Below are 56,811 nucleotides of genomic sequence, written 5' to 3'. Positions count from 1 at the left end.
TATTTCTGCCATATTGTTGATTTTTTGGTTATTCTAATGTACTACAGAGCAGTGCCAAAAAGATGTAAGTATTGTGTAAAGTATTGTTAATTAGAAACAACGCATAAAAAAAGCCAGGACTAATGCCCCGGCTCTTCACGTATAGTTCTTAGGTTATAATCTATCTAAAGGTGCCACTTGGGAAAACAACCAGACTTTCATGGCCATTCTTACCTACTGCAGCAACTCCAAACAGGTAATTATCTATAACAATTCCCTCTAAAGTAAAATCTGTGATATCCCCTACGAACCTGGAGTATTGCCATTGCGGTGAAGTTGTGTCTCTCCAATAGATCTTGTAACCAGCGATCTCAGCATCAACCGCTTCCCATCTCAACTTTGTATTGGGTTCAACAATTCCACCAATTTCAACTTTTTCAGGTGCAGGTGGTGCCCAAGCCAGAGAGGCAAGGTTGATAGCATTTACCGCTGTTAATTTCTTAGCATAGTCAAAATTAACCCCAGAGACCACGTCGCCGTATTCTATGCCATTCTCTGTTCGAATATCCTGGTGTTGCCTGTTATAGTTCTCATGAGCTTCCATTATACGAACCCCAGCAAATCCAAGATCATTAAAAGGCCTGTGGTGCCCACCACGGCCAAATCTATCCAGTCTGTAGATCATCATTGGGTTCATTTCTGGCATATATGTCTCTACATTTGAATGTATATATCTTGCCAACTGTCTTGAAATTCCATCAACTTCTCCACCATAGAATCTTCTCATTCTTCTTTCATTCTCCGTTTCGGTAGGTGGAACTGGTTCAGAAAAGATTCGGAAACTGCGGTTATCGATCACTCCATCTACACCTTCAATATTTCCGATCATATCATTATTCAGAATACCAATAATATCCCAGCCTTCTTTTTTTGCAAATTCTGCCAGACCTTTCCCGCCAAAAAGACCTTGTTCTTCTCCAGATAAACCTACATAGATGATACTACTTTCAAAATCATAATTTGATAAGACTCTCGCGGCTTCCAAGGTTCCAGCCATTCCGCTGGCATTATCGTTCGCTCCGGGAGCATCTGTAGTGAAATCCATAGTATCGCCATTTCTTGAATCAATATCACCGCTCATGATGACATAACGATTAGGGTACTTACTTCCTTTCTGGATCGCAACTACGTTAACTACCCATGCTTCCTTTGGAATTCTTTGTCCGTCTTTGGGAGTCACATAATCTTTTTGATAAAACACATCGAGACAATCATTACAATCTGTAGAGATTTTGTCAAATTCAGATTTTATCCAACGTCTGGCAGCCCCAATTCCACGAGTTTCAGATACTGTATCACTAAACGTATTTCGTGTACCGAAACCCGCAAGTTTACGGATATCGTTTTCGATACGATCTGCACTTACATTCTGAATGATCTCGTAGATTTTTTGATCTGTGTTCTGAGCTTTGGAATTAATGGATATGATGCATAATCCTAGTATTAGGATAGCAGTCTTAAAGGTAGTTTTCATCATAAATGGAAATTTCTTTTAAAAATAGGGAAGTTATTTAACTCTATAAAATAAGAAAGCCCCGGTGTTACCGGAGCTTTAATTTATTGATCTTTATGATACAATTAAATTAGGCTTGCATTTCGTGCATTTCTGCTTTAGCCTGGTTGATCTTTTCTTCAGACTTATTGCTGGCAAAACCTGCCTTAGTCTTAGATTTAAGAGCTTCCATCTTGTGGCTCAAAGAATCAGTAAAATCGTTGATTCCTTTGTTAGCGTCTTTGATATAACCGTTGCTGGTATCAGCAATAGTTTTTCTCGTTTCTGTTCCTTTTTTTGGTGCGTATAGTAATCCAAGTACTGCTCCTGCAGCTGCTCCTGATACTAGTCCCAATAATAATTTTCCTGATTTCATAGAATTTGGTTTTAAATTGGTTCGATTTAAATTCAGCTGCTAAATTAAAGAGAATTTGAACCTAGGCCATCTTCTGCTAGTTAATGTATATCTAAACTTTAAATCGAATTCACAAATTATTTAACACCTAAAATCGTTCAACTATTTGCTCTGAATTTTTCCAGTAAGGTTCGAACTTTCGGAGTACCTTCCACATAGTATCTGGCACTTGTTTTCTTAATACCTACTTTAACGGTAACGCTATCTTCCGGAAGATCTTCAAACATATACTCATCTGTCCAATCATCACCAATTGCGAAAATAAAATCGTAATCCTTACCTACCAGTTTTTTAGTAGAGGCCTTTCCTTTATTCACACCGCTACTCTTAATCTCCAACACTTTATTTCCTTCCAGAACGCTTAGTCCACGATTGGAAATAAGCTCCTTTAAAGTGTTGCTCAATTCATTGGCACGAATCTCTCCTAGTTCTGGATCTGCCTTTCTGTAGTGCCATGCCAGAGAGTAATTCTTTTCTTCTATGAATGTACCTGGTGTTCTATCCACAAAATTTTCGATCACAGGACGAACTGCATCCATCCATTCACTTTTTACATTCTCTGAAAGTTCCCATTCTCCATCAATCTGTCTCATCCAAACTCCATGTTCAGAAATTAGTTCTACCGGTACATCTTTCCACCATGTTCCTAAAGTATCTTTATCTCTACCGCTTATTAATATTACATCGGTTTTATCATCTGCATTAAGTTCACGTATAAGTTCTTTAAGATCGGCATCAGGGCGGGCGTTCTCTGGTTTGTCTGTAAAGTTCACTAATGTTCCATCATAATCAATAAATAAGATCCTTCTTTTGGCTTGCTGAAATTTAATCATGATCTCCTGTGAAATTTCAGAATTGATCTTAATGGATTGAAAGGACTCTCTATTCTCTTTGGTGGATCTAAGAGATTTCATAAAATCACCTGCCCATTTTTCTACACTATATCGTCTTAATCGCTTCTGAAGCATCTTATTTCTTTCGATCTGCTCTTCCTTAGGCATTTCAAACGCGGTTTTTAAGGCTTCGGCCACCTGCTCAAAATTATTAGGATTGATAATGAGTGCTTCGTTCATCTCATGAGCGGCTCCTGCCATTTCACTTAAAATTAGAACTCCTGTATGATCTGTTCGCGTTGCGATATACTCCTTAGCTACCAGATTCATTCCATCACGAATTGGTGTTAGTAGGGCGATCTCACAGGTAGTATAAAGGTCGATCAGGTTTTCAAAAGGCATGGAACGATAGAAATACCAGATAGGTGTCCAGCTCACGGTAGAAAATTTCCCATTGATGCGTCCAACTAATTCATCAATTTCACGTTTAAGCCTTCTATACTGTGGCACATTGGATCTTGAAGGCACAGCCAGCATCACCAGCCTTACTTTTTCTATATACTCTGGGTTCTTGTCCAGGAAGTATTCATAAGCTCTAATACGGTGTGCAATACCTTTAGTATAATCCAGTCTGTCTATACTAAGGATCAATTTGGCATCTGGTGTAGATTCTAAATGGTGATCCAGTCTTTTCTGTAATTCAGACTGGTCTGCGGAAGTGCTCTCGTAATGATCAAGTGCAGCCTGCTCAAACTTTTTATAATCGATACCCATAGGAAAAGAATCTACTTTAACGATCCTGTCTGGGAGGGTGATCTGGTTAAAATCTACCTGGTGTCGCAGAATACGACTTACCGAACTTAAAAAATGTCTTTCATAATCATAGGTGTGAAAACCAATAAGATCTGCCCCGAGCATTCCCTGTAAAACCTCATCTCTCCATGGAAGCGTTCTAAAAACTTCATAAGAAGGGAATGGGATATGATTGAAGAATCCAATGATTGCATCTGGTGCCTGTTCTCTTACCATATTAGGAACCAGTAAAAGTTGATAATCATGAACCCAGATGACATCACCTTCTTTATAATGTTTCAATATTTCATCTGCATACTTTTGATTTACTTCCTTGTAGGTATGCCAGTAATCATCGTCAGATTCAGTATACTCCATAAAATAATGGAATAGAGGCCAGATGGTACGATTACTAAAGCCATAATAAAAGCCGTCGATCTCATTGGCATTTAGATGGACGGCTACACAATTCTCTTCCCGGGCCTTCTGCTGAACTTCATCCTTCAGATTTTCGGGAATTTCCTCTTCAGTCATTCCTGGCCATCCTATCCAGATACTGTCTCCATCTTTATGAAATGATTTTAAGCCTGTTGCGAGTCCTCCCACACTAGGTGTTACTTCGAGATGATCTTCAGAAATAGAAATTTGCAATGGTAAGCGGTTGGAAATAATGATTGTTTTGCTCATAATTAATTATAAATGCCGTGGTCGCGAAATTGATTTTTATTAAATTTCCGAAAATCATTTAAGACAGCCATTGATTTATAAGATTTTTAAGATATATGGATAATCTCGACTACGGAATAATTAGTAATTGTAAAAGTGCAGCTTTAATCTCTAAAACAGGCTCCCTGGATTGGTGTTGTATGCCAAATTTTAACTCTTCGGCAGTATTCGCGAAAATACTTGATGATGAGATTGGAGGAAGTTTTGAAATACTTATCGGCGACGATTATAAGATCACCCAGGAATATCTTTGGGAAACTAATATCTTAAGTACGGTGTTCGATAATGGAACTGATGCCTTTCAGTTAATAGATTTTATGCCCAGGTATCCTCGTGAAGATGGATCTTATTATGCGCCACCAGATGTTATTAGATTCTTCAGATTAATGAAAGGCGAACCAAAATTCAGGATCAAATATGATCCGAAACTGGATTTTGCAAGAGAGAAAACCTATAACGAGAATAAGGGTGATTATATAAAGAGCTTTACCAAAGAAGGTAAATATGATTCTGCTTATCTATATTCAAGTTTGAACCTGAATGAGATTCTGGAACAAAAGGAGATCACTCTTACTGGAAATGCATACTGCCTGGTAGGCTATCATGAAAAACTGGTAGAACAAACCCTGGACAGGTCTTATTTGAAATTCCAGAGAACAAAGGTTTACTGGATGAATTGGGCAGATAATACAACCAGATATACGCATTACGGGCAGGAGATCATGAGAAGTGCGCTTGTACTTAAAGCATTGAGCTATAAAAAGTCTGGTGCTGTACTTGCCGCCGCGACTACAAGTCTTCCGGAAACTATAGGAGAGGAGCGAAACTGGGATTACCGTTTTTGCTGGATTCGTGATGCTTCCATGGTGATCAAGGTGATGGCAGGTCTGGGGCATATTAAATCTGCCAAGGATTTCCTTCAGTTCATTATAGATATTATTCCGCATAAGGATGAGAAGATCCAGATCATGTACGGGATCAACGGTGAAAAGGAACTAACCGAACATATTTTAAGTCATTTAAAAGGCTATGAAGGATCCAGTCCGGTTCGTACTGGTAATGCCGCTTATATCCAAAAGCAGAACGATATTTACGGAATTTTGATGGAAGTGATCTACCAGCAATTTCTCATGTTTGAAACTTCACTTGAAAACTCTGAAGCGCTGTGGACCGTGGTTCGCGGTATTGTCATGATCGTGGAAGAAAACTGGGAGAAACCAGATAAAGGTATCTGGGAGCTTCGTACAGAGGACAGACACTTTGTATTTTCAAAACTGCTTTGCTGGGTAGCTGTGGATAGAGCTATAAAAATTGGTGAGGTCCTAAGAATGGGAATTAACGATACCAAATGGATCGCGTTAAGAGAAGAAATTTACCAGGATATTTATGAGAATGGATGGAACGAGGAAAAACAGGCTTATACACAATCCTATGGTTCGGCAGATCTGGATGCATCTACGCTTTTGATGCAGCCTTATGGTTTTATAGAGGCAAATGATCCAAGATTTGTGAGCACTGTTCAGGCTACTGAAAGGGAGCTTTGTGAAGACGGACTGATGTACAGATATAAGAATAATGATGATTTTGGGAAACCAACCTCATCCTTTACGATCTGTACCTTCTGGCTAATTGATAGTCTATATAAAATTGGAGAGAAGAAGAAAGCAAAAGATATGTTTGACCAGTTGTTATCATACAGTAACCATTTAGGTTTATTTAGTGAGGATATCGATTTTAAAACCAAACGCCTGCTCGGAAATTTCCCACAGGCATATTCACATTTAGCACTTATTGAAACAGCTGCGAATTTCTCAAAAGGAATTTCTGCGGAAAATGCCTTATTTCAGGATTAATTTAATTCCTGATCCTTTTCTATACTTACCCGGGCCTTCGGAAGATGTCCCGGGTAATTTTTTTGTATGAAATCAAGCAATTTCTCTCTTAGATGTACACGAAGATCCCAGGCTGTAGGTGAATTTTTTGCACTTACCAGTATTCTTAGCTCCACAGTCTTTTCCGAAGCATTTGTAACCTGAAGTACATTAACATTACCATCCCAGAGAGGAGTATTATTTAATAGTCTTGTGAGTTCTTCTCGAAGCGGTTCTAAAGGCAAACCATAATCTGCATAAATAAAAACTGTTCCCAATATATCTGCGGAACTTCTTGTCCAGTTCTGGAAGGTTTTTTCAATAAAATATGTTGTGGGAACAACGAGTCGTCTTTTATCCCAAACCCGAACCACCACATAAGTAAGATTGATCTCTTCGATCCAACCCCATTCACCTTCAACAATCACTACATCATCCAGACGGATAGGCTGAGTGATAGCGATCTGTATGCCTGCAAGTAGAGTAGCAATTGCTTTTTGCGCAGCCAGACCTATAATAATTCCAGCAATACCTGCTGAGGTCAATACACTAATTCCAACAGAGCGTATACTTTCAAAGCTCATCAAAGCAATTCCAACGGCAAGTATTACAATAATGAAAATAACAATATTCTCAAGGATCATATACTGGGTGTAAACCTTCCGGGCTTTGAGATTATCATCACTAGCCATATCGTACTTCTTGAGCATTCTCTTTTTAACTACTCTGAACAGTAAGATCAGAAACCAGGCAACACTTAAAATGATACCTACTGTACTAAGGTGGCCAACAATTTCATAGGTTGCTTCAAACCTGAAAATTTTACTAATGATCGCAATTCTGGCAATTATGGAGGCCAGAAAAATTAATAATGGCAGCCGAATCTTATAAGCGAAATTAACCGGAAGTATATTCGTTGGATTTTTACCAAGCTTCCTGATGATATAAAATGCAAGACCGAAACTTAACATTAAAATGATAAGAGCAGAAACGAGGTAAACTAGTCCGTTTTTTTCAAATTCGAGCATGATTCAGATTTAGATATTCTAAAATTAAAATTTTGGACGCATAGTTGCTTTAGGTTTACAGAAGATTAACCTACAACGTTTTAGCCTTGTTCATCTAATTTATTATCTTCTTTCTCATCTTCTGAATATTTTCCATCCAGTACAACTCGCTCCCGTTTTAAATAAATTCCATCTTCCAGTTCACTGATGTAACGCACGATATTTTCTCTAAGCTCGCAATGTAGCGTCCATGCAGTTGGAAAATCCTTTGCACTTACCAGGCAGCGCAATTTAAGGTAATTGTGATCCATGCCTGAAGCTTCAACCAGTGGCGATCTATCCTCATCACCATCCCAATTATCTGAAGCTTTCAGTAATTCTGTAAACTTTTCACGTACTTTTTGAACGTCTACCCGGTGGTCTACAAATAATTCGATCTCCATAATATTCTGTGGGTTAGACATAGAAAGATTCTCAAAACTTTCAGTAATAACATCAGAAAGAGGTATGACCAATCTTCTTAATTTGAAGGTATTAACAACCATATAAGTAAATGTGATGTCTTCTACAAAGCCATATTCACCTTCAATAATGACTGCATCACCAATTTTAGCGGGGCGAGTAAGTGCAATTTGAACCCCGGCGATAATATTACCAAGCGTACTTTGCGCTGCAATACCAACTACCACCGTGGCGATTCCTGCGGAAGCCATTAGAGATATTCCTAGTTTCTCAAGAGATGGAAATTGAGAGAATATTACGGAGGCGCCAATAATTACGATTATGAAAATAAATATTCTTCTACCTACAGAGATATAGGTCATCAAGCTTTTCGCTTTGCTATCTTCCTCGGTTCTCACGTCGCCTACTTTTTCCACAGCAAAAAAGTCCATGACATAATCAATGATTCGCATGATCAACCAGGTGAAAATTGATATAAGCACAATTAGAATAAAAGTGTAAATACCTTTAGCGAGAGATCCGGTAAATGAAATCAGGTTATTAAGTAATAAATAGAAAGCTAAAATTCCTATAGCGGCTCCTGCTGGTGAGGCTAATCTATAGGCAATATTCCGAATCCAGTAGCGGTCCACACCTGAAAATGCTTTTCTAATGATGGCGCTAATGCCTTTGGCTATTAAATAACAGATTAAAATAAGTAACAGGGTTCCTACAACCTTCCATATTGGTATTCCCAAGACCTCAAAACTAATCCATTCAGGAATCATCCTATCCAGTTTTCTTGGACCGTAAGCCGCGTAAAGCGGTTCGGTATTTTCAACAGTTTGTGATGAAATTAGCCAGACAGGATGCTCATCTTTATACTTTACACGTTGTACTCTAAAAGTTATATCACGATCATCCAGTGTTGTAGTACCAAACAATAGACTTCTTCTGGGTTTTCCAGCTACAGCCTTGTTTGTTGAGGTACTCACATCAATTTGTCCATCGGGACGATCAGGAAGACCATCCCACCCAATTGAAATTCTTTGTTCAAGAACAAAATGTAGCTTTTCAGCAAGTATCGCTGCATCTGCCTTAGAAATATTATCTGGCAACAAATTAAAATTCATTGCATACAGTGCTTCTTCGTAATTATCGTTTCTGGCCTGTACTATAAAATGTTCTAAAGCGGCCTGGGGAGATTGAAGGTTTATTGTATTAGGAGGGAAGCCAATTCCGTCATTCCATTGATCTGTCTGGTAGTAGGCATCTGCATATTCACCAATATCATTAGTAGCAACAGCAGCTGAGTCGTTAAGGACCGTTGCTTTACTGGGCAATTCCTGGTCTTTAGATTTGTTGTTTTCTGATTCCTGTTGGAATGCAAAGGTCGTTTGATGTAAAAATATAATGGAAATACATAGCCACAAGTGGCGTAAGGAGCGGTTCATGAGTAATTCTTTTGGTCGGTCAACTAAGATACTCAATTTTAGATTTTAAAAAAGAAAGGCTGGCTGGTAAACGAAAAAAGCCACCTAAAAGGTGGCTTTTTGTGGTTATAATTTTAGTTGATTAGTTTACGAAACCAGTTCTTGGTCCTCCACTAGCGAAAACTGTTCTCATACGAGCTTTCTGACCTTCAGAGAACATATACATACATGCATCGTTTGTATAATCCATATAGTTCATAGTCATATCTGTAGATCTACAGTTAACAGTAGGGTAAGAAGGACAGCTGTAGTTAGGTCCATCAGAAGAAGGAGTATCAGCTACGAAGTCATCCTGTCTACATCTTCCATCACCCCAGATGTGACGTAGGTTTAGGTAATGTCCTACTTCGTGAGTAGCTGTTCTACCTTTGTTAAATGGTGCTGAAACATATCCAGTTGTTCCAAAGTACTGAGGAGAAATTACTACACCATCAGTTGCAGATGGTCCACCAGGGAATTGTGCATACCCAAGGATACCACCACCAATGTTACAAATCCAGATGTTTAAAGTATTAGAAGGGGAGGTTGGAGGGTATGCATATTTCATAGCATCGCTTGTTCCCCATTCAGATCTTGAATCACTGTATCTGTTTACTCCTGCAAGAGTAAAACTGATTTCTGAATCTGCAACTAATCCAGCAAATTCGCTAGGTACATTGCCTGCATCGTTGTTTGTAGCTCTAAAGTCATCATTCAGCACAGCAATCTGAGAATTGATCTGAGCATCAGAAATATTCTGCTGAGAGTTACTGTAAATAACATGAACCACAACAGGAATATTTACAATTCCTAGATTATCACCTACTGGTGGCTCAGTAGTTCCTCCACCATCACCAGATCCTGGTTTACCTTTCCCGTTACCATTCTTAGCCAGGATAGAACGAGTATTTTGCTCTACGTCGTACATTTTTTTGTGTAAACCTGGATTCTCGTTTAGTAAACGATTCAAGTTTCTCATAGAGTAACACTTCGTTTTGTCATCTTCAGTCTTTTTGCCATCTGCCTCAGCATCTGTATAAAGATAAAAATCACTCATGTCTACCTGTGCTACTTCCTGGTCGACACTGTTTTCTGTAGGATCTTGCTCACAAGAAGCAAATAGGAAGGCCATAGCTGCCATTCCAAGAAAAACTTTTTTCATAATGTTAAGTTATTGTTTGATTTAGAGCCAATATATTTAAATATTTAGAAACAATTAACGATAACTGAAGTAAATTGTAACATTATTGAAACAATTAGTATAAAAATAAAAAAACCACCCGATTGGGTGGTTTTTCTCAGTTTAAAAGAATGTGACTAAAAACAGTATTTGTTTTCAGATGTTAATTTCTCTGAGATCGTATTTCGAAGTGCCACAATATTTGGCAGGTTCGTATACTTTGTGTATCTCTTCAGTCCCATAAGCATCATGCGTTGCTCGTCTCCTTCAGCAAAAGAAGCAATTCCCTCTTTTGCCTTAGTATTCACAGTGTCCACTGCATGGTACAGATAAAGTTTTGCCATAGCGATCTGTTCCTTTTGAGAATCTGCTCCAAACCTTTTGGCATTTTTCTCTGCTCTAAGAATACCAGATTCAGCCATATAAACTTCAATTAAAATATCTGATGCAGCCAATAATAATTGTTGATGCTCTTCCAATTGTGGACCAAATTTCTGAACGGCGCTACCTGCAACCATCAGAAATACCTTTTTCAGTTTACCGATCATTTCCTTCTCTTCAGCGAACAGTTCAGAATAATCTGGTTTGTCCATGGAAGGAATTCCTGTAAGCTCATCTGCTACTTTTGTTGCTGGGCCTAGTAGGTCTACATGTCCTTTCATCGCTTTCTTAACCAGCATTCCTACAGATAACATTCTGTTGATCTCGTTGGTTCCTTCATAGATTCGAGCAATTCTCGCATCTCTCCATGCAGACTCCATTGGAGTATCTGCAGAGAATCCCATTCCACCAAACACCTGAATACCTTCATCGGCACAATTCTGTACATCTTCTGAACATGCAACCTTCAGAATAGAACATTCGATCGCGTATTCTTCAACACCTTTAAGTTCAGCATCTGCATGTGAGCTTCCTTCTTCCAGTCTGATATTTATTCGGTCTTCGATATTTTTAGCCGCACGGTAAGAAGCTGCTTCTCCAACATAGGCTGAAGTAGCCATCTCTGCAAGCTTGGATTTTATAGCTCCGAATTTCGCAATAGGCGTATTGAACTGAACTCTATCATTTGCATACTTAACAGAAAGATCTGTTACACGACGTTGTGCATCTAAAGAAGCTGCAGCAAGTTTTATACGACCTACGTTTAAAGCGTTCATCGCGATCTTAAAACCATTTCCACGGTCTGAAAGCATATTTTCTACTGGTACCTTCGTTTCATTAAAGAATACCTGGCGGGTAGAGGAGGAGTGAATTCCTAATTTCTTTTCTTCCTCCCCAAAGCTAATACCATTACCTTCTTCGTTTTCTACGATAAAACCGGTAATGTTCTTATCATCTTCAATTCGTGTGAAAACGATGAATACATCTGCGAAGCCAGCATTGGAGATCCACATTTTTTGTCCACTAATGCTATAATATTTACCATCTTCAGAAAGGACAGCCTTTGTTTTTCCAGAGTTGGCATCAGATCCTGCACCCGGTTCTGTAAGACAGTAAGCTCCAAACCACTCACCAGTAGCTAATTTTGGCACGTATTTTTTCTTCTGTTCTTCATTACCATATAGTGTGATTGGCATTGTTCCAATTCCTGTATGTGCTCCGAAGGCAGTAGCCACAGATCCTGTAGCACCAGAAATATAGTCACAAACAAGCATCGTAGACACGAAGCCCATTCCTAAACCATCATACTCTTCAGGTACCGCAACACCTAGAAAACCTAGTTCTCCGGCTTTACGCATTACCTCTTCAGTAAGAGCATAATTTTTCTTTTCGAATTCTTCTTTATGAGGCCAGATCTCGCGCTCTACAAATTCCTGAACGGAATCGCGCATCATTTTCTGTTCCTCATTAAAATCTTCCGGCGTGAAAACGTCTTCACATTTAGTCTCCTTTACAAGAAACTGACCACCGCGAAGAAGATCTTTTTTAGTTGTATCTGTACTCATTTTTATATTAAGATATTAGTATTGAGATGTAAGATTTTAGACTTAGTATCTCAATTAATTTATATTATTTATAGTTTGTTAGTCTCATATCTAAGATCTAAAATCTCAGGTTTAGTTTAAAAATTCGAAAACTCCGGCAGCTCCTTGTCCGGTTCCAACGCACATTGTTACCATACAATGCTTGTTCTTAAGATCACGCTTACGCATTTCGTCAAATATCTGGACTGAAAGTTTTGCTCCTGTACATCCCAGTGGGTGTCCCATCGAGATCGCGCCACCATTCACATTTAATTTTTCTTTATCCAGACCAAGTTCCCGAATTACAGCAAGTGACTGCGAAGCAAATGCCTCGTTCAATTCGATAAGCTCAAGGTCATCCTGTTTCAGGCCAGCTTGTTTCAGTGCTTTCGGAATCGCATGAACTGGTCCTATACCCATAATTCTAGGCTCAACACCTACTGCAGAATAACTTACCATTCTTGCTATTGGCTCGAGATTTAGTTCTTTAACCATTTCTTCACTCATAACCATTACGAAGGCAGCACCATCACTCATTTGTGATGAGTTACCAGCAGTAACACTTCCACCATCAGCAAAAACAGGACGTAATTTATTCAGAACTTCAACTGAAGTATCCTTTCTAGGACCTTCATCTTTATTTACGGTATAAGACCTTGTCTTCTTTTTACCATCTTCCACATAGGTCTCATCGATGGTAATTGGAACGATCTGATCTTGAAAACGATCTTCCTGCTGCGCTTTAATAGCTTTCTGGTGGGAATCGTATGCAAATTGATCCTGATCTTCCCTGGATACATTGTATTTGTTAGCTACCGCTTCCGCAGTAAGACCCATTCCCCAGTAATAATCTTCATTACCATTTTTGGCAACTTCGTAATTTGGAACTGGCTTATAACCTCCCATAGGAATATAACTCATGCTTTCCGCACCACCTGCGATCACACAATCTGCCATTCCCATCTGGATCTTAGCAGTTGCAATGGAGATCGTCTCCAATCCTGAAGCACAGTATCTATTTACGGTCATACCCGGAACATCTTCGATCTTTAATCCCATTAATGAGATCAATCTACCTACGTTCAAACCCTGTTCTGCTTCTGGCATAGCATTACCAACCATGACATCATCAATACGAGTCTTGTCAAAATCTGGCAACTTATCCATCATATACTTGATGGTTTCTGCAGCAAGTTCATCAGGTCTTTTAAATCTAAAAACACCTCTGGGAGCTTTCCCAACTGCTGTTCTATATGCTTTAACTATATATGCTGTTTTCATTTTATACTTTTTTATTGTTAGAACTTGACTTCCTGCTTAGTTTCTTAAAGGTTTACCTTTTTTCAACATATGCTGAAGGCGTTCCAGCGTTTTTCTTTCCCCGGTTAAGGATAGGAATGCTTCTCTTTCAAGGTCAAGTAAATATTGTTCGCTCACCATCTGGCTGGATGATAGATCTCCACCGGCCATTACATATGCCAGTTTGTTTGCGATCTTGTGATCATGTTCGCTAATGTATTTACCTGCAGCCATCTGGTCTGTTCCAACCATAAATGCTCCAAGTGCCTGCTTACCTAACACCTTGATGTCTGTACGTTTGATTGGCATGGTATAACCATTTTCTGCCATTAATAGCGCATGTTTCTTAGCGATCGCCAATTGTCTGTCTGGATTGATCACTACTATATCTTTTCCCTTTTGAAGAATATTTAGATCAAATGCTTCATAAGCTGAAGTAGATACTTTTGCCATCCCAATGGCCAGGAAATTTTCTCTTAATCGGTTTAACTCCACATCATCCTTCTCATAAGTATCAGAGGCACGCAGTGTCATCTCTTTGGTTCCACCACCGCCAGGTATTACTCCAACACCAAACTCTACAAGTCCGGTATATGTCTCTGCTGAAGCAACAACTTTATCAGCATGCAGTGAAAGTTCACAACCACCACCCAGAGTCATTCCGTGTGGTGCAGCTACTGTTGGAATAGAGGAGTAGCGCATTCTCATCATGGTATCCTGGAAATATTTGATAGCCATGTTCAATTCTTCATATTCCTGCTCTACAGCCATCATGAAGATCATCCCAATATTTGCTCCTACAGAAAAGTTCTTGCCATCATTCGCAACTACAAGGCCTTGATAATCTTTCTCAGCCATGTCAATGGCTTTGTTGAGTCCGTCAAGAACATCACCTCCAATAGAATTCATTTTACTTCTGAATTCAACATTAAGGATTCCGTCGCCAAGATCTTCCACTACCACTCCGCTGTTCTTGAAAACTTCTTTAGATTTTCGAATATTATCAAGAATTATAAATGAATCCTGACCAGGAACCTTAGTTTGCTTCTTATCCTCGATGTCATAATAGTAGGTATTACCATCTTTTACAGTGTAGAAGCTCTTACTTCCATTTTCCAGCATTTCACTTACCCAGGCTGCAGGTTCATAACCTTCAGCTTTCATCATTTCAATACCCTTTTCAACACCAATTGCGTCCCAGATCTGGAATGGTCCATGTTCCCATCCAAAACCAGCTTTCATGGCATCGTCGATCTTGTATAACTCGTCTGAAATTTCAGGAATACGATTCGAAACATAAGCGAATAGTGCAGAGAAATTCTTTCTGTAGAAATCACCGGCTTTATCTTTTCCTTTGATCAATACTTCGAAACGATCTGCTACATTATCAATAGACTTGGTCATTTCAAGAGTTGCGAAAGATGCACTCTTACGGTCTCTATATTCCATGGTATCAAGATCCAGAGATTTGATCTCACTTGAACCATCTTTATTTTTAATCTTTTTATAGAAACCCTGACCAGTTTTGCTTCCCAGCCACTTTTTCTCCATCATAGTGTCGATAAAGTCTGGCAAAGCGAAGAGATCATGCTGCTCATCATTTGGAACATTCTCATGAAGTCCGTTCGCAACATGTACTAAAGTATCTAAACCAACAACGTCTACCGTTCTAAAGGTTGCCGACTTCTGCCGTCCTATCACCGGACCAGTAAGCTTATCAACCTCTTCAATGGTCATTCCCATATCCTTTACGGTGTGGAATAAGCTCATAATAGAGAAGATACCAATTCTATTCCCAATAAAGGCAGGAGTATCTTTCGCTAATACAGCATTTTTCCCAAGGAATTTTTCACCATACATTTTTAGGAATTCCAGAACTTCAGAAGAAGTTTCTCTTCCTGGAATGATCTCAAATAATCTTAAATATCTTGGTGGATTAAAGAAGTGAGTTCCACAGAAGTGCTTTTTAAAATCATCAGATCTTCCATCGGTCATGAAATTGATAGGAATACCTGAAGTATTTGAAGTAATAAGGGTTCCTGGTTTTCTATGCTTTTCCAGGTTTTCAAAGACCTGTTTTTTAATGTCCAGACGTTCTACTACAACCTCAATGATCCAGTCCACTTCAGAAACTTTTGAAATATCATCTTCCAGATTTCCAGTAGTAATTCGGTTAACGAAGTCCTTGTGATAAATTGGAGATGGTTTGGATTTTACTGAAGCCGTCAAAGCATCATTTACGATCCTATTTCTAACGACCTTGTCATCAAGGCTAAGGCCTTTTTTCTGTTCTTTTTCATTGAGCTCACGGGGAACGATATCAAGTAGAAGTACTTCCACTCCAATATTTGCAAAGTGACATGCAATACCACTTCCCATTATACCGGACCCAATAACTGCAACTTTATTAATCCTTCTTTTCATTATTTGATTTTTATGGTTCAAAAAAACCAAACCTGTTCAGGCCTGGTTTATTATTGTTTTACACTAATTTCTTCAGTATATATTTTCTTTTCACTAATAAGACCAGTGATCGTATTTGCTACCTGTATAAAAGTTTTAAGATCCTTATCGCTCACATTTTCCTTTACAGACTCATCGAACCTCAAAACCACTCTCTTAGAATAATCGCGCATCTCTTTTCCGAAATCTGTCAAGTAGATAAGAACGCTACGTCCATCATGTGGATTGCGTTTTCTTTCTATTAAACCTTTTTCTTCCATAGTTTTCAAAATTCTCGAAAGGCTGGTAGCTTCCATCCCCATTTTTGGACCCAAAGAGGTTGATGGGGTTCCATCTTCCGGATCAATACTTAATAAGGCAAAACCAGTAGCCATTGTACTTCCAGCTTTACCTGCTTCTTCATTATACATTTTAGAAACCGCCATCCAGGTGGCACGTAAAACATAATCTATGGTTTTCTCCTTCATGGGGGATTTTGGATTGATTCCAAAGTTAGGAAAAAATATTATGCATGCATAATAAAATGTCTTTAAAAATACTAATATCTTGTTTTAATGTTATTTAAATTCCTAAAACCAAAAAACTCCCCGGTAGTTGGGGAGTTTTTATTAGCATATTCTTAATGATAGATTAGAATCTACCGTAGAGTTTTTCATAAAGATCCTGGTATCGGTCACGAATATTACGTCGTTTTAACTTCATAGTAGGAGTAAGGTGCTCATCTTCTATCGTCCATGGATCTGGGGTTAATTCAAATGTCTTAACTCTTTCCCATTTTCCGAATTTCTGATTGTAGAAATCTACTTCTTCCTGTATGCGCTCACGTACCAAATTGTTACGTGATATGTCTGCAGGATCACCCGCGCCAAGATCGATATTCTTTCTCTGCGCCCATTCTGTAATGAATTCGTAATTAGGCTGGATCAAAGCTGCCGGCATTTTCTCTCCATCTCCAACCACCATGATCTGCTCAATAAATCTTGATTGCTTCATGGTATTTTCGATAAGTTGCGGTGCAACATATTTCCCTCCAGATGTTTTGAACATCTCTTTCTTACGATCTGTGATCTTGAGGAAACCATCTTTATCGATCTCTCCAATATCTCCCGTATGGAAGAAACCTTCAGAATTAATTACTTCTCTGGTCTTTTCTTCATCCTTATAATAACCTTTCATAACGTTAGGCCCTTTAGTCAGGATTTCTCCGTCTTCAGCAATTTTGACTTCTACATTATCCAGCACTTTTCCAACAGTACCAATTCTGAAACCTCCATTGCGTTCGTCATTCACCGCGATTACTGGTGATGTCTCTGTTAGACCATAACCTTCCATTACGGGAATTTCAGCAGCAGCGAAAACTCTTGCGAGTCTTGGTTGCAATGCTGCACTTCCAGAAACGATCAGGTCTATATTTCCACCCAAACCTTCTTTCCACTTAGAAAATATTAGTTTACGGGCAAGTTTTAATTTTGTTTCGTACCACCAGCCGTTTTGTCCATATGGCTCATATTCCAGTCCAAGCTCTACAGCCCAGTAGAATAATTTTTGTTTTACACCGCCTAGGGCAGTTCCTTTAGCGATGATCTTATCATATACTTTTTCCAGCAATCTCGGAACGGCAGTTATTACATGTGGTTTTACCTCTTTCAGGTTATCACTTATCTTTTCGATAGATTCAGCAAAATATACCGATACTGAATAATACTGGTATAGATAGAGGATCATTCGCTCAAAGATATGGCAAACTGGTAGGAAACTTAAACCTACGTAAGTTCCGGTATCGAAGGGAACACGAGGCGCACTTCCTAGCACGTCACTTACGATATTCTTATGAGTTAACATGACGCCTTTTGGTCTTCCTGTGGTTCCGGAAGTATATATTAAGGTAGCCAGATCATCTTCTGTAACTGCTTTCTTAAGCTTTTCTACTTCATCCTGGTTAGCCTTATCCTCTCCAGATTTTAGTAATTCTTTCCAATTCTTACAGCCAGCGATCTCGTCAAAACTATAAACTTCCAGCAGGCTGGTCGTGGCTTTAATACTGTTTAATTTTTCAAGGATCTCTTCATCTGAAACAAAGCAGTAAGTAGCTCCACTATGATTCAAAACATATTCATAATCTTCTTCGGAAATGGTAGGGTAGATTGGAACATTTTGAGCTCCGATCTGAAGTATTCCAATGTCCATAATATTCCACTCAGTTCTATTATTAGTGGAGATAACTGCAATTTTATCATTCGGTTTCACGCCAAGTCGAAGAAGTCCCCGACTAATTGCATTCGCCTTATCAATATATTGCTGAGTCGAAACAGTTTCCCATTTTCCATCATATTTAGTAGCAAAAGCAACATCCAGTGGATGATTTTCTAATTGATAGTAAGGAAAGTCAAATAGACGTTTAATGTCGTTCATGAAAAGGAAAGATTTTAGATATACCTTGCAAAATAGCAATTTTCAGAGCTCATTCAAATCAAATATGATAAAAAAAAATCTTATTGTTTGAGTATTTACTAAAATCTGACTTAAAAATTCTATTACTAAAATCTGTTAATAATTCCTTAAACTCTTCAGTATCAATCTAAATTCGACTTCATAAATCGTTATCCGATCACTAAATCTTCAAAGCATTTCCAACCAAAAAAAACTTGAATATTTCAGTTTAAACCAATTTGTTGATCTCTTTTTTGAATATATCAGCGCACTTGTGGATTCGATCTCTCTACCAGGATAATGCAATTTTTCCTTCTGAATTAAACTTCTCAAGGAAGTTTATGGATCTTATAATATAGAAAAACTGACAACTACACAGAAGTATGCTACCGGATTTAGAACAAAAAAGGAACCGAATGGTTCCTTTTACTTAATTATTTCTCCAGCCATTTTCTGGCATTCACAAAACCTTCCAGCCACGGTGAAACTTCATCTTTGCGGCCATCCGGATAATGTGCCCAGTTCCATTGAAAAGTAGATCGCTCCATATGCGGCATCATTACCAGGTGTCTACCGCTTATATCTGTAAGTGCAGCAGCGTTATAGTGTGATCCATTTGGATTTGCAGGGTAGCCTTCATAAGCATATTTACCCACGATGTTATAGCGGTTTTCCTCGTACGGGAAACTGAATTTACCCTCACCATGTGCGGCCCATATTCCTAGCGTACTTCCCGATAAAGTGGAAAGCATAACAGAATTGTTTTGTGGAATTTCTACGGAAGTAAAATTACATTCAAATTTCTGCGATTCATTATGCAGCATTTTCGGTTTTTGCTCATGTTCCGCATTAATAAGTCCCAGCTCAATAAACAGCTGACACCCATTGCAAACTCCAAGGCTAAGAGTATCTTCTCTACGGAAGAAATTTTCCAGTGCAGCTTTTGCTTTTTCATTATATAAGAATGCTCCAGCCCATCCTTTTGCACTACCAAGAACATCTGAATTTGAGAATCCCCCAACTGCTGCAATAAATTGTATGTCTTCAAGGGTTTCTCTTCCGGTGATCAGATCGGTCATGTGCACATCTTTCACATCAAAACCAGCAAGGTACATAGCCCGGGCCATTTCCCTTTCAGAATTAGAACCTTTTTCACGAATGATCGCTGCCTTAATTCGCGGTTTCTTAGTATCCATTTCAGGTAACTTTCCGCTAAAATGTTCTGGAAACTTAAATTCGAGTGGTTGCTTCTTATAGTTATTGAATCGTTCAGTTGCTTTATCGATCCCGCTTTGACGCTCATCCAAAAGAAAACTGGTTTTGTACCAGGTGTCTCTTAATTCGGCAATATGAAAATGGAAAGCATCATCACCAACCTTGATATTTAGCGCTGTACCTTCAGTCGCAGTTCCAATCTTATGATAGTCTATTTCAAGTTCCTTCATAAAAGTTTCCGCAGCATCATCTTTAGCCTGGAATACTATTCCGCAGTTTTCATTAAAGAACAACTTGATAATATCTTTTTCGCCTAGTGCACTCAGGTCAAGATTTGCACCCAGATTAATATCTGCGAAACACATCTCAAGCAAAGTTGTGATCAATCCACCTGAGGCAACATCGTGACCCGCTGCGATCATATCGCTCTTGATCATGGATTGCACGGCGTTAAAGATTTTACTGAAACGCTCATCATTCTTTACGGTAGGAGCTTCATCGCCAACTTTATTCAGAATTTGCGCGAAAGTGGATCCTCCCAGTTTATAATCATCTCCGGAAAGATTGATATAATAAATGCTCCCTGCATTCTTTTTTAGTACCGGTTCTACAACCGATTTAATGTTATCACAATGTCCTGCAGCAGAAATAATTACCGTACCTGGCGAGAGAACATCACCATCTTTGTATTTCTGTTTCATGGATAGCGAATCCTTTCCGGTTGGGACATTAATACCCAGAGAAATTGCAAAATCTGAAATTCCTTTTACCGCTTCATAAAGTCTTGCATCTTCACCTTCGTTATTACAGGGCCACATCCAGTTGGCGGAAAGTGATATAGATTTAAGGCCTTTTTCAAGAGGAGCCCAGATAATATTAGACAATGCCTCTGCAATAGAATTACGAGAGCCAGCCACCGGATCTATTAATGCAGAAATAGGGGAGTGTCCAATAGAGGTTGCAACACCTTCCTTGCCTTTGTAATCCAAAGCCATTACTCCGCAATTGTTTAATGGCAGCTGTAAAGGTCCTGCAGTTTGCTGTTTAGCAACGCGTCCCGAAACACAACGATCCACTTTATTAGTAAGCCAGTCTTTACAGGCAACCGCTTCTAGTTGCAGGACCTGTTGTAAATACTCGTGAATTTTCTCTTGTTGATAACCGAGTTTTTCATAATTGCGAGTAACCGTCCTGTCTTCCATGATCGTCTTGGGTGAACTTCCAAACATATCTGCCAGAGCAAGGTCCATTGGTTTATCGCCAGATTTCATGCCTTCAAAGGTAAATTTATAATCACCGGTCACATTTCCAACTTCATACATTGGAGAACGTTCACGATCTGCGACTCTTCTTAAGGTATCGAGGTCTTTCTCGCCAATAACCAGACCCATTCTTTCCTGGGATTCATTACCAATGATCTCCTTGGCAGAAAGGGTTGGATCTCCAACAGGTAAACTATCAAGATCTATCTTTCCACCTTTTTCTTCTACCAGCTCACTTAAACAGTTCAAGTGACCACCAGCGCCATGATCGTGAATGGAAACAATCGGGTTGTGTTCACTTTCTACCATTCCGCGAACAGCATTTGCAGCTCTTTTCTGCATTTCCGGATTGGAACGCTGTATGGCATTTAGTTCTATACCACTGCTAAATGCACCAGTATCTGCTGAGGAAACAGCAGCGCCACCCATTCCAATTCTATAGTTTTCACCACCAAGAACAACGATCTTGTCATTTTCCTGAGGAATATCCTTTAATGCCTGGTCCTTTTTTCCGTAGCCAATTCCACCGGCAAGCATGATTACTTTATCGTAACCCAGAGAACGTTCGTGTTCCATATGTTCGAAGGTAAGTACAGAGCCTGAAATTAGCGGCTGACCAAATTTGTTACCAAAATCTGAAGCACCATTAGATGCTTTTATTAAGATGTCCATTGGAGTTTGGTACAACCATTCGCGCTTTTTCATGCCATTCTCCCATGGTCGATCTTCCTCAAGTCTGGAGTAAGAGGTCATATAGACTGAAGTTCCCGCCAAAGGAAGCGAACCTTTACCACCAGCAAGCCTGTCCCTAATTTCTCCACCACTACCAGTTGCTGCTCCATTAAATGGTTCTACGGTCGTAGGGAAATTATGAGTTTCAGCTTTAATGGAAATAACAGATTCGAAGTTCTTTATTTCATAATATTCCGGAACATCGGGAGCTTTGGGAGCGAACTGTTCAACAACAGGTCCGTTTATAAATGCAACGTTATCCTTATATGCTGAAACGATCTCGTTTGGGTTCTCTTCGGAAGTTTTTCTTATCAGTTTAAAAAGAGATACTGGTTTTTCCTCGCCATCAATAACAAAAGTTCCATTAAAGATCTTGTGTCTGCAATGTTCTGAGTTCACCTGGGAAAAACCAAAAACTTCAGAATCTGTAAGTTTTCTATCCAGTTTTACTGAAAGATCTTCCAGGTATTTAACTTCTTCAGCATTCAATGCTAAACCTTCCTGTTTATTATAGGCTGCGATATCATCGATCTCTATAATTGGCTTAGGCTCAACATGAATATCAAAGATCTCCTGATCGAGTTGCTTGTATTTCTGAGATAACATTGGATCAAAATCAGAAAAATGTTCATCAACTTTCAGAAATTCCTCGATTCTAATGATTCCGGTAATTCCCATGTTCTGAGTGATCTCGACAGCATTCGTACTCCAGGGAGTGATCATTGCGGCACGTGGACCAACAAAAAAATCTGCCAGAGCAGATTTATTTATTTGAAGAGTATTTCCAAAAAGCCAGTTTAGTTTTGAAATAGACTGTGCAGAAAGGTTGGAGTGCGTTTCAACCGCAAAAACCTTGGTAGTTTGATTTCCGAAGAAAAGGATCATGTAAGTTGTGTTTGTGTTGTTTTGAACAGGGCACAAATTTACTTTTTTGCCTTCAATTCATGAAATTAAAACTTGTCAATATCATATCTATATAAGGACAAATTTTAATGCTTCGGAAGTATACCGATTTCTAAGCCTGTTTTTCCAGCAGCGCCATATAGAATCCATCATAGCCACTTTCGCTGGATAGAATCTTCTTTTCTTTTAGCAAACGGAATTCTTTCCCTTCTTCTGTCTTTAGAAACTTCTGAACCTGTTTATCATTTTCGGAAGGTAGAATAGAACAGGTAGCATACACCATTTTTCCACCTTCTTTTAAGATCCTGGAATATTGCTGAAGGATTTCAGCTTGAGTATGGTTGATCTTTTCCAGAAACTCTGGTTGTAGTTTCCATTTCGCATCTGGATTTCTACTAAGAACTCCAAGTCCGCTACATGGAGCATCGATCAAAACTCTGTCTGCCGAATTATATAATTTTTTAATCACTTTCGTGGTCTCAATACTTCTGGTTTCCACGTTATGAGCGCCAGCTCGTTTTGCACGTCGTTTTAATTCTTTCAACTTATTTCCATAAATATCCAGCGCAATGATCTGGCCTTTATTCTCCATAAGTGCCGCCAGATGAAGGGTTTTCCCACCTGCGCCTGCGCAGGTATCTACAACTCTCATTCCTGGTTGTACGTCAAGAAACTCTGCCACTCGCTGAGAATTTGCATCCTGAACTTCGAAAAGACCATCCTGGAAGGCTTTTGTTCTAAAAACGTTAGAGCGCTCTTTTAGCTCCAGTGCTTCGGGGTAATTTCTTACTTTATTGGTTTCTATTCCTTCTTCCTGTAAAATACCAGCCAGTTTATCAGGATCAGTTTTTAGGCTATTGGCTCTCAGGACTACCGGAGCTTGTGTATTTAAAGCGCTCAATTCCTGTGTCCATATCTTTTCACCTAACTCTTTCACACCAAGTTCGTCCAACCAGTCTGGCACAGATTCTCTGAATTTTCGAGTTCTGCTTAGTTCGTCAAATTTCCCTTTAATTCGTCGCACCGGAGTTCCATCGAATTGTGGCCATTCCGGAATCTTAACGCCTCTAAGGACACACCAAACAGCGAAGATCCTAAACAGGTCTTCTCTGGAAAATGGTTCTTTTACTTCAGCAATTTCAGCATATAATCTTTTCCAACGAACAATATCGTAAGTGGTTTCAGCAATGAAACTGCGATCTCTTGATCCCCATCTTTTATCACGCTTTAGCGTCTTTTCAATTACCTTGTCGGCATATTTTCCATCGTTGAAAATTTCAGCAAGAGCATCAATAGTTGCAAAAACGAGATTTCTGTGTAGGCGCATAATTCTTCTTTAAGCCGGCAAAGTTACGTTTTTTTGATTCGGAAAAATCTATATTTGGATCAAATCTATTTTATGAAAAAACTGGTACTACTTCTATTAGTCCTTACTGCAGGTTGCAAAAATAGTAATGAGTCTGAAGCTGAAGATTCAGCCTCTACAAGTAAGCATAAACCCTTTAGTGAAGTTCATATCGAAAATATACTTGAAGATGATTCATTGAGCATCAGGGCGATCCAGGTGATTGGTGAGAACCTGGCCTTTGCAGCTAATAAGGGAACTTATGGTTTATATAATGCAGCGTCCAAAACCTGGAAGACGAATACGCAGGCTTATGATAGTATTTATCCTGAGTTTCGTGCTATCGCCAGCACATCGAACGACTTCTTTATGCTTGGGGTAGGAAGTCCGGCGTTGTTATACAAAACTGGGAATAATGGCCAGTTAGAACTGGTCTATAAAGAAGATGATGAGAAAGCGTTTTATGATTCCATGACTTTCTGGAATGATACAGAAGGAATTGCAATGGGCGATCCTACTAATGGCTGTATTTCTATCATAATCACAAGAGATGCTGGTAAAAGCTGGAAAAAACTTGACTGTGAGCAGCTACCTGAAGCTGCCGAGGGTGAAGCAGCTTTTGCAGCCAGTAATTCAAATATTGCAACTTATAATGATGAAACCTGGATTCTAACAGGCGGAATGAAATCGAGAATATTGTACTCTCCAGACAAGGGGGAGAACTGGGAGGTCTTTGATACCCCACTTGTCCAGGGAACTGCCACTTCTGGAGGTTATAGTGTTGACTTTTTTAATTCTGAAATTGGATTCATTATTGGTGGAGATTATACCAAACCAAAAGAGAATAACGGAAACAAAGCGATCACGAAAGACGGTGGTAAAACCTGGAATCTGATCGCGGAAGGGCAGGAGCCTGGCTATAGAAGTTCGGTTAGATTCGTTCCTGGTAGTGATGGAAAGGAATTAGTTGCCGTAGGTTTTGAAGGCATAAATTATAGTAAGGATAGTGGAGAAACCTGGACGGAACTTAGTAATGAAGGATTCTTTACAATTAGATTCATTAATGATTCCACTGCATATGCCGCAGGAAGTGGAAGAGTAGCGAAGCTTAGATTTAAATAAAAAACAAGCCCGACTTTTAAAGCCGGGCCGTTTCAATCTAACCAAATACTTAACCAATATTATTCGTCACTCGATTTATTATTTCCCTTTTTCGCTCTGTATTCTCTAATGAGCTTTTTATGAAATTCATCCTCGAGTTTATGTAGTTTTATAATGTCTTTCGCCGTAATGATCTGCTTTAAATCCTTGAAGAGTTGTTTCTTGATCTTGTATTCTTCGTTTTCAACAGAAAGAAATTCATTTAGAAGATCTTCTGCCTGGTCCTCATTATAGCAACTTACATCCTCCAGTTCGATATGCTCACGTTCGTGAAGTTTTCGCTTCTTTCGTTCATATTCATTGTAAATTGGCCAGAATTCCTGAGCCAGTTTATCGGTAAGCTCGAGTTCCTGAGTAATAAAAGCTACTTTAAGAGCTTTGATTCTCTTATGCTGTGCTTCCCGATCTTCGTTTTTTTCCTGTGCCAGTAAAATATTTGCTGGCAGAAGAAATAGAATTATTAGTAGGTATCTTTTCATAATTAGTCCATTATATAAGATGGATCTTCAACATTCTCATCAATATATTCGAAAGCTGCTTCAGTATCAATTTCAGTAAAGTCAGCTTCCAGATCACCTTGAGTTATCAAATCTGAATATTCAACACTATTAAGGTTGATACTTCCCATTTCATAACTGTCGTACAGGTAATTTTCTAATGCCGTAACCTCTATGTCATCCCATCCAAGATCGCTCGTTTGGTTAGAAGGAAAGAAGTTGCCAAGCATAATGACCATGATTGCAGCGATAGCTGATGCATATAGCCAGTATTCCTTTTTGAATAACGGTACAACTTTAGTTTCAGGAGCAATAGATTTTGCAAGAATGCTATCCTCCAGCTCATCAAAATAACTATCAGGCGTCATAAAGCCTGAACTTTCTACTATAGGTAGTTCATTATCATGAGAAATTTTATTCATAAGACTGTTTTCAAGATCCTGGAAATAAGTTTCCGGGACTTTGAAGCCAGTGTTGTTCTTATGTTTAAAATTATCGGTTTTCATCGTACGTATGACTTGGTTTTTCAGTAATGGTTTAATTCGACTTTAAAAATTCTTCGATCTTCTTGGTTGCAATGTGATACGAAGCTTTCAATGCTCCCTCACTAGTACTCAAAATCTCTGCCATTTCTCGATATTTCAGTTCTTCGAAATATTTCATATTAAAGACCTGTTGCTGTTTCTGCGGAAGCGTGGCGATAGCTTTTTGTAATTTCAATTGTATTTCGTTCCCTTCAAAATAGACATCACTTTCTAGGTTATCAATAATTTGATCCTGAAGTTCTTCGGAAGTAATCTTTAATCGTCGCGCTTTTTTATTGATGAATGTGATGGCTTCGTTCGTCGCGATACGGTACATCCAGCTGTACAATTTGCTATCACCCTTAAATTTATCAATATTTCTGAAGATCTTTATGAAGGTATTCTGCAAAATATCATCTGTATCATCATGACTTTTTGCAATATTTCGGATATGCCAGTACAAACGCTCTTTATAAAGCGTGATCAATTCCCTGAAGGCTTCCTGGGAAGTGGATTGCTTCTGCAATCTTAGGATAAGATCCTGTTCAGCTTCTGGTGTATTGGACATAATTGATGTTCAACGCAAAGATATTCAATTCGATCATTGCTCAAAACGGAGATCAAAATAAAAACTTGTAAGTACTAACCTACAAAATCAAACCACAATCGGACGAAAGGAATTATTTGCGGATTAAATGCAAAATAAATTTGGTTAGTATGCATTTTAACGTATATTTACGACAGTTAAAAGATTTAATCCTTTTTTTGCCCCTTAAAAATTGAATTATATCGAATTATTCTTGCTGCCCCAAGTGAGAATATTAATTAAAAAAAGGATGATACCTATGTAGTCATCCTTTTTTTTATGTCGTTACTTCATTTGATCATTCGAAAGACTGCATGGCCACCAGTTTTTTATAGGTTCCATTGGTATCGATCAATTCCTGATGTTTTCCCTGTTCCACGATCTCACCTTTTTGCATCACGACGATCTTGTCTGCATTCTGTATCGTAGATAATCTGTGTGCGATCACAATAGAGGTACGGTTCTTCATCATATTCTCCAAAGCTTTCTGAACCAGTTTCTCACTTTCAGTATCCAGGGCAGAAGTTGCTTCATCCAGTATCATTACCGGTGGATTCTTAAGTACAGCTCTTGCAATGGATAAACGTTGCTTCTGGCCACCACTCAATTTGTTTCCACTATCTCCAATATTTGTATCCAACTGTTTGGGAAGTTCTTTCACGAATTCCCAGGCATTGGCAATTTTTAAAGCATCGATAATTTCTGCGTCTGTAGCATCATCTTTACCAAGTGCTATATTATTACGAATGCTATCATTAAATAATATTGAATCCTGAGTAACCAGACCAAGCAGATCCCGAAGATCAGATTTCTTCATCTTCCTGATATCGATTCCGTCGATCTTTATAGTCCCGGCATTTACATCGTAGAACCTGGTGATCAAATTTGCAATAGTAGATTTTCCAGATCCAGATTGTCCTACAAGGGCGACAGTTTCACCTTTGTTGACAGAGATTGAGAACTGTTTTAATACCTTATCATCTTCATAGGCGAAATCCACATTTGAGATCTCTATGCCTGTTTCGAAATCTTTCTTATCAATTGCATCTGGGTGGTCTGTAATGGTGGAAGGTGTTTCGAGAACCTGCAAAATCCTTTCTGCTGCCGCATCACCTTTCTTAACGCTGTAAGTAGCTTTAGAAATTTGTTTTGCTGGTGTCAGGATGTTGTAAGCTAATCCCAGAAAGGCTATAAAAGTTGCTGCATCCAGAGATTCTTCGACAAGAACCATGTTACCACCAAACCATAGAATTACTACAATAACAAAGATTCCCAGGAATTCACTGGTAGGTGATGCGAGGTTCTGCCTGTTTATGAGACTATTCAGGATCTCCTTGAGTCTATTAGTGCTTTGCTGAAACCTATCGTAAAACTTACTCTCCGCATTAAAACCCTTTACAATTTTTAAACTGGAAAGAGTCTCCTCAACAATGCTAAGAAAATGACCGTTTTCCTCCTGAGCCAGATTCGACTTTCGCTTTAATTGTTTTCCTATCAAACTTATGATGAAACCAGCAATTGGTAGAAATATAAAAACGAAGAGTGTTAGCTGTACACTCATAACCAGCATTGCCAGAATTGTAAATAATATGGTGAGCGGTTCTCGTACAATGAGTTCCAGAATGGATAGAAACGAAGTCTGAACCTCGTTCACATCGGCAGTGATTCGTGAAATCGTATCACCTTTTCTTTTTTCTGAAAAATAGGATACTGGCAAGGCAAGTATCTTTTTATACATCGCATCACGAAGGTCACGAAGTACGCCATTCCGAAGAAATGTAAGAAAGAAAGAACTTAGGTAGCCGAATAGGTTTTTAAGAAAGAAGAGGAGAACTACAATTCCGCAGATAAATACAAGTGCGGCAACTTCATCTTCGTTCACTCTCTGCGTGACTTCGTAATTAAAGTAATCTGAAAAATAGTCCTTAGCGTTGGAAATTCCAGTATAAACTGGTTTTTCAGCAACCCTTTTTGTTTTATCAAAAAGTACCTGAATAACAGGTATTAGCGCGATAAAGGATAAAGTGCTAAAAATCGCATAAAAGATATTACATATAATATTGAGGATCGCAAACTTCCTGTACGGCATTGCGAACATCATGATCTTTCTAAAATAGGTCATTTAAAGAAATTTAGCCCAGTTTTAATTCATCTTTGATTCGGGCAATCTTATCACTTAATTTCTGATTTTCAGCGTCATAATTCTGAATATCATCGAGCTGAGAATTTACACTGATGTAGAACTTGATCTTCGGCTCTGTTCCACTTGGTCTTGCCGCGATCTTCGTTCCATTTTCAGTATAATAAATGAGAACATTGGATTTTGGAATATCGATAACAGACTCATTTCGCTCTAATACATTTCTTGCAGTAGAGGTGTGGTAGTCTTCAACTAATACCACTTTTTCTCCATCGATCTCTTCCCATGGGTTTTCTCTGAGATCTACCAGCATTTGCTTGATCTCCTGCTCTCCCTTCATTCCCTTTTTTACAAGGGATATAAGTTCTTCGCGAAAAAGACCGTGTTCTGTATAAAGCTCAAGAAGTTTCTGATAGAAAGATTTTCCTTCCGCTTTCATTTTTGCTGCGATTTCACAGGCAAGTAGGGTAGCGGTTACCGCATCTTTATCTCTAACAAAATCACCAACCATATATCCAAAACTTTCTTCACCACCACCAATGAAATTCATTTCCGGGTGGTCCTTGATCAGTTTTGCGATCCATTTAAATCCTGTAAGAACTTCTTTATATTCTACTCCGTAAGATTCGGTTAAATTCTTCATCATTGGAGTGGAAACTATGGTAGAAGCAACAAACTCTGAACCTTTGATCTTATCCTGTTTTTTCCATTCCTCCAGAAGAAACCAGGTCATTACCAACATGGTTTGGTTTCCATTAAGAAGTACCATTTTGCCATCTAAATTACGAACGGCAACTCCAAGTCTGTCACAATCCGGATCTGTTCCAATAACAATATCTGCATTGATTTCTTCAGCCTTTTCCAAAGCCATCTTTAATGCTTCAGGTTCTTCCGGGTTTGGTGATTTCACTGTTGGAAAATTACCATCTGGTTTACGTTGCTCTTCAACAATATGAACATTATTAAATCCTGCCATTTCCAGAACTTCAGGAACCATCGTAATAGAAGTTCCATGGAGAGAAGTAAATACTACTTTAAGATCGCTCTTTGCGGTAGCTGAAGTGTCAAAACTTCCATTTTCTACGGAAGCTTTTGCGAATGAATCGTCAACCTTTTGGTCGATCTTCTCGATCAACGATTCGTTCGCTTCAAATTTAACTTCAGTATAGTCAAGATTATTAATGGTTTCGATCACTTCTTTGTCCTGCGGCGGAACTAACTGGCCACCATCCTGCCAGTAAACCTTATAACCATTGTATTCTGGTGGATTATGGCTTGCGGTAAGCACGATCCCGCAGTGACACTCTAATTCTTTAACGGCAAAAGATAATTCAGGAGTCGGTCGTAGATCAGAAAAGAGATAAACTTTGATATCGTTCGCCGAAAAGACATCAGCTACAACTTTGGCTAATGTATCACTATTATGTCTGCAATCGTAAGCAATAGCTACTTTAACCTGCTCTCCTGGAAAAGATTTTTTCAAATAATCTGAAAGTCCCTGGGTGTTTTTACCTAAGGTATATTTGTTGATACGATTTGTGCCAACGCCCATAACACCACGCATTCCACCTGTACCAAATTCAGCATTTTTATAAAAACTTTCTTCCAGCTCACCCGGATCATCATTTATAAGTCGGTTGATCTCGGTTTTAGTGTCTGCATCAAAGATATCAGTAAGCCACGCCTGTGCCTTCTGAAGAATTTCAGGTTTATTTGTTGCCATAATTAGTTGGTTTTACTAAACAAAAATAATGATTAATACGAGAAAGGTACTAAATATTACTGGTGGTTTTTCGTATCAGGTAGCGCTCTTTCTCACGCTTTGAACGAAGAATAAGCTCTCCCAGAAAACCAGCAAGAAAAAATTGTGTGCCTATAATCATCACTGCAAGTGAAATATAGAACCAGGGATTCTGAGTTACCAGTACGTTAGGTAGGCCGTGATACAATTTATAGAGTTTGGAAACACCAATAAGAAAGGCAGAGACAAAACCGATGATAAACATTAGAACACCCAGAGCTCCAAATAGATGCATAGGTCTGCGTCCAAATTTGGAAAGAAACCAAATACTGATTAAGTCCAGGAAACCATTAATAAATCTACTGGCGCCAAATTTTGTGTTACCATATTTGCGAGCCTGGTGTTTAACTTCCTTTTCGGTGATCTTACTGTAACCGGCATTTTTCGCAAGTACAGGAATGTATCGATGCATTTCACCGTAGACATCGATGTTTTTTATCACTTCTTTTCGGTAAGCTTTGAGTCCGCAATTGAAGTCATTTAATTTTACTCCGGAAGTTTTTCTGGCAGCAGCATTAAATAGTTTGGAAGGAAGGTTTTTGGTGATCACATTATCATAGCGCTTCTTTTTCCATCCCGAAACAAGGTCGTATTTCTGCTCCTTGATAAGGGCGTATAATTCTGGAATTTCATCAGGATTATCCTGAAGATCGGCATCCATAGTGATGACCACATCACCCTGGGCTTCGATAAAACCAGCATGCAAAGCCTGGGATTTTCCGTAATTCCTATTAAAACGTATACCTTTTACACGATCATCGGCTTCAGAAAGTGATTCAATTGTCTTCCAGGAACCATCTGTGCTGCCATCATCAATAAAGATGATCTCATAAGAAAAGGAATTGGATCGCAATACTTTTGCGATCCAATTATATAATTCAACCAAAGATTGCTCTTCGTTGAGTAATGGTATAACTACCGATATTTGCACTATTTAATATTTTGATTAAGAGCGGGGTCTTGTTTTTTCATTATTGCTCCTGCGATCAAAGATATCAAGAATCCGAAGAAAAGACTTGAAATAAGAGTTACGGTTGCAAAAAACCATGGACTTGTAGTAACATCCATCACACCGCCAGCTTGTTCCATTTGCTCATTTGACATTCCTCCATCTGCCATATCGGTATAAGCTTTTTCTCTAACCATATCTATAAATTCAGGATATATGAAAGTATAGTGTATAAAAGTATAGATAGCTGTGATAATTCCACTAATAGCTGCTATAGCTAAACCAACTTTAATAGCCTCTTTAATGCTTAGATAGCCGCCATTGCTTTTTTTAAATGCCTTTAATCCAAGGACAAAGATTATTATGCTAGCAATTCCATTTATAACTGCTAGATACCAATTTTGTTCAGTGAGGCCAAAAACGTACATTAAAACGAGAACTAATATTGAATACCCCGCCATTATTATTCCGTAGGTATACGCAAAAGGTTTAATTGAAGGTGAATTTCCCATAATTTAGTTGTAGATTGATTAGTTTAGCAGTTAGTTAACAAATATAAGGAAACGTTACACTCAATAATAAATAAAAACTTTTTTCAATTTTATTTGTTCGTAAGTAGTAATTAGTTAAATTTGCACCTCGAAAATTAAAAGATCAAAGCGATGAAGCAGGGAATCCATCCGGAAAATTATAGATTAGTAGCATTTAAAGATATGTCTAACGAAGACGTGTTTTTAACTAAATCTACAGCAAAAACAAAAGAAACTATTGAAGTTGACGGAACTGAATACCCGTTAGTAAAACTGGAAATTTCCAGAACTTCTCACCCATACTATACTGGACAAACCAAATTACTGGATACTGCAGGTAGAATTGATAAGTTCAAGAACAAATACTCAAAATTCAAGAAGAAGTAATTCTTCCGAATTTTCGACATATAAAGCCGCTTTTAGCGGCTTTTTTCATTTTAGCAGCAGTCCGTTTCACCGGAAACTTTATTTTTACTGAATCAAAGCATTCGATATGAACTATATTCTATTTGACGGTACTTTCCGAAATAATCTATTACCATTTACATTCACCAGACCAGTAGCTGATCTACGAATAGGGATACTAACCATCCGAGAAAAATGGGAGCAACGATTGAATTTGATTACTTCAACTAAAACTGAAGAATATCTTTCAGAAAAGTGGCCATTGAAATTAGAAGGTTCAAATATTTTTATCAATGCTTCTGTTTTACCGGATGACAAATTACTGCAGGAAATTTCAGCACTTCAGCATGGCGAAAAATTAGTTTTTGAAGACATCTTAATAGCATATAAGTTTGAAGGTAATTCTGAACCATCTCCTGAAGATCTTCAGCTTAAAGAATCATCCAGAAAGCCTTTTGTTGTTGCTCATGCCTGGGATATCTTCTCTAAAAATGCTGAAGCTATTCAGTTAGATTTTGATCATTTAACCAAAGGAAGAACTTCTCAGATGATAGATTCTTCTAATTATACCAAGGTTTCAGAAAACATTTTTATTGAGGAAGGAGCCAGCGTGGAGAACTGTTCCTTAAATGCCAGTGATGGTCCCATTTATATTGGTAAAAATGCTACAGTTATGGAAGGATCGCTGATTAAAGGCCCTTTCGCTTTAGGGGAATCTGCAACGATCAAGATGGGTGCTAAAATTTATGGCGCAACTACCATCGGGCCTTCATGTAAAGCGGGTGGTGAGATTAGTAACTCTGTGTTGTTTCAGAATTCTAATAAAGGACATGATGGCTTTTTAGGGAATTCTGTACTTGGTGAGTGGTGTAATATAGGTGCCGATTCCAATAACAGCAATCTTAAGAATAATTATGCTGCCGTTCGTTTATGGGATTATGAGACAGAAAGATTTGCGGATACCGGGTTGCAATTCTGCGGACTTATAATGGGAGATCACAGTAAATGTGGGATCAATACCATGTTTAATACCGGGACCGTAGTTGGAGTGAGTGCGAATATTTTTGGAAGTGGTTTCCCTAGAAACTTTATTCCTTCTTATAGTTGGGGTGGAAGTGCAGGAACAACAACATACAAACTTACTAAGGTTTTTGAGACCGCCAGACTGGTAATGCAACGACGGGGAGTAGAGCTCACCGCAGTCGATGAAAAGATTATGGAGCATATTTTCGATTATTCCGCTAAATGGCGACGGGATTAAACTCTATAAACCAGAGTTGAGCATTTGATTTTCAGCTTGATAATTGATTTTTTAGAAACACTTTAAGTTGGTATCTTTGCAACCCGAATTACAGGAATAGACGAATTGATCATGAGCGCAAAAAAAGTAGCATTTTATACCCTTGGCTGTAAGCTGAATTTTTCTGAAACTTCCACGATCGCTAGATCTTTTGAGAATGAAGGATTCCAGAGGGTGGAGTTTGAAGAAGCGGCAGATATATACGTGATCAACACCTGTTCTGTTACTGAAAATGCAGATAAACGATTCAAAACCATTGTCAAGCATGCTCAGAAAGCTAATGAAGATGCTTTCCTTATTGCAGTTGGTTGCTATGCTCAATTGAAACCAGAAGAACTAGCCGCGGTAGATGGTGTGGATCTAGTCCTGGGTGCCACTGAAAAATTCAAAATTACAGACTACCTTAACGACCTCACCAAGAATGATCATGGTGAAGTTCATAGCTGCGAGATCGATGAAGCCGATTTCTACGTGGGTTCTTATTCTATAGGTGATCGTACTCGCGCTTTTTTGAAAGTTCAGGATGGATGTGATTATAAATGTACGTATTGCACCATCCCTTTGGCCAGAGGTATTTCCAGAAGCGACCGTCTTGAAAATGTTCTTCAAAATGCTTCGGAAATTTCAGAACAGGGAATCAAAGAGATCGTTCTCACGGGAGTAAATATTGGAGACTACGGGAAAGGTGAATTCGGAAATAAAAAGCATGAACATACTTTTCTTGAGCTCGTACAGGCACTGGATGAAGTTGAAGGGATTGAAAGACTTCGAATTTCTTCTATAGAACCCAACTTGCTGAAAAATGAAACGATCGATTTTGTAGCTTCAAGTAAAACTTTTGTACCTCATTTTCACATTCCACTTCAAAGTGGAAGTGACGATATGCTGAAGCGTATGCGCAGGCGCTATCTTAGTGATCTATATGTAGATCGTGTGAATAAGATCAAGTCAGTCATGCCAGATGCCTGTATTGGCGTAGATGTCATTGTTGGCTTTCCAGGTGAAACTAATGAGCATTTTCTGGAGACCTATAATTTTCTTCAGGAATTGAATATATCATACCTGCATGTTTTTACTTATTCAGAAAGGGATAATACGCCGGCAGCAGAGATGGATGGAGTAGTCCCGTTAAAGGTAAGGAAGAAAAGGAGTAAAATGCTGAGAGGCTTATCTGCTAAAAAGCGCAGAGCTTTTTATGAAAGTCAGCTTGGGAATACATCAACGGTTCTATTCGAAGGAGAGAACAAATCTGGTTATATTCACGGATTTACAGAAAACTACGTAAAGGTTAAAGCACCGTGGAATCCAGAGATGGTAAATACACTTAAAAAAGTGAATCTTACCGAGATCGATGAAGATGGCCTGGTAAGATTCGAAATGCTACAGGAAGAATTGGTTTAAATATTAATACCTACAGGAAGTAGATCTTTGTATTTTCTTCTGTTTTTCCGCATAAAACCAGCAATGGTTGGGTTTGTAGGAACCACTCTCATATTGGTTTCGCTAATCCTGGAAAGAACCGCTTCTATAAAATCATTTTGCTTGTCCAGAACTTTCTCAGATACTTTTATCTTGGTTAAGAAGATCTTTCTATCTTGTTGAGAGTATTCTATAATGCAGAGTTCTCCATCAATTTCAGTTTCAAACTGTCTCAAAAATTCATTGTCTGTAATCTTCATTTCTTCTACACTCATATTTCAAGAATTAATTCATAGGCACTTCAATAAAAAGTACCGTTGATTCATTTTTAACGTCAACATTTATCTTCGGAGTATTCCAAATACCAACAGCATCGCGCTTTGAAAGCTTTAAATCATCAATTTCTGAATCTCCCTCTATCATAAAGATATAGACACCATTGGTCTTGTTATTTAAGTTATACTCAATATTCCTGCCAGCTTCGGTCTTTTGAATTGACAGGAAAGCGTTTTGATGAATTTTCAAGGCGTTTTCATCATCATGACCCATTGGAGCTACTACTGTAACCAACTCACCAGTATCTAACTGTTTGCTGTAATTCTTTTGGTCATACCGTGGTTCATGTCCACTCTTATCCGGAAAGATCCAGATCTGGAGCATATTTAATTCTTCATTTGAGGAATTAAATTCGCTATGTTCCACACCTGTTCCAGCGCTCATTACCTGTACTTCGCCCTGCTCAATGACTGCAGTGTGGCCCATGGAATCTTTATGTTTTATTGCACCCTTGAGAGGAATTGAAATGATCTCCATATCCTTATGTGGATGGGTGCCAAATCCCATTCCAGATTTAACGTAGTCATCATTAAGTACACGAAGTAGTCCGAAATTTGTTTTACTAGGATCGAAATAATTAGCAAAGCTAAAGGAGAAATTAGCGTTCAACCAGCCATGATTAGCGGTACCACGAGATCCTGCAGCGTGAAATATTTTATCCATTATTTATGAGTTATAAGATTTGAAAGTCTAAGATTAAAGGCTAATTTTGATTGTTCAATTTACGATTTTGTGAGTGCATTTCATGTAACTCGCATGTTAAAAAGATTAGTTTGCAGAAGCGTACACATGTTTACTTCATGCCGGGTATGGCAGCAGCTCCAACAATTTTTGAAAACCTGATTTTACCTGCGGAAAAGTATGAAACACATTTGCTTGAGTGGGTAATTCCTGAGACAGATGAATCACTTGATGATTATTCGAAAAGAATGCTTCAATTTATTAAACATGAGAACATTGTATTGATAGGCGTTTCTTTTGGAGGGGTTATTGTACAGGAGATGGCAAAGTTTCTGGACTTGAAGAGGCTTATTATAATATCCAGTGTAAAATGTACGAACGAGCTACCTCCACATATGAAATTCGCTGCCAGAACAGGCTTATTTCGAATAGTACCTACAAGTCTTGCGAATTACGTAGACCAATTCGAGAAGTATGCAATTGGACCATTTCTTAAAAAACGTGCGAAATTATATAAACAGTATATTTCTATTACAGACAAGCAATATCTGGACTGGTCCATAAAACAAATGGTGAACTGGAAGTGTGAGAAGCCTGATGAGAAGGTAATTCATATTCATGGTGATCAGGATGAAGTTTTTCCAGTAAAAAATATTGACAATGCGATCATCGTTAAAGGCGGGACGCATATTATGGTTGTAAACAGATTCAGGTGGTTTAACGAAAATCTACCTGCAATTATCGAAACCGGAGAATTGATTAAAAGAACTTAAATAATTACATATGAATTTATTGAAAAGCGCATTGATATTTGTAGGGATTCTTACGGTCCTGGGGGTAAGTATTAATGCATATGTGCAGGATGGTGAATTAAATTCAACTGAGTCCGGTAGTACAGTAGCTGACACTATCAAAGATCGTAGTGTTGCAAACAACTACCGAATCAAGGCGTTGCCAGTGCCAACAAATCTGGATTTTGCGGGTGAGCCCGTTCCACTGGAAGATCCAGATGTTTATGAAAGAATGGATAGAGAACTTCTGGTCAATACCTACTGGCAATCGAATGCTTTGCTGCTTATAAAACGAGCTAATAAGTTTTTCCCGATCATAGAACCAGTTTTAAAAGAAGAAGGGATCCCTGAAGACTTCAAATATCTTGCGGTTATAGAAAGTGGTTTGACTCAGGCGGTGTCACCTGCTAAGGCAGTGGGTTTCTGGCAAATTCTTGAAGGAACAGGGAAGGAGTATGGATTGGAGATCAATGCTAACGTAGATGAGCGCTATAACATAGAGAAATCTACCCGTGTAGCTGCAGATTATCTGAAGAAAGCAAAGGCACGTTTTGGTTCCTGGACATTGGCTGCGGCTTCATACAATGCCGGGCAGTATGGTGTAGATAAGCAATTGGATAGACAAAAGGTTGATGAATATTATGAGCTTTTACTAGGAGAAGAGACTGGTAGGTATGTTTTTAGAATTCTTGCCCTGAAGGAGATTATGAACAATCCTAAAAAATATGGATTCGATTACGATGAAGACGATCTTTACGCGCCAATTCAGCTAAATAAAGTGAAAGTAGACACTGCTGTAGCGAATTTCCCGGATTTTGCAAGAGAATTCGGAATCAATTATAAAACTTTGAAAATTCATAACCCCTGGTTAAGAGATGATCATCTCAATAATTCGTCAAGAAAGACTTATTATATTGAAATCCCTGAAGCAGGTCAGTATCCTAAACTAGATTAGTCTACGCTAACATTGTCAGCATACACTTCATCGTACTCGGGAATCAGGTTTTTTGAAATAGAGGTTTCGAGTGCGATGTAGTTTTTTTGATAGGCCGTTTCGAGGTCGATTGCAGGTCCTGAGAATACGCTTCTACGAATAGATGTTATCCTCTTATCTTCGGAAAGTAAAAAACAAGTTGGGAGCCCTAGTGAATGTTTCAATTGTTTCACGACATAACCACCGTTATTTTCAGATTCATCCACGTATACTACAGAAATTTGAGAGTTGAATTGATCTGAAAGTTTCTTGACAGTTTCACGCTTATCCCAGAACAATACCACGAAATCTACTCTATCAGAATATTCTTTCGCTAATTTGTTAATTGCAGGAATTTCTCCTTTTGCAGGAATACACCAGCTGGCATAAGTAATAAGAAAGGTTGGTTTATTAAAATCGTAAAGCTCAACTTCACGATTTCGAAGGTTCTTAAACTTAAAATTATTCATGTAAGAACCTGCCAGCTGTTCCGAAGTAAACTCTTCAAAGAGCTCCTGGGCTTTTTCATATTTATTAGCTCGAAATGCAGCATCCGCCTTCTTATTATAGTCAGATAAATGCTCAAAAAGAGCTTCGGTGAAATAATATTTGTCGTCCAGATCTTGCTGGGCGAATAAATGGGAGGTAATAAAAAGAAGCGTTAACAAAAGTAACAGTCTCTTCATAATCTATTTTTGGGGCTTACTCCCTAAAAGTATTATGAATAAAGACGTTTCAGAAATATACTCGTTTAAGTACCAATTTATTTGTTGAAAGAAAAGAGGTTTTAAAAAACTCTTAATTAGATCTTTTTCATCTGCTCTTTCATCATTCTAATCTGGTCATTTAGCATTCCATGTTTGTCCAGTTTCTTAGCTTCACTCAGTAATGTTGTCGCTTCTCTCTTTCTTCTTTTGGTCATTGCGATTCCAGCGAGGTTCAATTTTGCCATCGCAAGGTCATGATCCATTGAAAGTCCAAGTTTTATAGCGCGTTTGAAAAACTTTTCAGCCTGCGTCATATTGGTTTGAGAAACCATTAGACCATGCAAGTACCAGTAATATCCCTGTTGCTTTGGTACTAGTGCCTTTTCAGGATCTTTAATCTTATCAAGCCATCTTTTCGCGCCTGGAAAATCTTGTTTTCTAAGTCTAAGAAAAGCCAGAAGTATCATTTCATTCTTAAAATACAGGAAAATAAAGATCCCGGAAAGTAGAATTAGAGCAATTCCATTTCCAATCTCCCCTTCAATAAATTGCCAGACAGCAACGACGATAAGTAATCCTGCGATAAATAGTTTGATATTCTTGTTGAACATAGATAAAATTGTTTTCCGGCGGCAAAGGTAGTAAAAACTATTAAAATTTTTTATGTTTAGTATTTGCAGTACATAAAAAGCTTTGTATATTTGCACGCAGTTTTTAAGACAGATAAACGAATTTAGAAGATAAAAGATATTCACAATGAAAAGAACGTTTCAACCATCCAAAAGAAAAAGAAAAAATAAGCACGGCTTTAGGGAGCGTATGGCAAGTGCCAACGGTAGAAAAGTCCTTGCTAGAAGAAGAGCTAAAGGAAGAAAGAAACTATCTGTATCTTCTGAAAACAGACATAAGCATTAATGATTATCATTAATTGAAATATTAAAGGTGTTACTTTTTGAGTAACGCCTTTTTTTATACCCAGACGCTTCTTAATTTTATAGTACACAACTAACAACACGATCAAATCTTAATCATGCCTAAAAACAACAACATCAAGTGCGTTTTAATCATTGGATCTGGTCCAATTATCATTGGCCAGGCCTGTGAGTTCGATTACTCAGGTACTCAATCTCTTAGATCTCTGCGAGAGGACGGGATTAAAACCATACTTATCAATTCCAATCCTGCAACCATCATGACCGACCCTTCCATGGCCGATCATGTATATCTTAAACCACTTACCACAAAATCCATTATTGAAATTCTGAAGGATCATCCTGAGATCGATGCTGTTCTACCAACTATGGGTGGTCAAACTGCACTGAATTTATGTATCGAAGCAGACGAAAAAGGTATTTGGAGTGATTTCAATGTAAAGCTTATTGGTGTTGATATCGATGCAATCAATATTTGTGAAGATCGCGAGCAGTTCAAGCAGCTAATGGGGAGACTTGGAGTGCCAGTCGCTCCGGCCAAAACGGTGACCTCTTATTTGCAAGGAAAGGAAGTTGCTCAGGAATTTGGATTTCCATTAGTAATTAGAGCATCCTTTACTCTTGGTGGAGGCGGAGCTAGTTTTGTGCACCGTGCTGAGGATTTTGATGAGATGCTTTCCAGAGGTCTTGAAGCTTCTCCAATTCATGAAGTGTTGATAGATAAAGCTTTATTAGGCTGGAAAGAATATGAATTGGAACTACTGCGAGATAAAAATGATAACGTAGTAATTATTTGTGCCATTGAAAATATGGATCCAATGGGAATCCATACCGGAGACTCGATCACTGTTGCTCCTGCGATGACGCTTAGCGATAAGACGTATCAGAGAATGCGTGATCTTGCGATTAAAATGATGCGTAGTATTGGTGATTTTGCTGGAGGTTGTAATGTGCAATTTGCAGTTAGTCCTGATGAAAAGGAAGATATCGTAGCAATTGAGATCAATCCGCGTGTATCGAGATCTTCAGCTTTAGCTTCTAAAGCAACAGGATATCCTATTGCAAAAGTGGCTACAAAACTTGCTTTAGGTTATAATCTGGATGAACTTGAAAACCAGATCACTAAATCAACTTCAGCATTATTCGAGCCTTCACTTGATTATGTGATCGTTAAGATCCCTCGCTGGAACTTTGATAAGTTCGAAGGATCAGATCGCACATTAGGTCTTCAGATGAAATCTGTAGGGGAAGTGATGGGAATTGGACGTTCGTTCCAGGAAGCTCTTCATAAAGCTACACAATCACTTGAGATCAAGCGAAACGGATTGGGTGCAGATGGGAAAGGTTATAAGGATTATGATCAGATCATAGATAAATTAACTAACCCTAGCTGGGATCGTGTCTTTGTGATTTACGATGCCATACAAATGGGTATACCACTTAGTAGAATACACGAGATCACCAAGATCGATATGTGGTTCCTGAAACAATATGAGGATCTTCACGCTCTTGAAGTGGAGATTACTAAATATGATAAAGAAAACCTTCCTAAAGATCTACTTCTAGAAGCCAAACAGAAAGGTTTTGCTGATAGGCAAATTGCACATATGCTTGATTGCCTGGAAAGTGAAGTTTATAAAAAGAGAGAAGAATTACAGATTAACCGGGTTTACAAACTTGTAGACACCTGTGCTGCTGAATTTGAAGCTTTGACTCCGTATTACTATTCAACGTTCGAGGAAGGAATTCGTTCCAAGGATGGAGAGTACTACACAGATAATGAAAGCAAAGTTTCAGATAAGAAGAAGATCATAGTGCTTGGTTCCGGGCCAAACAGGATAGGACAGGGGATAGAATTTGATTACAGCTGTGTTCATGGTGTACTTGCTGCTGCAGAATGTGGTTATGAGACCATCATGATCAATTGTAATCCTGAGACCGTTTCCACAGATTTCGACACGGCAGATAAGTTGTATTTCGAACCTGTTTTCTGGGAGCATATTTATGACATTATTCAGCATGAAAAACCGGAAGGAGTTATAGTACAGCTTGGAGGGCAAACGGCTCTTAAACTTGCTGAAAAACTTGATCGCTACGGAATAAAGATCATGGGGACCAGTTATGAGGCCCTGGATCTTGCTGAGGACAGAGGTAGTTTTTCAACTTTACTGCAAAAGAACGATATTCCTTATCCAGACTTTGGAACTGCAGAAAATGCAGACGAAGCCCTTAAACTTGCTGAAGAACTTGATTTCCCTATATTGGTAAGACCATCCTATGTGCTTGGAGGTCAGGGAATGAAAATTGTGATCAATAAGGATGAACTGGAAGCTCATGTGGTAGACCTTCTTAGAAAAATTCCTAACAATAAATTACTACTGGATCATTACCTTGATGGAGCAATCGAGGCTGAAGCAGATGCTATCTGTGATGGAGAGGATGTCTACATTATAGGGATCATGGAGCATATCGAGCCTTGTGGAATACATTCTGGTGATTCTCATGCCTTGTTGCCGCCTTTCAACTTAGGAGACCTGGTAATGCAGCAAATCAAGGATCACACTCGCAAGATCGCTCTGGCGCTTAATACAGTTGGATTGATCAATATTCAATTTGCGATCAAGGATGATAAAGTATTTATTATCGAAGCGAATCCCAGAGCTTCGAGAACTGTACCGTTCATCGCGAAGGCTTATAAGGAGCCTTACGTGAATTACGCGACCAAAGTAATGCTTGGGGAAAAGAAGGTAAAGGATTTCAACTTTAATCCTCAGCTGGAAGGTTACGCCATTAAACAACCTGTCTTCTCATTTAATAAATTTTATAATGTAAATAAGCAGCTTGGGCCTGAAATGAAAAGCACCGGGGAAAGTATCCTTTTCATTGATAGTTTGAAGGACGATGAGTTCTACGATCTATATTCCAGAAGAAAAATGTACTTAAGTAAGTAATTAAACTTATAGAAACAAAAGGTCATTCTGAACTCTATGTTAAGAATGACCTTTTTTAATAGTCGAAAATGAAAGAATTCGTTTTAATCTTTGGCGGAATAATGGGGGCGCTCGCTGTAATCTTAGGAGCCTTTGGAGCTCACGCTCTTAAAAAAACCTTTAATGATGATCAATTAAAGAGTTTTGAAACCGGTGTAAAATATCAAATGTATCATGCGATCATATTGATCATTACCGGTATTGTGTTTCCGTTTACTCAAACTGGACAACAGCTCACCGCCTGGTTTTTTATGATCGGGATCTTGCTATTTTCCTTCAGTATTTATGGTCTTACCTATAGTAGTTCGATCAATAAAAAGCTAAAAATACTCGGTCCGGTTACTCCTCTGGGTGGTTTGTTTCTAATCCTGGGATGGATCTTTTTTACGATAAACGTTGTTGAAATAGCTGTCTATATAAATAACTGACTATCGGCAATCTGTGCGCTTTAAGGTGTAGCTATAGTTTAACTTAAAATCTTTATTTCTGAAGCTGGTTTTTCCAGTAGATTCTTCAGTTTCTGTAAAGCCCTCAACGAAGCCATCAGAGCTTTTCAAAAAGAATACTTCTCTTTCTGAAACCTTTCCTTCTGAAGTATATTGATAGCTGGCAAAAAGAGAATCATTGGAAATTCTTCCTCGAATATTACCTTTGTTCTGGTCTTTTTCGAACAGTGAATAAGAAAGATCGCCTTCTACAATAGAATCATCTTTAATCCTTAAAGCCATATAGATCGTATCCTTTTTTTTAAGGTAAGTGTAGCATTCGATCTTCTGAATATTTTCGGTTTTCGGAGCTGCAATTTCCTGTTTTTCTACTGAAGCTTCTTCAACTTTTTCAGGTACTTCAGATTTACAGCTAAATAATACGATGCTGATAAAAAGGAAAATGTAGTTTACGTTTTTCATAATTCAGCATAAAAATAGGACAATTATTAAAGATCTGATTTTCTGCTTCTATATTTTTCAGCAAACCATGCAATTAAAAGGAGTTGTGTGGAGTGATATAGCATGATAGGAAGTAGTATCAAACCTGAATTTGCTGTACTTCCAAAGATCACCCGAACCATTACAGAACCATGCACTAATGATTTTTTTGTTCCGCAGAATTGAGCAGTGATGGTATCGGCGGTATTCAATTTTAGTGCCTTGCTGGCGAACATTGTCCCGTAGTAAACCAGGAAGAAAAGGACAATAACGATTCCTGCCATTTTCAAGATCTCGCTCCAGCTAATATCAGCAAAGATGTTCGAGGAAAATGAATTGCTGAAACTTGTATAAATGATAAGTATGATCGTAGCCTTGTCAAAATTACTAAGTTTCTTGCCATGTTTTCTAGCCCAGTTTCCCAGGAACTTTTGAAGAAATAATCCAATAAGTAGAGGTGCTACAATTTGCAGCATCAATTTTTGTAATACGCTCAGAAAGTCGAAATCTGTTGTGCTTTCCAGAACCAGTCCAAGCCAAAGTGGGGTTGCGAAAATCCCGATAAGGCCAGATAAACTGGCATTAAATATTGCAGCTGGAAGATTTCCTTTTGCTAAAGCGACCATTACGACAGATGATGAGACGGTGGACGGTAATGTTCCGAGAAAGAACAGCGCAATCCAGGATTCAGATTGTAGCCCCTTTTCAAATAGCGGTAGACAAGCGATACATAAAAGTGGGAAAACGACAAAAGTTGTTAAGTGGATAATAATATGAATTTTGTAATTCATCAAACCCTGTTTAAACTCTGCCGGCGATAATTTGAGTCCGTAGAAAAAGAATATAAGTCCAATTCCTATATCGGTAATGGTTTTTAAAGGTAAAATTTCTGGGCCCTGCGGAAGAAAGTATGCTATTGCGATCGCAACAAATATCGCTATGATAAACCAGTTCGATTTCACGAATGCATCTCAATTTTAGCCTTGTGATCTTCCAGGATATGCAAGTATTTTTCAGAAGCAAAGTCGGTTTCATGAAATTCTTTAACCCTGAAATCCTTCATTTTCTTACGTTTGATACTTTTAGCAAAACGCCGAATTTCATCATCAGATTTAAGGACTAAACCTGGAACTTCAATGGAATTCCCATCTTTATCCTTTGCAACCATCGTAAAGTACGAGCTGTTGCAATGTTTGATGTCACCTGTTTGAATATTTTCAGATTCCACACGAATCCCTATAACCATGGAGCTTCTACCCACATAATTCACAGAAGCTTTCATCGTCACCAGTTCACCGATCTCAATAGGCCTCAGGAAATCAACGGTATCCACACTTGCGGTCACACAATAAGCCCTGGAATGTTTGGAGGCACAAGCGAAGGCGATTTGATCAAGGAGGGATAATATATAGCCACCATGTATTTTGCCATTAAAATTGGAGTGCGATGGCAGCATCAATTCCGAGATTACAACCTGGCTTGCTTCAACGCTTTTGTAATTTTGCTGCATATTATCTTCTAAAATGTGGACTTTGCGATTGTTCTACTTCAGTAATGAAATATTTACTGTCTCCCCAGAAAAAGAAGGTTGAATAGCGTTCTACGTAGGTAAGCTTTACATAATCTCCTTCATACTCCTGAAGGCCTTTAATCACTTCTTCATTTTTATCAAGAACAGAAAAACTGAATATCTGAGCACCGCTTATTCCCTGGCTTATTTCACCTTCCCAGGTCTTTGTGATCACTCCTTTACGGCTGAATTTGATGAGCTCACCGCTTCTGGTTCCTTCGCTATACGGCACGAAATAGACAAATGCATAATAAAGCAGCCATAGGATGAATATTCCGCCTAGTATATATATTAGTGTTTTCTTCATGTTATTGATTTTTATAGATCAGGTTAAGAAATTCTTCAAGTTTGGAAGGTTCAAGCCATCGGGTCACTATGACTAATTTTTGTTTCTGGTCAATGATGATAAAATTACCTCCAAATCCCGCTGCGTAAAAAAGATCTTTATCCAAACCTTCCATGTGTCGGTCTCCTTTAGCATTCAGCCACCACATATAACCATAATTGGTGTTGGTAGTAGAGGGTATTACGGCTTGCTTAATTAGATCTTTCTCAAGAAGTTTTTTATCGTTCCACACACCATTATTCATGAATAATAATCCAAATCTGGCCATATCTTCAGTATTGATGAACATACCGCCACCGGAATGACCACCTCCGCTTACAGATTGCATCGTATAACCATCGATAGTTGTCCAGGAATTGTCATAACCAAACCACCGCCAGGAATGTGATGCGCCAATAGGATCCATGATATGTTCTTTTAAAACGGTAGGTAAAGGTTTTCTGAAGACCTGCAACAGGCTATAGGCGAGCACATTTACTCGTACATCATTATATTTGAAGAAAGTTCCCGGTTCATTTAATTTACGGGATTTCCAGCTATCAATATTTCCACTTGCCGAGGGCCTGTCTGCCCAGTCGTGGCTCTCCCATAACTCACCACTCCAGTCAGAATTTTGCTGAAGTAAGTGTTTCCATGTAATTTGAGAGTTGTGTGGACCGTTAAATGTGCTATCCCAAACATATCCTGATACCGTATCATTGATGTTACGAATGATATTTTCCTGTAAAGCAATTAAAGCGGTAGTAGAAAGAAAGCTTTTAGTTACACTAAAAGTCATGTCCACTCTTTGAACATCGCCCCATTCGGCTATTTTATAGCCGTTCTTCAGGATCATTCCCGCCGGGCCTCCACGTCGCTTTACGGGTCCCATGATCTTATGAAACGGTTCCCGTTCAAAACCCTTCAAAATGGCCTGTTCAAGGTCTCTGGCTCCAGTATATTCATTTTTCCTGGCAAAGTCTATTGCTGCATCCAGGTTAAGATCAAAAATTTCAGGTGACTTTGATTCCCAGAGTGTGTCTGCAGGGAAATAGATCTCTTGCGCCTGGCTGGTACATAAAAAGATGAATAAAATTGAATTGATCCAGAATTTCATGGCTGCAAGATATTTAATTCTCGTTCAAAGTTTCTGAATTTGAGTCACGAATTAGTTTAGGGTCGATCTGTTTTGAAGCTTTAGCTCCAAGTTTTTTTAAACGCTCCACTTTTCTAATTAAATTCCCTTTTCCAGTAAGTTTTTTCATAGCACCATCATATGAATTTTGAACTGTTCCAATCTGTCTGCCAACTTTTTCCAGTTCTATAGTAAGATTTGTAAATGAATCATACAAAGCACCGGCCTGGTTTGCAATCTCTATCGCATTCTGCTTTTGCTTTTCATTCTGCCACATACTTTCGATGGTTCTTAGTACCGCAAGCAGAGTGGTAGGAGTTACTAAAATGATATTTTGGTCAAAGGCTTCGTTATAAAGATTAGGGTTTTCGTTGCTGGCAACCGCAAACGCCGCTTCAATAGGGATGAAGAGCAATACAAAATCCGGACTTGCTTCCTGGTGAAGCATCTGGTAATTCTTCTTACTTAATTCCTGAATGCGCTGTTTTAAAGCAATAAAATGATCTTTGAGATGAGCAGACTGCTCTGTGATATCTTCAGCATTCGCATATCTTTCATAAGCATTAAGGGAAACCTTAGAATCTACGATCATCTTTTTATCACCCGGCAGGTTGATCACCACATCTGGGATTACACGTTTTCCTTCCTTTGTGGTAAAACTTTGCTGTACATCATACTCGTTGCCTTTGGTAAGTCCGCTCTTTTCCAGAACACGCTCCAGGATCATTTCACCCCAGTTTCCCTGCATTTTGGTGTTCCCTTTTAAAGCTTTGGTGAGATTGTTCGCCTCCTCACTTATTTTGATATTTTGCTCATTTAGAAACCTTAATTTTTCTCCAAGTTCTGCATGTCTCTTTACTGAAGCCAGGTTGCTATCATTAATTTTATCTTCAAATTCTTTTAATTTTTTATCAAGCGGATTCAAAATTGCAGCAATATTCTTCTGATTCAGATCCGTAAATTTTTCAGATTTGTGTTCGAAGATGCGATTGGCCAGATTTTCAAATTGCTCGTTAAATTTTTGATGCAGTTTCTCAATTTCGAGTTTAAGGGTCTTACTTTTTTCTAACAGGTGCTCGTTTTCTGCTTCTTTCTGTGTAAGTAGAATCTGTAATTTTCCACGTTCATTTCTAAGAATTTCCAATTGCTCTTCCTTCTTCTGAAGCTTCTCCGTGCTTTCCTTTTTGAGTAGTTCTATGTTTATTTTTTTATCATTTAACTGACTGTCATAAAACCTCTTAACATCATCCATCTGAAGTTTAAGTTGATTAATTTGATATTCAGCGTTTTTTATAACCTCTTTTGATTTTGAAGCTTTCAAAAAGTATGCAAGCGAGAAACCTAAAGTGAAAATGAACACACAGATAATTATCAGGTAGACTGGTTCAGGCATAAATTGAGGTTTTACTAAATTTAATTAATTTGGAAATTCTTTAAGATTTTTATCGGTCTTAGCTACTTATTCTGAAGCTGGCCGATTGCCTGTCGAAGGTAATAAGTTCAGAAGGAAATAAAGAATCAAATACACCAGAGGCCATCAATTCCTTCGGTGTACCAGTAAATGATTTGCCATCCTTTAAAATGATTAGTTTATCGCATAGTTGTATGGCCAGGTTGATCTCGTGAGTGGCAAAAATGATCGCTTTACCGGTCGTTTCTGTAAGTTCCTTTAGTAATTTCAACATAAAGGCTTTATGGTAAATATCAAGATGAGTGGTGGGTTCATCCAAAATGATCAAAGAAGTTTCCTGTGCAATTGCTCTGGCTATTAAGACCTTCTGAAACTGCCCGTCACTAAGTTCGTAGCACTTTTTGTTTGCGAGTTCTTTAATGTTGACAAGCTCAATTGCTTTTTGTACGGCTTCCTTATCCTCCCGATCCAGTTTCCCGATCCAGTTCGTGTATGGTTGCCGACCCAGAGCGATCAATTCGCGTGCACTTAAATTTCTTGAAACATGCTGTTCAGTAAGAACAAGGCTAAGCTGTTTTGAAAGCTCTTCGGAACTAATATTACTTATATTTTTATTTTCTATAATAACCTCACCCTTAATAGGTTCAAGTGATCTACTTAATGTTTTTAGTAAAGTGGATTTACCAGCGCCATTTACTCCTATAACCGCAGTAAGTTCGTTTTTATCAATCTCAAAATTAATATTCTCAGTAATGATCTTAGCCTTAGATCTTTCAGAATAACCTATGGAGAGTCCGCTAGTTTTTAAAATGCTATTTGAGTTTTTGTTCTCCATTAAAAATTAAATCTACGTTTTCTTATTAGAAGCCAGATAACTACGGGTGCTCCAATAAGCGAAGTAATGGCATTTATTGGTAAACTAAATTCACTACCGGGCAGCTGAGAGACAATGTCACATATTAACATTAAGATAGCTCCACCAAAAATTATCGCCGGGAACAAAATAATATGGTTTGCAGAAGGGATGATCTGTCTTATTAAATGTGGTACCGCCAGCCCTATAAATGCAATTGGACCAGCGAATGCGGTAATGCTGCCAGCGAGCAGGCTGGTCGCCAAAATTACCAGGAATCTGTTTCTTTTAATATTAGTCCCCATACTTTTTGCGTACTGTTCACCAAGAAGTAAGGAATTGAGATTTTTAATGGAAGCCAGAGTTATCAGAATGCCTGCGGTCCAGAAAATGGCCAGGATACTTACTTCTTCCCAACTTAGGTTTCCCAGGCTTCCGTAGGACCAGAATATATATTGCTGTAGATCTGCAGCTGGACTAAAGTAAGCCAGAACGCTAACAATCGCAGCAGTAAAACTGGCAAACATAAGGCCAATGATCAATATCGCCATAGTGTCTCTCAGTCGCAGTGATGCAACGATGACAGCTAGTAGAACTAGTAAGCTACCTAAACTCGATGCTATGACGAGACTCCATTTAGATAATAAAATTGTTGCAAAACCGGCACCAAATAGTGCAGATCCCATAAATACGATGGCAACTCCCAGGCTGGCACCACTGCTTAAACCCAGAACATATGGTCCGGCTAGCGGATTCCTGAATAATGTTTGCATAAGCAAACCACTAACTGCCAGTCCAGATCCTGTGATGATCGCTGTTAACGCCTTCGGTAATCTGAATTCCACAATAATATATCTCCAGGTTTCTTTTTCTACCGCAAGACCAGTAAGAGAGGCAATTACTTCAGAAAAGGGTATGCTAACCGATCCCAGACTAATATTCAGTAGCAGGCAGAACAGAAGCGCAACTCCCAGAAAGACGATGGTTAAACTATACTTTTTCCTGCTCCACATTAGTTGAGGGGTTTGAAAAATACATTTTCGTGATCCTGAAGAAGATCAGGATGAAAAATTGTGATCAGGTCCTTTAGAATGAGATCAGGCCGTTGTGGACCAACTTCATAAAAAAGAACTCCGCCAGTAGCGCCTTTTGATAAGCTCACAGAATAAACCTCTTTATCCTGTACTGCCTTAAATTTATCGTAGTGAATCGAGTTCTCAGCAAGTTGAGCATAACTCTCAAACTGTCCGGAACTTATCCAGATATCTGCGTCACCAGCTTTTTCCAGTACACTTTCGAAAGAAAGCGCCAGACTGCCTTCTCCTTTAGTATCAGAATATAGATAATTGCCATTTGCATCGTCAATAAATTGCGCCTGCCAGCTATTTCCATAAGGAATGTACCACTTATCATTATACATGGAACCGGCTATGATCACTGGTTTGTCTTTAGATAAGGAAGCTAATTCTTTAGCCTCGAGGTAGGAAGTTTCTATATCATCGAATATTTTTTCTGCTTCCTTATTTTTGTCGAACAGCACGCCAAAAAATTTGATCCATTCAGCTTTACCTAGTGGTGTTTTTTCTGTCCAGTCTCCATTATAAATTACGGGAATTCCGATATTTTTAATTGTTTCAAGACTTTTATTAGAAGCGTCGATTGCGAATCCAACAACCACATCTGGTGATAGATCAATAAGAATCTCTGTATTGATGTTCTCATATTGACCAAGTTCCTGTACCTGGCCAGAATCGATCAAGGTTCTCGTTTTTTCTGAAGAAATATAACGAGTTCCGGGAAATCCACTCAATTTATCTTCCAGACCCAACGCTTCCAGCGCAGGTATATGGGTCGTAGAGGTTACCACAATATTTTTTACAGGAATCTCCAGTTTTTCATCAAAGTCAATACTATCAGGAATAGTGGCATTTGCGGAGTGGAGTAGATATTTAAAGGGTTCTTTAGCTCCGGGCCATGGAGTTGCAACTTCCAGAATTTTATAAGTTTCATAGGATTTAATGCTAAATCCCTGGGCATATTTCACGGAGATAGTTTCACCTTGCTGGTTTCCAGGTTCCTGCCGGGATGAATTATCCTTACAGGAAATGAATGCTATAAAAATGATAATGAATGTTAATTGCTTCACGAATGTAATTTGGTCACCAAAAGTAAGATTATTTAAATTTTTGAAAGACTTACCAAACTTAATTGTTTATTTTCGCCTCGAAATTTTGGTTTGACGTCGATTTATTTCTGCGTTAATTAAAAGGGAATCAGGAGAGATTTTTTCAATAGCCTGAGCTGTTCCCGCAACTGTAAGCTTAGCCCGATTGGGTGGCTGCAATTATTCTTCAAACCACTGCCAACAGGCGGGAAGGTAAATTGTAGTACGTAAGCCAGGAGACCTGCCCGAATTTCGACTAGTATCGAGTGACTTTCGGGATAAAGGTCGGCAGATTATGAACAGAACTTACTACATTTTTTTAATCCTTATTGGCATATGCTGTATTTCAGCTCGTGCTCAAACTGATTCTATTCGTTGGTTACAAGAGGTAGAGCTTAGCGACAGCAAACTTAAGAGTAACTATTCTGGTCAGCATTTGCATTCGATCGCTGATTCTGTCGTGCAGTACAGTGATCCAGCTTTGACCAACGTTCTTAAATTTAATTCTTCTTTTTTCTTTAGAGAAAATGGTTTTGGGATGGTTTCTTCGGCATCTGTGAGAGGCACCGGTGCTTCCCAAACTGCTGTGGTATGGAATGGGATCAATATAAACTCTCAGTTCACCGGGCAAACCGACTTCAATACTATCAATTCCAAAGCTTTTGATGATATAAGTCTAAGGCCAGGCGGTGGTAGTGTTCTATACGGAAGTGGTGCAATTGGAGGAACCATTCATCTAAATAATTCTTTAAGATTCAAGAACACGAGTTCTGTTTTTGTATATGCTGGTGCAGGTAGTTTTGATACTTATCAGGCTAGCGCAAATGCTCAGGTTTCTAGCGACAAAACAGCTCTGAATATATCTTTATCCGGTATACGTTCAGCGAATGATTATGATTATCCAGTGGATGATTTTAAAAATGAAAATGGAGACTTTGATAATATCGCTTTGAATGCTTCAGTAGGGCACTGGCTTGCGGAAGACCACCTGGTCAAATTTCATTCCAATTTATACGATGGAAATCGCGGTTTTTCTGGTACTGTATTTATAGATTCAAATAGTAAATACGAAGATAGAAGCTTTCGGAATTTACTGGAGTACAAGGCTTTCTTCGGAAAATTCACCAGTAGCCTTAAGTTTGCGTTGATAAAAGAGGAGTTCAAATATTATGAGAATAGAAATTCTATAAATCATTCCTTTGGTTCAGCTGAAACAGGTATTATAAAATATGATCTGAAGTATGAAATTTTTGAAGATGCTTTTCTGAATTTAATTACTGACTATACTAAAATTGATGCGGAAGGTTCAGGGGTTGTTGACCAGAAACGAGAAACTTCAGGAGTTGCACTACTTTACAATCAATCCTTGAGAGATTTTCAATATGATATAAGTCTTCGTATCGAAGAAACTTCAGATTTCGAATCACCTATATTATTCTCTGTAGGATCTAAATATCAACTAACCGAGAATTACCTGCTAAGATTCAACTTTTCAAAGAATTATCGCATTCCAACCTTGAATGATCTATTCTGGTTACAAGGTGGAAACGAGGATCTGAAACCAGAAAATTCAGTGCAATCTGAAATTGGAGTGGATTTCAGAAAGAAAAAGCTAGAACTCAATGCGACCGTTTTCTATATAGACCTTGAAAATCTTATACGCTGGATACCTAATGAGACTGGAGTCTGGCAACCTGTTAATACAGAATCTGCTTACAATTACGGTCTGGAAATTTTTGCAACCTGGCAGAAAGATTTTAAATCCTCAAACTTAAAGCTTACAGGAAATTACGCCTATACTAGATCTATAGATAGATCTAATGGAAATCAGTTAATCTATACTCCTTATCATAAATTGACTGCGCAAGCTTCGTACACATTCTCAAATTGGAATCTATTTACTCGGGGATTATACAATGGGAAGATTTTCACTTCAGCCGATAATAATTATGAGCTCGATTCTTACACCATAGCCGATCTTGGAATTTCCCGGCAATTGAAAACAAAACCTGGAATTCGCATAGGTGCTGAAGTCAATAACCTTGTTAATAAAGACTACCAAAGTCTTCCAGGCAGATATATGCCAGGGAGATCATTTAAAACTTTTCTAACTATTAAATTTTAACCATGAATTTTAAACACTATTTCAGCCTGCTGGCACTAATTTTTTTACTGAACTCCTGTAGCGACGATGAGGATTGTTGTGTAATTCCTCCAGGTGAGGATAAAGAAGCATTTGAAGAAGGCATTTTTGTATTGAACGAAGGTAACTTTGGTTCTGGAAATTCTACTGTATCCTTTATAGATGAAGAGACTGGAGAAGTTCAGTCTGAAATATTTAATTCAGTAAACGGAACTTCATTAGGGGATACCGCGCAAAGTATTTACCTTTCTGAAGAGCTGGCATTTGTAATCTTAAATGCATCCAATACGATCGAGATCGTAGACCGCAATACTTTCGAGACTGTAGGCCAACTTTCAGAAAACTTGCAAAATCCGCGATTTGCTACGGTTTCAGGAAATTCACTATATGTGAGTAATTGGGGAGATGCCACCAATCCAGATGATTCTTATATTGCTGTTTTTAATTTATCTGACTATTCTTTTGATTCTTCTATTGCCGTTGCAGAAGGACCGGAGAAAATTCTATCGAGTAATGGATCAATATATACTGCGCATAAAGGTGGATATAATTTTAATAATATCATATCTGTAATCAATACCTCTACAAATGTTGTGTCTACTGAAATTGAAGTTGGAGACGTGCCAACTTCAATGATTGTTGATGGTTCAAACTTAATTGTATTATCTGCTGGGAAACCATCCTATGCAGATGTAGAGACTGCGGGAAGTATAAGCGTAGTCGATATGAATGCGAATGCAATATTGAATTCTGCAGAATTCCCTACATCGAGCATTCATCCGGGTAACCTTGTACAAAGTGATGACAGGTTTTATTTTACTGTAGGTAAGGCTGTTTATGAATACTTAAGTGGAGGAGACCTTCCTTCCGGACCAAAGTTCAGACTGGAAGATGTGGAGTCTTTATATGGTTTTAATGCCAGAAACGGGATGTTATATGGTGCTTCAGCGAATGCGAGTTTCACTGGTAACGGGCAGGTTTTTGTTTATGATGCTTCTAATGGCAGTCTTCTCAACTCTTACGAAGTTGGAATTAATCCTAACGGAGTCTATTTTAATTAATTCTTACATCTCTATCTAAAACAAAAAACCCAGCTCAATGAGCTGGGTTTTTTAATAATTTAAGATCTCTATTATTTAGAGAATTCCAATCTTTTATTCTGACCTGGAAGTTCAGGTAATTCGTCAATATACATTTTCTGATAGGTGGCCTTTTGAACTCCAGACTCGCTGAATTCATTATACCAGTATTCTTTCTGACTTGAAATCATACTTCTGTTTCCAGCAATCACACTTAAAGCAGCATTCAGTAATGGATCTGAAGGTTCTCCCAGAACACCAAGATCTGATATACTTTCAACAATTTCAGTATCTGGAGTTATTCCGTCAAACGGAACACCTACGTTATTGGAGTTTACAGATTCATATACTAATGGCTGAATGGCGTATGTGTGATCTGAATTGGCGCCAGTTCTACCAAAGTTGCTTGAATCGTATAAAGTTACAGATGCCTGAGATTTACCTACAGTTTGATCTCCCACAGTTACCACATCAATATATGGAGCAAGCCCATTAACCACAAGTTCACTAGCAGAAGCCGTAGAACTGGATACAATAGCGTACAATCTTGTAAGATTCAGGCTGTTGATCGCTTCTCCGCCTTCCAGAGTCGTAGTGAATCTATTAAATAATCTATCTGGGTCATTATTCAGGAAGTAATTTTGATAATCTGCGTTCCATTGTTGCTTGGCAAAAACCTCTCCGGTAAATTGTCCTGTGATCATGCTGGCCAGTCTGGTAGCAGAACTCACACGACCACCGCCATTGTAACGTAGGTCAAGAATCAATTCTGTAATTCCTTCGGCTTTAAAATCTGCAAAAGCAGCGTTCATTTCATCGTCAAAGTCGGCTACAAAGCTATTGTAAAGCATGTATCCAACCTTTGTTCCGTTTACATCAAGTACATTGGTAACGAGGATCGGGTTTTCTGTTAATACCTGAGTATCGATAGTTACTTCTTCTCCTGTTGAAGTGACAGTATTATCCTCGATAGTCGCAAGGCCAAAGGTAAGGGTCGTTTCCTCTAATAATCCGCGGTAATTAGCGACGGTCAGCGTTTGCCCATTTAAAGCGGTAAATAAATCTCCTCTTTCAATATCAGCGTTTTCTGCATTTGATCCAGGAATGATATAGCGAACCACACCAAAAAGGTCATCACTACCGGAAAATCTGTAAAGTCTAAAGTCCACACCGGTTGTTTCAGAAATACCCGCAAAACTATTCTCAAGGGCTATATAGTCATCTGTAATAAAACTAAATCGATCCTGTTCGATCACTAAACCATCATAAAAGAGGTCTTCAGGAGAATCGAAGCCCATTAGGTATTCATTTAGCTCATCCTGAGTGGCAAAGAAATTATCTCCAAGTTCAGGAACCTGACTTTTATAAACATAAATCTCATTCATTCCTTTCCAAACGAAATCTTTGATTTCCAATTCAAGATTTTCTTCAGGAGTTTCACCAGTTACTGGTGGCTCTACGGGCTTTTCAGTTACTCCAGATCCATCATCATCGCTGGAACAACCGGTAAGTAAACTTCCTGCAACAGCAAAAAGCATTAAGTATTTACTTATTTTCATAATATAGTTAAGGATTAATTTTTCTAAATTTTTTCTAAAATTACTTACATACGGGCAAATAAAAAATTTATTGTAACAAATCTGTTACCAATTCGTCGTAAGTATAACAAGGCAGTATAAACTAACCATCTAGCAATGCAAGAGCGCATCTTTTTGAGCCATATTAATCCTGTAAAGGATAAAATATATCGATTGGCGTTGAGGCTTCTTACATCAAGAGATGCGGCCGAGGATGCTACCCAGGAAGTTATTTTAAAACTATGGAGCCGAAAGAATAAGATCAAGCATTATGCCAATGTAGAAGCTTTCGCAATGACGGTTACTAAGAATTACTGTCTGGATCAATTAAAACTTAAACAGAATAATAATCTGAGAATCGTACATCAGAATTATGAAAGCAAACAAATTCCTTTACATACAGAAATCGAATTAAATGATGAAATGCAATGGTTGGGCAGGATTGTTGACAGTTTGCCTGAACAACAAAAATTGATCTTTCAGCTAAGAGATGTGGAACAATATGACTACGATGAAATCGCTGAAATTACAAATATGCATCAAACAGCGATACGCGTTTCGCTTTCAAGAGCCAGGAAAGCGATAAGAGAAAAGCTGATAAAAAAACATAACTATGGAATTAAATAAAATAGAAAGATTACTCAGTCGGTATGAGGAAGGTGAAACAACTCTTGCCGAAGAAAAGAAATTAAGAGAATATTTTAGTCAGGAAGAAATTCCTGAACATTTGGAAGCGTATGCATTGCTTTTCAAATTTCAATCACAACAGATTAAAACAACATTTACGGAGAATGAGCCTATAGAACTAGAAAGGAAAAACTACAGGTTTGCATGGACTTCAATAGCTGCGGTGATTATCGTTGCTTTAGGTCTTTTTTACTTCAACCAGTCACAACCCTCATTAACAACTACGGAAATGAGTTCTGTTACCGAACAGGAGCAAGCTTTGGAAAAGACGAAGCAAACCTTGAAAATGGTTTCAGCAATGATGAATGAAGGCACCTCAGACCTTGTTTACTTGCAGG

48 protein-coding genes and 1 riboswitch are annotated in these 56,811 nt (G+C 38.4%); of the genes, 14 read left to right on the top strand and 34 right to left on the bottom strand.

The genetic code is table 11. The annotated features are described in order from the left end of the window. Positions 1-160: 160 nt before the first annotated feature. The 3 genes from ACNI3T_RS13275 to ACNI3T_RS13265 all read right to left on the bottom strand — a co-directional run bounded on the left by ACNI3T_RS13275 (position 161) and on the right by ACNI3T_RS13265 (position 4,258). Positions 161-1,516: a M28 family metallopeptidase gene (locus ACNI3T_RS13275; protein WP_418228209.1), complete on the bottom strand. Its 1,356-nt coding sequence runs from the start codon at positions 1,514-1,516 to the stop codon at positions 161-163. A 106-nt stretch (positions 1,517-1,622) separates the two neighbouring features. Then, positions 1,623-1,907, bottom strand: coding sequence for a YtxH domain-containing protein (locus tag ACNI3T_RS13270; protein WP_322300491.1), 285 nt, complete (start codon positions 1,905-1,907; stop codon positions 1,623-1,625). A 137-nt stretch (positions 1,908-2,044) separates the two neighbouring features. Then, positions 2,045-4,258, bottom strand: coding sequence for a bifunctional alpha,alpha-trehalose-phosphate synthase (UDP-forming)/trehalose-phosphatase (locus tag ACNI3T_RS13265; RefSeq protein ID WP_418228208.1), 2,214 nt, complete (start codon positions 4,256-4,258; stop codon positions 2,045-2,047). Positions 4,259-4,353: 95 nt separating this feature from the next. On the opposite strand from ACNI3T_RS13265, the gene ACNI3T_RS13260 reads away from it, so the two are divergent. Continuing rightward, positions 4,354-6,150, top strand: a complete 1,797-nt coding sequence (locus tag ACNI3T_RS13260) for a glycoside hydrolase family 15 protein (protein ID WP_418228207.1) — start codon at positions 4,354-4,356, stop codon at positions 6,148-6,150. On the opposite strand, the gene ACNI3T_RS13255 is transcribed toward ACNI3T_RS13260, so the two are convergent. From ACNI3T_RS13255 to ACNI3T_RS13210, 10 genes are all read right to left on the bottom strand, one after another. Continuing rightward, positions 6,147-7,196: a mechanosensitive ion channel family protein gene (locus ACNI3T_RS13255; protein WP_418228206.1), complete on the bottom strand. Its 1,050-nt coding sequence runs from the start codon at positions 7,194-7,196 to the stop codon at positions 6,147-6,149. The two genes, ACNI3T_RS13260 and ACNI3T_RS13255, sit on opposite strands and share 4 nt — an antisense overlap. Positions 7,197-7,276: 80 nt before the next feature. Further along, positions 7,277-9,106 carry a mechanosensitive ion channel family protein gene (locus ACNI3T_RS13250; protein ID WP_418228205.1) on the bottom strand — a complete coding sequence of 610 codons (1,830 nt, stop codon included), beginning with the start codon at positions 9,104-9,106 and terminating at the stop codon, positions 7,277-7,279. 85 nt (positions 9,107-9,191) lie between these two features. Then, positions 9,192-10,250, bottom strand: coding sequence for a zinc metalloprotease (locus ACNI3T_RS13245; protein ID WP_418228204.1), 1,059 nt, complete (start codon positions 10,248-10,250; stop codon positions 9,192-9,194). Between the two features lie 155 nt (positions 10,251-10,405). Next, entirely contained in the window at positions 10,406-12,214 is a 1,809-nt protein-coding gene (locus ACNI3T_RS13240) for an acyl-CoA dehydrogenase family protein (protein WP_418228203.1), read from the bottom strand. Between the two features lie 111 nt (positions 12,215-12,325). Further along, positions 12,326-13,513 carry an acetyl-CoA C-acyltransferase gene (locus tag ACNI3T_RS13235; protein WP_418228202.1) on the bottom strand — a complete coding sequence of 396 codons (1,188 nt, stop codon included), beginning with the start codon at positions 13,511-13,513 and terminating at the stop codon, positions 12,326-12,328. A 36-nt stretch (positions 13,514-13,549) separates the two neighbouring features. Continuing rightward, positions 13,550-15,955, bottom strand: coding sequence for a 3-hydroxyacyl-CoA dehydrogenase/enoyl-CoA hydratase family protein (locus ACNI3T_RS13230; RefSeq protein WP_418228201.1), 2,406 nt, complete (start codon positions 15,953-15,955; stop codon positions 13,550-13,552). 50 nt (positions 15,956-16,005) lie between these two features. Continuing rightward, positions 16,006-16,461 (bottom strand): MarR family winged helix-turn-helix transcriptional regulator, encoded by a 456-nt coding sequence (locus ACNI3T_RS13225; protein WP_295179317.1) that lies wholly within the window; start codon positions 16,459-16,461, stop codon positions 16,006-16,008. 163 nt (positions 16,462-16,624) lie between these two features. Then, positions 16,625-18,406: an AMP-dependent synthetase/ligase gene (locus ACNI3T_RS13220; protein ID WP_418228200.1), complete on the bottom strand. Its 1,782-nt coding sequence runs from the start codon at positions 18,404-18,406 to the stop codon at positions 16,625-16,627. A gap of 452 nt (positions 18,407-18,858) precedes the next feature. Further along, positions 18,859-22,518 carry a phosphoribosylformylglycinamidine synthase gene (gene purL, locus ACNI3T_RS13215; protein ID WP_418228199.1) on the bottom strand — a complete coding sequence of 1,220 codons (3,660 nt, stop codon included), beginning with the start codon at positions 22,516-22,518 and terminating at the stop codon, positions 18,859-18,861. 130 nt (positions 22,519-22,648) lie between these two features. After that, entirely contained in the window at positions 22,649-23,863 is a 1,215-nt protein-coding gene (locus ACNI3T_RS13210) for an RsmB/NOP family class I SAM-dependent RNA methyltransferase (RefSeq protein WP_418228198.1), read from the bottom strand. 72 nt (positions 23,864-23,935) lie between these two features. On the opposite strand from ACNI3T_RS13210, the gene ACNI3T_RS13205 reads away from it, so the two are divergent. After that, entirely contained in the window at positions 23,936-25,003 is a 1,068-nt protein-coding gene (locus ACNI3T_RS13205; protein ID WP_418228197.1) for a WD40/YVTN/BNR-like repeat-containing protein, read from the top strand. Between the two features lie 59 nt (positions 25,004-25,062). Here ACNI3T_RS13205 and ACNI3T_RS13200 read toward each other — a convergent pair whose 3' ends face one another. The 7 genes from ACNI3T_RS13200 to ACNI3T_RS13170 form a co-directional block, all read right to left on the bottom strand. Then, on the bottom strand, positions 25,063-25,521 hold the full coding sequence (locus tag ACNI3T_RS13200; RefSeq protein ID WP_418228196.1) for a hypothetical protein: 459 nt from the start codon (positions 25,519-25,521) through the stop codon (positions 25,063-25,065). A gap of 2 nt (positions 25,522-25,523) precedes the next feature. After that, positions 25,524-26,045: a hypothetical protein gene (locus tag ACNI3T_RS13195; RefSeq protein ID WP_418228195.1), complete on the bottom strand. Its 522-nt coding sequence runs from the start codon at positions 26,043-26,045 to the stop codon at positions 25,524-25,526. A 31-nt stretch (positions 26,046-26,076) separates the two neighbouring features. After that, positions 26,077-26,631 carry an RNA polymerase sigma factor gene (locus tag ACNI3T_RS13190; RefSeq protein WP_418228194.1) on the bottom strand — a complete coding sequence of 185 codons (555 nt, stop codon included), beginning with the start codon at positions 26,629-26,631 and terminating at the stop codon, positions 26,077-26,079. A 316-nt stretch (positions 26,632-26,947) separates the two neighbouring features. Then, the gene (locus ACNI3T_RS13185; RefSeq protein WP_418228193.1) at positions 26,948-28,771 is read right to left on the bottom strand and encodes an ABC transporter ATP-binding protein; all 1,824 of its coding nucleotides are present in this window, start codon (positions 28,769-28,771) and stop codon (positions 26,948-26,950) included. A 10-nt stretch (positions 28,772-28,781) separates the two neighbouring features. Beyond that, the gene (locus ACNI3T_RS13180; protein WP_418228192.1) at positions 28,782-30,512 is read right to left on the bottom strand and encodes a phospho-sugar mutase; all 1,731 of its coding nucleotides are present in this window, start codon (positions 30,510-30,512) and stop codon (positions 28,782-28,784) included. 49 nt (positions 30,513-30,561) lie between these two features. Beyond that, on the bottom strand, positions 30,562-31,521 hold the full coding sequence (locus ACNI3T_RS13175) for a glycosyltransferase family 2 protein (protein ID WP_322300473.1): 960 nt from the start codon (positions 31,519-31,521) through the stop codon (positions 30,562-30,564). Next, entirely contained in the window at positions 31,521-32,051 is a 531-nt protein-coding gene (locus ACNI3T_RS13170; RefSeq protein ID WP_418228191.1) for a DUF4199 domain-containing protein, read from the bottom strand. The genes ACNI3T_RS13175 and ACNI3T_RS13170 overlap by 1 nt, the downstream gene beginning before the upstream one ends. 150 nt (positions 32,052-32,201) lie before the next feature. Here ACNI3T_RS13170 and ACNI3T_RS13165 point away from each other — a divergent pair, with 150 nt between their 5' ends. The 3 genes from ACNI3T_RS13165 to mtaB all read left to right on the top strand — a co-directional run bounded on the left by ACNI3T_RS13165 (position 32,202) and on the right by mtaB (position 35,175). Beyond that, a complete protein-coding gene (locus tag ACNI3T_RS13165) occupies positions 32,202-32,456 on the top strand; it encodes a type B 50S ribosomal protein L31 (RefSeq protein ID WP_026916023.1) in 255 nt (84 codons plus the stop codon). A 106-nt stretch (positions 32,457-32,562) separates the two neighbouring features. After that, positions 32,563-33,735, top strand: coding sequence for a GlmU family protein (locus ACNI3T_RS13160; RefSeq protein WP_418228190.1), 1,173 nt, complete (start codon positions 32,563-32,565; stop codon positions 33,733-33,735). Positions 33,736-33,846: 111 nt separating this feature from the next. Beyond that, a complete protein-coding gene (mtaB, locus tag ACNI3T_RS13155) occupies positions 33,847-35,175 on the top strand; it encodes a tRNA (N(6)-L-threonylcarbamoyladenosine(37)-C(2))-methylthiotransferase MtaB (protein ID WP_418228189.1) in 1,329 nt (442 codons plus the stop codon). Here mtaB and ACNI3T_RS13150 read toward each other — a convergent pair. Both ACNI3T_RS13150 and ACNI3T_RS13145 read right to left on the bottom strand, forming a co-directional pair. Further along, a complete protein-coding gene (locus tag ACNI3T_RS13150) occupies positions 35,172-35,468 on the bottom strand; it encodes a GNAT family N-acetyltransferase (RefSeq protein WP_322300469.1) in 297 nt (98 codons plus the stop codon). The two genes, mtaB and ACNI3T_RS13150, sit on opposite strands and share 4 nt — an antisense overlap. A 10-nt stretch (positions 35,469-35,478) precedes the next feature. Then, complete coding sequence (locus tag ACNI3T_RS13145) at positions 35,479-36,192, bottom strand: pirin family protein (protein WP_418228188.1); 714 nt, start codon at positions 36,190-36,192, stop codon at positions 35,479-35,481. Positions 36,193-36,302: 110 nt separating this feature from the next. Between ACNI3T_RS13145 and ACNI3T_RS13140 the strand changes: the two genes are divergently transcribed. Together ACNI3T_RS13140 and ACNI3T_RS13135 are read left to right on the top strand one after the other, a co-directional pair. Beyond that, the gene (locus ACNI3T_RS13140; RefSeq protein WP_418228187.1) at positions 36,303-36,983 is read left to right on the top strand and encodes an alpha/beta hydrolase; all 681 of its coding nucleotides are present in this window, start codon (positions 36,303-36,305) and stop codon (positions 36,981-36,983) included. Between the two features lie 10 nt (positions 36,984-36,993). Then, positions 36,994-37,956, top strand: coding sequence for a lytic transglycosylase domain-containing protein (locus ACNI3T_RS13135; protein ID WP_418228186.1), 963 nt, complete (start codon positions 36,994-36,996; stop codon positions 37,954-37,956). Here ACNI3T_RS13135 and ACNI3T_RS13130 read toward each other — a convergent pair. Together ACNI3T_RS13130 and ACNI3T_RS13125 are read right to left on the bottom strand one after the other, a co-directional pair. Continuing rightward, positions 37,953-38,660 (bottom strand): TlpA family protein disulfide reductase, encoded by a 708-nt coding sequence (locus tag ACNI3T_RS13130; protein ID WP_418228185.1) that lies wholly within the window; start codon positions 38,658-38,660, stop codon positions 37,953-37,955. The two genes, ACNI3T_RS13135 and ACNI3T_RS13130, sit on opposite strands and share 4 nt — an antisense overlap. A 116-nt stretch (positions 38,661-38,776) precedes the next feature. Continuing rightward, complete coding sequence (locus tag ACNI3T_RS13125) at positions 38,777-39,292, bottom strand: tetratricopeptide repeat protein (RefSeq protein WP_418228184.1); 516 nt, start codon at positions 39,290-39,292, stop codon at positions 38,777-38,779. A gap of 145 nt (positions 39,293-39,437) precedes the next feature. On the opposite strand from ACNI3T_RS13125, the gene rpmH reads away from it, so the two are divergent. The 3 genes from rpmH (at position 39,438) to ACNI3T_RS13110 (ending at position 43,031) form a co-directional block, all read left to right on the top strand. After that, a complete protein-coding gene (gene rpmH, locus ACNI3T_RS13120) occupies positions 39,438-39,596 on the top strand; it encodes a 50S ribosomal protein L34 (protein WP_011708966.1) in 159 nt (52 codons plus the stop codon). Between the two features lie 115 nt (positions 39,597-39,711). Continuing rightward, positions 39,712-42,564 (top strand): carbamoyl-phosphate synthase large subunit, encoded by a 2,853-nt coding sequence (gene carB, locus ACNI3T_RS13115; protein WP_418228183.1) that lies wholly within the window; start codon positions 39,712-39,714, stop codon positions 42,562-42,564. 68 nt (positions 42,565-42,632) lie between these two features. Then, complete coding sequence (locus ACNI3T_RS13110) at positions 42,633-43,031, top strand: DUF423 domain-containing protein (RefSeq protein WP_418228182.1); 399 nt, start codon at positions 42,633-42,635, stop codon at positions 43,029-43,031. Here the strand turns inward: ACNI3T_RS13110 and ACNI3T_RS13105 are convergent, their stop codons facing one another. Genes ACNI3T_RS13105 through ACNI3T_RS13065 form a run of 9 tightly spaced genes read right to left on the bottom strand, consistent with a single transcriptional unit; the run spans position 43,032 to position 50,969 of the window. Then, positions 43,032-43,511 carry a hypothetical protein gene (locus ACNI3T_RS13105; protein ID WP_418228181.1) on the bottom strand — a complete coding sequence of 160 codons (480 nt, stop codon included), beginning with the start codon at positions 43,509-43,511 and terminating at the stop codon, positions 43,032-43,034. A 26-nt stretch (positions 43,512-43,537) separates the two neighbouring features. Then, entirely contained in the window at positions 43,538-44,491 is a 954-nt protein-coding gene (locus ACNI3T_RS13100; RefSeq protein WP_418228180.1) for a bile acid:sodium symporter family protein, read from the bottom strand. Beyond that, entirely contained in the window at positions 44,488-45,039 is a 552-nt protein-coding gene (locus ACNI3T_RS13095; RefSeq protein WP_418228179.1) for an acyl-CoA thioesterase, read from the bottom strand. Before ACNI3T_RS13095 ends, ACNI3T_RS13100 begins: the two co-directional genes overlap by 4 nt. A gap of 1 nt (position 45,040) precedes the next feature. After that, positions 45,041-45,406 carry a 6-phosphogluconate dehydrogenase gene (locus tag ACNI3T_RS13090; RefSeq protein WP_322300458.1) on the bottom strand — a complete coding sequence of 122 codons (366 nt, stop codon included), beginning with the start codon at positions 45,404-45,406 and terminating at the stop codon, positions 45,041-45,043. A 1-nt stretch (position 45,407) separates the two neighbouring features. Then, positions 45,408-46,541, bottom strand: a complete 1,134-nt coding sequence (locus tag ACNI3T_RS13085) for a serine hydrolase domain-containing protein (protein WP_418228178.1) — start codon at positions 46,539-46,541, stop codon at positions 45,408-45,410. A gap of 13 nt (positions 46,542-46,554) precedes the next feature. After that, the gene (locus ACNI3T_RS13080; protein WP_418228177.1) at positions 46,555-47,952 is read right to left on the bottom strand and encodes a DNA recombination protein RmuC; all 1,398 of its coding nucleotides are present in this window, start codon (positions 47,950-47,952) and stop codon (positions 46,555-46,557) included. A 58-nt stretch (positions 47,953-48,010) separates the two neighbouring features. Further along, positions 48,011-48,805 carry an ABC transporter ATP-binding protein gene (locus ACNI3T_RS13075; RefSeq protein WP_418228176.1) on the bottom strand — a complete coding sequence of 265 codons (795 nt, stop codon included), beginning with the start codon at positions 48,803-48,805 and terminating at the stop codon, positions 48,011-48,013. After that, a complete protein-coding gene (locus ACNI3T_RS13070) occupies positions 48,805-49,836 on the bottom strand; it encodes an iron chelate uptake ABC transporter family permease subunit (RefSeq protein ID WP_418228175.1) in 1,032 nt (343 codons plus the stop codon). The genes ACNI3T_RS13075 and ACNI3T_RS13070 overlap by 1 nt, the downstream gene beginning before the upstream one ends. After that, positions 49,836-50,969, bottom strand: coding sequence for an ABC transporter substrate-binding protein (locus ACNI3T_RS13065; protein WP_418228174.1), 1,134 nt, complete (start codon positions 50,967-50,969; stop codon positions 49,836-49,838). The genes ACNI3T_RS13070 and ACNI3T_RS13065 overlap by 1 nt, the downstream gene beginning before the upstream one ends. 69 nt (positions 50,970-51,038) lie before the next feature. Then, positions 51,039-51,250: riboswitch (cobalamin riboswitch) on the top strand. A gap of 32 nt (positions 51,251-51,282) precedes the next feature. On the opposite strand from ACNI3T_RS13065, the gene ACNI3T_RS13060 reads away from it, so the two are divergent. Both ACNI3T_RS13060 and ACNI3T_RS13055 read left to right on the top strand, forming a co-directional pair. Beyond that, the gene (locus tag ACNI3T_RS13060; protein ID WP_418228173.1) at positions 51,283-53,112 is read left to right on the top strand and encodes a TonB-dependent receptor plug domain-containing protein; all 1,830 of its coding nucleotides are present in this window, start codon (positions 51,283-51,285) and stop codon (positions 53,110-53,112) included. Between the two features lie 2 nt (positions 53,113-53,114). Then, on the top strand, positions 53,115-54,191 hold the full coding sequence (locus ACNI3T_RS13055; RefSeq protein ID WP_418228172.1) for a YncE family protein: 1,077 nt from the start codon (positions 53,115-53,117) through the stop codon (positions 54,189-54,191). Between the two features lie 71 nt (positions 54,192-54,262). Here ACNI3T_RS13055 and ACNI3T_RS13050 read toward each other — a convergent pair whose 3' ends face one another. Then, a complete protein-coding gene (locus ACNI3T_RS13050) occupies positions 54,263-55,768 on the bottom strand; it encodes a S41 family peptidase (protein ID WP_418228171.1) in 1,506 nt (501 codons plus the stop codon). A gap of 135 nt (positions 55,769-55,903) precedes the next feature. On the opposite strand from ACNI3T_RS13050, the gene ACNI3T_RS13045 reads away from it, so the two are divergent. Both ACNI3T_RS13045 and ACNI3T_RS13040 read left to right on the top strand, forming a co-directional pair. Beyond that, the gene (locus ACNI3T_RS13045; protein WP_418228170.1) at positions 55,904-56,413 is read left to right on the top strand and encodes an RNA polymerase sigma factor; all 510 of its coding nucleotides are present in this window, start codon (positions 55,904-55,906) and stop codon (positions 56,411-56,413) included. Continuing rightward, on the top strand, positions 56,400-56,811 hold a 412-nt coding region (locus ACNI3T_RS13040; protein ID WP_418228169.1), incomplete at its 3' end, for a hypothetical protein. The genes ACNI3T_RS13045 and ACNI3T_RS13040, both read left to right, overlap by 14 nt.

It is taken from the genome of Christiangramia qingdaonensis, from assembly GCF_048381525.1.
In the GTDB taxonomy this organism is placed as follows: Bacteria; Bacteroidota; Bacteroidia; order Flavobacteriales; family Flavobacteriaceae; genus Christiangramia.
This window is presented reverse-complemented; position numbering and strand designations above follow the sequence as displayed.

What these genes read in the sequence shown, in the direction of transcription:
- ACNI3T_RS13275 (WP_418228209.1), bottom strand. Translation starts at nt 1,516, where the DNA reads ATGATGAAAACTACCTTTAAGACTGCTATCCTAATACTAGGATTATGC.
- ACNI3T_RS13270 (WP_322300491.1), bottom strand. Translation starts at nt 1,907, where the DNA reads ATGAAATCAGGAAAATTATTATTGGGACTAGTATCAGGAGCAGCTGCA.
- ACNI3T_RS13265 (WP_418228208.1), bottom strand. Translation starts at nt 4,258, where the DNA reads ATGAGCAAAACAATCATTATTTCCAACCGCTTACCATTGCAAATTTCT.
- ACNI3T_RS13260 (WP_418228207.1), top strand. Translation starts at nt 4,354, where the DNA reads ATGGATAATCTCGACTACGGAATAATTAGTAATTGTAAAAGTGCAGCT.
- ACNI3T_RS13255 (WP_418228206.1), bottom strand. Translation starts at nt 7,196, where the DNA reads ATGCTCGAATTTGAAAAAAACGGACTAGTTTACCTCGTTTCTGCTCTT.
- ACNI3T_RS13245 (WP_418228204.1), bottom strand. Translation starts at nt 10,250, where the DNA reads ATGAAAAAAGTTTTTCTTGGAATGGCAGCTATGGCCTTCCTATTTGCT.
- ACNI3T_RS13240 (WP_418228203.1), bottom strand. Translation starts at nt 12,214, where the DNA reads ATGAGTACAGATACAACTAAAAAAGATCTTCTTCGCGGTGGTCAGTTT.
- ACNI3T_RS13235 (WP_418228202.1), bottom strand. Translation starts at nt 13,513, where the DNA reads ATGAAAACAGCATATATAGTTAAAGCATATAGAACAGCAGTTGGGAAA.
- ACNI3T_RS13230 (WP_418228201.1), bottom strand. Translation starts at nt 15,955, where the DNA reads ATGAAAAGAAGGATTAATAAAGTTGCAGTTATTGGGTCCGGTATAATG.
- ACNI3T_RS13225 (WP_295179317.1), bottom strand. Translation starts at nt 16,461, where the DNA reads ATGAAGGAGAAAACCATAGATTATGTTTTACGTGCCACCTGGATGGCG.
- ACNI3T_RS13220 (WP_418228200.1), bottom strand. Translation starts at nt 18,406, where the DNA reads ATGAACGACATTAAACGTCTATTTGACTTTCCTTACTATCAATTAGAA.
- purL (WP_418228199.1), bottom strand. Translation starts at nt 22,518, where the DNA reads ATGATCCTTTTCTTCGGAAATCAAACTACCAAGGTTTTTGCGGTTGAA.
- ACNI3T_RS13210 (WP_418228198.1), bottom strand. Translation starts at nt 23,863, where the DNA reads ATGCGCCTACACAGAAATCTCGTTTTTGCAACTATTGATGCTCTTGCT.
- ACNI3T_RS13205 (WP_418228197.1), top strand. Translation starts at nt 23,936, where the DNA reads ATGAAAAAACTGGTACTACTTCTATTAGTCCTTACTGCAGGTTGCAAA.
- ACNI3T_RS13200 (WP_418228196.1), bottom strand. Translation starts at nt 25,521, where the DNA reads ATGAAAAGATACCTACTAATAATTCTATTTCTTCTGCCAGCAAATATT.
- ACNI3T_RS13195 (WP_418228195.1), bottom strand. Translation starts at nt 26,045, where the DNA reads ATGAAAACCGATAATTTTAAACATAAGAACAACACTGGCTTCAAAGTC.
- ACNI3T_RS13190 (WP_418228194.1), bottom strand. Translation starts at nt 26,631, where the DNA reads ATGTCCAATACACCAGAAGCTGAACAGGATCTTATCCTAAGATTGCAG.
- ACNI3T_RS13185 (WP_418228193.1), bottom strand. Translation starts at nt 28,771, where the DNA reads ATGACCTATTTTAGAAAGATCATGATGTTCGCAATGCCGTACAGGAAG.
- ACNI3T_RS13180 (WP_418228192.1), bottom strand. Translation starts at nt 30,512, where the DNA reads ATGGCAACAAATAAACCTGAAATTCTTCAGAAGGCACAGGCGTGGCTT.
- ACNI3T_RS13170 (WP_418228191.1), bottom strand. Translation starts at nt 32,051, where the DNA reads ATGGGAAATTCACCTTCAATTAAACCTTTTGCGTATACCTACGGAATA.
- ACNI3T_RS13165 (WP_026916023.1), top strand. Translation starts at nt 32,202, where the DNA reads ATGAAGCAGGGAATCCATCCGGAAAATTATAGATTAGTAGCATTTAAA.
- ACNI3T_RS13160 (WP_418228190.1), top strand. Translation starts at nt 32,563, where the DNA reads ATGAACTATATTCTATTTGACGGTACTTTCCGAAATAATCTATTACCA.
- mtaB (WP_418228189.1), top strand. Translation starts at nt 33,847, where the DNA reads ATGAGCGCAAAAAAAGTAGCATTTTATACCCTTGGCTGTAAGCTGAAT.
- ACNI3T_RS13150 (WP_322300469.1), bottom strand. Translation starts at nt 35,468, where the DNA reads ATGAGTGTAGAAGAAATGAAGATTACAGACAATGAATTTTTGAGACAG.
- ACNI3T_RS13145 (WP_418228188.1), bottom strand. Translation starts at nt 36,192, where the DNA reads ATGGATAAAATATTTCACGCTGCAGGATCTCGTGGTACCGCTAATCAT.
- ACNI3T_RS13135 (WP_418228186.1), top strand. Translation starts at nt 36,994, where the DNA reads ATGAATTTATTGAAAAGCGCATTGATATTTGTAGGGATTCTTACGGTC.
- ACNI3T_RS13130 (WP_418228185.1), bottom strand. Translation starts at nt 38,660, where the DNA reads ATGAAGAGACTGTTACTTTTGTTAACGCTTCTTTTTATTACCTCCCAT.
- ACNI3T_RS13125 (WP_418228184.1), bottom strand. Translation starts at nt 39,292, where the DNA reads ATGTTCAACAAGAATATCAAACTATTTATCGCAGGATTACTTATCGTC.
- rpmH (WP_011708966.1), top strand. Translation starts at nt 39,438, where the DNA reads ATGAAAAGAACGTTTCAACCATCCAAAAGAAAAAGAAAAAATAAGCAC.
- carB (WP_418228183.1), top strand. Translation starts at nt 39,712, where the DNA reads ATGCCTAAAAACAACAACATCAAGTGCGTTTTAATCATTGGATCTGGT.
- ACNI3T_RS13110 (WP_418228182.1), top strand. Translation starts at nt 42,633, where the DNA reads ATGAAAGAATTCGTTTTAATCTTTGGCGGAATAATGGGGGCGCTCGCT.
- ACNI3T_RS13105 (WP_418228181.1), bottom strand. Translation starts at nt 43,511, where the DNA reads ATGAAAAACGTAAACTACATTTTCCTTTTTATCAGCATCGTATTATTT.
- ACNI3T_RS13095 (WP_418228179.1), bottom strand. Translation starts at nt 45,039, where the DNA reads ATGCAGCAAAATTACAAAAGCGTTGAAGCAAGCCAGGTTGTAATCTCG.
- ACNI3T_RS13090 (WP_322300458.1), bottom strand. Translation starts at nt 45,406, where the DNA reads ATGAAGAAAACACTAATATATATACTAGGCGGAATATTCATCCTATGG.
- ACNI3T_RS13085 (WP_418228178.1), bottom strand. Translation starts at nt 46,541, where the DNA reads ATGAAATTCTGGATCAATTCAATTTTATTCATCTTTTTATGTACCAGC.
- ACNI3T_RS13080 (WP_418228177.1), bottom strand. Translation starts at nt 47,952, where the DNA reads ATGCCTGAACCAGTCTACCTGATAATTATCTGTGTGTTCATTTTCACT.
- ACNI3T_RS13075 (WP_418228176.1), bottom strand. Translation starts at nt 48,805, where the DNA reads ATGGAGAACAAAAACTCAAATAGCATTTTAAAAACTAGCGGACTCTCC.
- ACNI3T_RS13070 (WP_418228175.1), bottom strand. Translation starts at nt 49,836, where the DNA reads ATGTGGAGCAGGAAAAAGTATAGTTTAACCATCGTCTTTCTGGGAGTT.
- ACNI3T_RS13060 (WP_418228173.1), top strand. Translation starts at nt 51,283, where the DNA reads ATGAACAGAACTTACTACATTTTTTTAATCCTTATTGGCATATGCTGT.
- ACNI3T_RS13055 (WP_418228172.1), top strand. Translation starts at nt 53,115, where the DNA reads ATGAATTTTAAACACTATTTCAGCCTGCTGGCACTAATTTTTTTACTG.
- ACNI3T_RS13050 (WP_418228171.1), bottom strand. Translation starts at nt 55,768, where the DNA reads ATGAAAATAAGTAAATACTTAATGCTTTTTGCTGTTGCAGGAAGTTTA.
- ACNI3T_RS13045 (WP_418228170.1), top strand. Translation starts at nt 55,904, where the DNA reads ATGCAAGAGCGCATCTTTTTGAGCCATATTAATCCTGTAAAGGATAAA.